A 57,671-nucleotide genomic window follows, 5' to 3' on the forward strand; every position below is an offset into this window, starting at 1 on the left:
GCCCGGTGTCTGAATGCCGACAAGGCGATGACCGAACGTCGGTGATTTTCCGAAAATAATAGGCTGCAGCAGGCGCACGAATTGCAGATCGCCTTCCGGGCCAAGGTATTTCTTGCTGTCCTGGGTCTCGAGAAGAAACTGCTCCGCTGCCTTCACGGCACGCATCACCGGCGTGCGTCCCATGATGTCGCGATAGACGCCGACGCCGAGGTCGACCTTTCCGCTGCGATCGTCGGCGTGAAAGGCCTTGATCAGGGCAAGTAGACTGTCGGCTGGCCGGCTATTCAGTTGGTCAAACATAAGTCCACCTCCGTTCCATCTCTTGGTCGGAGATTAACTGAACTCCTGCGGCGAATTTCTGCGAATATCTCCCTGCTTCAACATAAATATGAAGATAATCGGCGTGTCGTAGCTATAATGCGCAGAAATTCACCTCTTTTGGGGATCGTGACCATGCTTGACCAGTTCGACATCAAATTGCTTGCCGCGCTCCAGCAGAACAGCGAGATGACGCAGAGCGAGTTGTCGCAGCAGGTCAATCTTTCTGCGACCCAATGCGCGCGCCGTTTGGAAAGGCTGCGCAACGAGCAATACATTCAGAATGTCGTTGCCATCCTCAATCCCGCAAAGTTGGGTTTCAGCGTCGTCGCTCATACTCTTGTCAGCCTCAGAGCGCATACGGAAGGCGGAAACGAGCGGCTTCATCGCTTCATCGAGACGGCGCCGGAGATTCTGGAGTGCTATTCGCAGACGGGGGACGCCGATTTTCTGATGAAGGTCATGACGCGCGACCTCGACCATCTCAGCCAGTTTCTCGAAAGAATGATCCGGGTCACCGACAATCTGGCGTCGGTCAAGTCAAGCATCGTCCTCAAGACGCTGAAAAAGACGACCGCTTTGCCGCTGCAGATCGTGACATGAGAGCGGCTTCAGCTACTCTCATCTGAGATAGTGGATGTGCGGGCGGGAATGATGGGGTGAGGCTTCGATGCGGGCCTCGACGGAAAAGACATCGCGCAGGAGGTTTTCGCTCAGCACGTCCTGCGGTGCGCCGGAGGCGACGATCCTGCCCCGCTGCATGATGATCAGCTGATCGCAGAACATGGCGGCATGGTTGAGATCGTGCAGCGCGACGATGCTGGTGATCGGCAGGCCGGAGACGAGCCGCATCAGGCCGATCTGGTGCTGGATATCGAGATGGTTCGTGGGCTCGTCGAGGATCAGCTCTTGGGGCGACTGGGCGAGCGCCCTTGCGATATGGGTGCGCTGTTTTTCACCACCCGACAGGCTCTGCCAGCGATCGTCGCGTTTCTCCGCCATGCCGGCGCGCGCCAGCGCGCCTTCGACCGCCTCTTCGTCAGCCCTGGCCCAGCCTGAGAACATCGACCGATGCGGAAACCGGCCGAGCTTGACGACGTCGACGACCTTCAGATTGGCATTTGTCGTGGCATGCTGCTCGACGAAGGCGATGCGGCGGGCGATCGAGCGGCGGCTAATCGCGCCGATATCATTGCGGTCGAGCGTGACGCGGCCGGCATGCGGCCGCTTCAGGCCGGCGAGGAGCCGCAGCAGCGAAGTCTTGCCCGAACCATTGGGGCCGAGCAGACCGAGCATCTGGCCCGGCTGCGCCTCCAGGGAGACGCCGTCCAGAATGGTCTTCCTGCCAATTTTCCAGATGAGGTTGTCGGCCTTGATGCTCATGACGCGCGCTGGAACCGGTAGAGGATGATCGAGAAGAACGGAACGCCGACCAGTGCCGTGACGACGCCGATCGGCAGGATCTGGTTGGGAATGAGGGCGCGCGCGGCAATGTCGGCGAGCACCATGAAGATCGCTCCCGCGATGGCACAGGCCGGCAGCAGGCGAATATGGAGCGGCCCGACGACAAAGCGGGCGACATGCGGAACGACGAGGCCGACGAAGCCGATCGAGCCCACCATGCTGACGATCGTCGCCGTCATCATCGCCGTCAGCGCGAAGAGCACCATGCGGGCGCGGCCGACATTGACGCCGAGCGAGGATGCCGCCTCGTCGCCGAAAGCGAAGGCGTCGAGTACGCGGGCGTAGAACAGACAGGCGGCGAGGCCGATGCCGACGACGACCGAGACCAGCGCGAATTCCGGCCAGCGCACGCCGCCGAAACTGCCGAGCAGCCAGAACATCACGTCACGGGCCTGCTGTGCATTGGCCGAGGTCGTGACGATATAGGAGGTGGTGGCGTTGAAAAGCTGCGAGGCGGCGACGCCGGCAAGGATGGTGCGGTCGGCCCCGCCGCGCGTGCCGTTCGAGAGCAGCGCCACGAAGAAGAAGGCGGCGAAGGCGCCGGCAAAGGCTCCGGCCGACAATGATACCGCGCCCGCGCCGAGCCCGAGGATGACGATTGCCACCGCGCCTGTGGAGGCGCCGGCGGAGATGCCGAGCACATAGGGTTCAGCCAGCGGATTGCGCAGCAGCGACTGCATGGTGGCGCCCGACAGCGCCAGCCCGGCGCCGCAGAAGGCGGCGACGAGCGCCCGGCTGAGGCGATAATCCCAGATGACCGTCTCGTGGATGCGGTTCAGCTCGACCGCGGTCCATCCAAGCCGGTTGGTGACGGCCGAAAACGTCGTTGCAAGCGGGATCGGCAAGTCGCCGATCCCGACGCTGACGCCAATGGCGACAGCGACGAGGCACAAGGAGGCGAGGAGCAGCGCGACGGCGGTTCCCAGCTGCCGGAAGATACGGCCCGCTTCCGTCACTTCAACAGACCGAGAGCCTTCAACCGGCCTGCAACCTGCTCGGCGCCGTAGATCGTACGGACGGTGGGGTTCATCGCCTGGCCGTCCATAACGACGATCGCCTTGTTCTTGACGGCAGTGATCTGGCTGACGGCCGGATCGGTGTTGAGGAAGTTGATCTTGGCCTCCGGCTTGTCGAGCTCCCAGCGGTTGCGGTCGAGGCTGGCAACGACGATGACGTCGGGATTGGCGGCGATGATGGCTTCCCAGCCGAGCGTCGGCCATTCCGCTTCCGCTGATATCGCATTGTGTCCGCCGAGCAGGTCGGCGATGAAGCCGGAGGCGCTGTTCTTGCCGCCGAGATAGGCGTCGGCGGACGGGCTGGGGCTGGAGAACCAGAAGACGTAGGAGAGGTTCTTGCCGTCCTTCGAGACGCTGGAACGAAGCTTGGCCTCACGCGCCTTGAAGTCGGCGATCAGCGCCTGGCCGCGATCGGCGACGTTAAAGATCTGCGATAGTTCGTCGATCTCCTTGTAGAGAAGATCCATGTTCCACAACTCGGCGCGGCTGCCATACTGGTCCTTCACGTCCTTGGTGCTGAGGCAGGTGCTGGGCGAGAGATAGGTGACGACGCCGATCTTGTCGAAATCCTCGCGCTTGGCGACCTTGCTGTTCGGCCCGACGAGGCTCGGCAGGGCCGCCGCCACGAAGTCGGGGTTTTCGGCGAGGATCGATTCGAAGGTCGGCATCTCGACGGTCAGAAGCTTGACCTTGGCATTGGCTTCGGCAACCTGCGGCAAGACCTTGCTCGGCCAGAAAGCGGTGCCGGCCATCTTGTCCTCGAGGCCGAGCAGCAGCAGAATTTCAGCGCTGTTCTGGCCGAGGCCAATCGCCCGCTCGGGCGCCTTCTTGAACGTTACCTCAGCGCCGCAATTTTCGAGCGTCAGCGGGTAAGTCGTCGAACCGGCCAGTGAGGGAGTTGCGGCAAGGCCGATCACGGTTGAGAGGCCGCAGGCGGCCAAGAGTGATTTGAGGATGGTCACGTAAGGATCCCGGTGCGTGAGTGTATGCGGCCGCCGTATAGCCACGGGACGCGTCCAAAAACAAGACTGAAAATATCAACTTATTGCAAAATCGCTGTAGTGACACTGCTGACAATATAATAGGTGGCCGCTGTCTATCCCCAAACCGTGCACGTCGAACATGTTCAGGTGAGCTTACCCACGAGCTTTGCATAGTCCGAAAAGGTGAAGCGCTCGCCTCTTTTGTTTGCCTCGTCGGCAAGCATCAGCACACGGATGGGAAACAGGATGGCGGCGCGGTTGGAATCGGATAGCTCGTTGTCGTCATCATCTTCGACGGCCTTTCTGGCTTTCGCGAGCGCGGCATTGACTTCCTGATGGGTGAGCAGTTCTTTCTCGACGATCGCGTCGCATATCGAGGCTATTGCCATGATCAGGCCCTTGAGCTGCAGGTTGGCCGTATTCATGAGAGCTCCAATGAAAAGAGGGGCATTTAATCCAGTTCGACCGGTCGGATCGTGTCGACCGAAACTACACCGTCGACGATCCCGCGTTTGACGTCGCGTCTATCCCGATCGATCTCGATGACGGTGTAGAGCTTGTCGTCGCGGAAGGCGCTGGCATTGACCGTGGTGACATCTTCGGCGGGAGCTGCATCCACTTCCATGAAGTCGAGCTCACGAGCCGCGGCGACGATCCTCGCATCGCCCGGCGTCCGGGCGGCCACCACGATGATGCCGTGTCCGGGAGCGTTGGCCCATCTGGGATCGTCGGGCTTGGCGATCGGTTCCAGCCGGTAGATGTTCAGCATTTCGCCACTGGCCTCCGACGAGGCTTGCGCGGCCGCATCCTGCATCTGCGCTTGGCTCTCGACCGACCTCCCGAAGGTGGTCGGGCTGGTCGCGTTGTTGATCTCTTCCTTGCCTGTCCTTGAGACGTTCGACATGTCGCTCTCCATTATCAGGTTGGAAACGACGGCCGGCCGGAAACTGTTCCAGCGCAGGCAAAGTTTGACGGCTGATGCCCATTACGTCGATCTCTGCAACCGCGCGCCTCAGCCATACCCTTTTTCCACTTGAGCACTAATTTAACTCCAGTCGAACAAGGGGGATTTCGTGAGCAAGCAGACCAGTGAATTTTCGCGCGATGTCGTTGCGGCAGACGGCGTCAATGGGCACGACCATAAAACCATGGCATTCGACGATGCCAGCGCGCTTCTCGAAGTGCTGGTCGCCGTCAGGCGGGGCGACTTTTCCGTGCGGATGCGAGCGGATCTGACCGGCGTTACCGGCAAGGTCGCCGACGCTCTCAACGACATCATCGCTACCAACCAGCGCATGGCCCAGCAGCTCGAGCATGTCGGCGAAGTCGTCGGCCGGGACGGGCGGACGAGCACGCGGGTGCGCTTCGGCCTGTCGGACGGTTCCTGGTCCGAGATGGAAGGTTCGATCAATGGTCTGATTGACGATCTGCTGTGGCCGACGACCGCCGTCACCCGCACGATTACTGCGGTCGCCAAGGGGGATCTGCTGCAGACCGTGCCGCTCGATGTCGACGGGCGACCGCTGAAAGGCGAATTCCTACGCTCGGCCGATATCGTCAACACGATGATCAAGCAACTCAGCGTCTTCACGTCGGAAGTGACGCGTGTGGCGCGCGAGGTCGGCACCGACGGAAAACTCGGCGGGCAGGCGCAGGTGCCGGAGGTGACGGGCGTCTGGAAAGACCTCACCGAGAGCGTGAACTCGATGGCCTCGAACCTGACGGCGCAGGTGCGAAATATCGCTGAGGTGACGATCGCCGTCGCGAACGGCGACCTTTCTAAGAAGATCACCGTCGACGTGCGCGGCGAAATCTTGCAACTGAAGGAAGCGATCAACACCATGGTCGACCAGCTGAGGTCCTTCGCCTCGGAAGTGACGCGCGTCGCCCGGGAGGTCGGCACCGAGGGCAAGCTCGGCGGTCAGGCCCTGGTGCCCGGCGTGGCCGGCACCTGGAAGGACCTGACCGACAGCGTCAACGCCATGTGCGGCAACCTGACAGCCCAGGTCCGCAACATCGCCCAGGTAACGACGGCCGTGGCGCGCGGCGACCTGTCGCGCAAGATCACCGTCGACGTCTCCGGCGAAATCCTCGAACTGAAGGAAACCATCAACACGATGGTCGATCAGCTCAATGGCTTTGCCGGCGAGGTGACGCGCGTAGCGCGTGAAGTCGGCACCGAAGGCCGGCTTGGTGGACAGGCGCAGGTGCCGGGTGTCGCGGGCACCTGGAAGGATCTCACCGACAACGTCAATTCGATGGCGTCGAACCTGACGGCACAGGTGCGCAACATCGCCGAGGTCTCGACCGCGATCGCCAATGGCGACCTGTCGAAAAAGATCACGGTGACGGTGTCGGGCGAAATCCTCGAGCTGAAGGAGACCATCAATACGATGGTCGATCAGCTGAACGCTTTTGCCTCGGAAGTCACCCGCGTTGCCCGTGAAGTCGGCACGGAAGGGCGGCTCGGCGGCCAGGCCAATGTACGCGGCGTTGCCGGCACCTGGAAGGATCTGACCGAAAACGTCAACTCGATGGGCGGCAACCTGACGGCGCAGGTGCGCAATATCGCCGAAGTCTCGACCGCGATTGCCAATGGCGATCTGTCGAAGAAGATTACCGTCGACGTGAAGGGTGAAATCCTTGAGCTGAAGGAAACCATCAATACGATGGTCGATCAGCTGAACGCCTTTGCTTCGGAAGTGACCCGTGTGGCCCGCGAAGTCGGCACAGAGGGCCGGCTCGGCGGCCAGGCCAATGTGCGCGGCGTTGCCGGCACCTGGAAGGATCTCACCGACAGCGTCAATTCCATGGCTTCCAACCTGACGGGACAGGTGCGCAACATTGCCGAAGTCGCCACCGCCGTCGCTCAGGGAGACCTTTCCAAGAAAATCACCGTCACCGTATCGGGGGAAATCCTCGAGCTGAAGGAGACCATCAATACGATGGTCGATCAGCTGAACGGCTTTGCCGGTGAGGTGACGCGTGTGGCACGCGAGGTCGGCACCGAAGGGCGGCTCGGCGGCCAGGCCAACGTGCTCGGTGTTGCCGGCACCTGGAAGGATCTGACCGACAGCGTCAATTCCATGGCGGGCAATCTGACGGCGCAGGTGCGCAACATCGCCGAGGTCTCGACTGCGATTGCCAATGGCGACCTGTCGAAGAAAATTACGGTGTCGGTCTCGGGTGAAATCCTTGAGCTCAAGGAAACGCTGAACACCATGGTCGATCAGCTGAACCGGTTCGCCTCCGAAGTGACGCGCGTCGCGCGCGAGGTCGGGACGGAAGGCAAGCTCGGCGGCCAGGCGCAGGTGCCAGGTGTCGCCGGCACCTGGAAGGATCTGACCGAGAACGTCAATTCCATGGCCTCCAACCTCACCGGCCAGGTGAGAAACATCGCCGAAGTAACAACGGCGGTGGCGCGTGGCGACCTGTCTCGCAAGATCACCGTCGACGTGAAAGGAGAAATCCTCGAACTGAAAAACACCATCAACACCATGGTGGACCAGTTGAACGCTTTTGCCGGTGAAGTGACGCGTGTAGCCCGCGAGGTCGGCACCGAAGGCAAGCTCGGCGGCCAGGCGCAGGTCTCCGGTGTGGCCGGCACCTGGAAGGATCTGACCGACAGCGTCAATTCCATGGCCGGCAATCTGACGGCGCAGGTGCGCAATATCGCCGAGGTGGCGACCGCGATCGCCAACGGCGACTTGTCGCGCAAGATCACCGTCGACGTGCGCGGCGAAATCCTGCTGTTGAAGGATACGCTGAATACCATGGTCGATCAGCTGCGATCCTTTGCCGGCGAAGTGACCCGTGTGGCGCGCGAAGTCGGCACCGATGGCAGGCTCGGCGGTCAGGCGGTCGTTCCGGGCGTCGCCGGCACCTGGAAGGACCTGACCGACAACGTCAACCTGCTCGCCGCCAACCTGACAACCCAGGTTCGAAACATCGCCGAAGTGACGACGGCGGTGGCGCGCGGCGACCTGTCGCGCAAGATCACCGTCGACGTGAAGGGTGAAATCCTCGAACTGAAGAACACCATCAATACGATGGTGGACCAGCTGAACGCTTTTGCCGGTGAGGTGACGCGCGTCGCCCGCGAAGTCGGCACCGAAGGCAAGCTTGGCGGCCAGGCGCAGGTGCCTGGAGTGGCAGGCACCTGGAAGGACCTGACCGACACCGTCAATGTCATGGCCGCTAACCTGACCGAGCAGGTCCGCGGCATCGTCAAGGTGGTGACGGCGGTGGCGAACGGCGACCTCAAGCAGAACCTCACCGTCGCATCCAAGGGCGAAGTGGCGGCGCTCGCCGAAACCATCAACAACATGACCAACACGCTCGCGACCTTCGCCGATCAGGTGACGACGGTGGCGCGCGAGGTGGGCGTGGAAGGCCGCCTCGGCGGCCAGGCGAATGTTCCGGGCACGGCGGGGACCTGGAAGGATTTGACTGGCAACGTCAACCTGCTTGCCGCCAACCTGACGACGCAGGTGCGCGCCATTGCCGAAGTGGCGACCGCCGTCACCAAGGGCGACCTGACGCGCTCGATCAAGGTCGACGCGCGCGGCGAAGTGGCCGAGCTCAAGGACAACATCAACACGATGATCGACAATCTGCGGCTGACCACCGAGCGTAACACCGAGCAGGACTGGTTGAAGACCAACCTGGCGCGCTTCACCAATATGTTGCAGGGACAGCGCGATCTGACGCTGGTCGGCAAGATGCTGCTCTCGGAGCTGGCGCCGCTGGTCGGCGCGCACCAGGGGGTAATCTACCAGGTGGATGCCGATGAACGGCAGCCGGTCTTGTCGCTGCTCTCTGTCTATGCGCAAGGGGTCGAGGCGGCGCACCCGGCACGGCTTGAATTCGGCCAGGGACTGGTTGGCCAGTGTGCCAGCGACGCCCGCCGCATCCTGGTCACCGATCTTCCCGACAATGTCGTTCCGATAAGCTCCGGCGTGTTCACGACCCTGCCGAGAAGCGCCATCGTGCTGCCGGTGCATTTCGAGGGGCAGGTGAAGGCGGTGATCGAGCTTGCCTCCGCCGGCGAATTCACCGAGCTGCAATTGTCATTCCTCGACCAGCTGACGACGTCGATCGGCATCGTGCTCAACTCGATCGAAGCGACCATGCAGACCGAAGGCCTGCTCAAACAGTCCCAGCAGCTTGCCGCCGAGCTGCAGACGCAGCAGCGCGAGTTGCAGCAGACCAACGAGCAGCTCGGGCAGAAGGCGCAGCAGCTGGAAGAACGCAACGTCGAAGTCGAGGCGAAGAACCAGGAGATCGAGCAGGCCCGGCGCGCGCTGGAGGAAAAGGCAACCGAGTTGGCGCTAACATCGAAGTACAAATCCGAATTCCTCGCCAACATGTCGCATGAGCTGCGCACGCCTTTGAATTCGATCCTCATCCTCGGCCAGCAGCTGGGGGAAAATCCGGATGGCAACCTGTCGGGAAAACAGGTCGAGTTCGCCAAGACCATCCACGGCGCTGGAACCGATCTCCTGAACCTCATCAGCGATATCCTCGACCTGTCGAAGATCGAGTCCGGAACGGTCTCGGTCGATGCCGAGGAGATTTTCGTCAGCAACCTGCTCGAGATGATGGCTCGGCCATTCCGGCATGAGGCAGAAAATCGGAGCCTGTCGTTCTCGGTTGAGGTCGGTGGCGATATTACCAAGAGCATCATTACGGATTCGAAGCGGTTGCAGCAGATCCTCAAGAACCTCCTGTCGAACGCCTTCAAATTCACCGCGCAGGGCGGCGTCACGCTTCGCGTCGGGTTGGCAGAAAGCGGCTGGTCGCCCGATCATCCGTCGCTCCGGCACGCGCCCTCCGTCATCGCCTTCGAAGTCGTCGATACCGGCATCGGCATCCCCCCGGAAAAGCAGCGCATCATTTTCGAAGCGTTCCAGCAGGCGGATGCCTCGACAAGCCGTAAATATGGCGGCACCGGCCTTGGCCTGGCGATCAGCCGCGAGCTGGCAAACCTCTTGGGGGGTGAAATCCAGCTCCGCAGCACGCCCGGCGTCGGCAGCACCTTCGTCCTCTATCTGCCGCTTACCTATGTCGGTGCCGGCGCGGTTGCGCCGAAATCCGTCCCACCGGCCAATGTCGTGGAATTTGCCGAGGCCGCGGCAATCCGCCGTGCCGAAAAACCAACCGAACATGTTGAAGACGATCGTCATCGGATAGCGGCCGGTGACTCGGTGCTGCTCATCGTCGAGGATGATCCACATTACGCCCGCGTCTTGGTCGATCTCGCCCGTGACAATGGATTCAAGGTTCTGGTGGCGATGCGTGGCGGCGATGCGCTGGCACTCGCGCAGGACTACAGGCCGGCGGCGATCTCGCTCGACATCTTCCTGCCCGATATGCTCGGCTGGACGGTGCTCAGCCAGCTCAAGCAGAACCCGCAGACGCGGCATATCCCGGTGCAGATCATCAGTCTCGATGAGGATCGCCAGCATGGGCTGACCCGCGGCGCCTTCGCCTTCATGAGCAAGCCGACGACGCCGGAGGGCCTCGGCAAGGCGCTGTCGCGTTTGAAAGCCTATGCGCAACCGCGCCGCAAGCATCTGTTGCTCGTCGAAGACAACGAGGCCGAACGGTTGAGCGTCACTGCCCTTCTCGGACATGACGACATCGACATCACCAGCGTCGGCTCCGGATCGGAAGCACTCGACGCTCTGAGGCAGGATCCGCCGGATTGCGTGGTGCTCGACCTTTCCCTTCCGGATATGTCCGGCTTTGACGTACTGGAGAAAATACGCGACGACGCCGAGATCGGTGAGGTTCCGGTGGTCGTATTCACCGGCCGGGAGCTTTCACCTGAGGAAGATGCGATGCTGCACAGCATGGCCCGAAGCGTCGTCGTGAAGGGCGTCGAGTCTCCGGAGCGTCTTCTCGACGAGACCGCTCTATTTCTGCACCGGGTCTTCGCCGACCTGCCGCCTGCAAAACAGGCGACGCTGCAGGAATTGCACAGCTCGGACGAGGATCTCGTCGGCGAGACAGTGCTGCTCGTCGACGACGATGCTCGCAACATCTTCGCGCTGAGCAGCGTGCTCGAGCGCCGGGGAATGCGGGTGCTGACAGCAACGACCGGCAGCGAAGCCATCGACGTCATCAACAATGAACCCTCTGTCGCAATCGTGCTGATGGATATCATGATGCCTGGAATGGACGGTTACGAGACGATGCAGGTCATCCGTTCGGAGCCACGATTCCGGCGGCTGCCGATCCTGGCGTTGACGGCCAAAGCGATGAAGGGCGACCGCGAGAAATGCCTGGAAGCGGGCGCTTCCGACTACTTGGCGAAGCCGGTCAATACCGAACAGCTTCTGTCGGCCCTTCGCATGTGGCTGCACCGCTGAGGACCTGGCCATGAACCCCGTCAACATCCTCCTCGTCGACGACCAACCCGCCAAGCTTCTGAGTTACGAGGTCATCCTCGACGAGCTCGAAGAAAACCTCATTAAGGCGCAGTCGGCGCGCGAAGCCTTCGAGCATCTATTGCGCACCGAAATCGCGGTGATCCTCGTCGATGTCTGCATGCCTGAACAGGATGGGTTCGAGCTGGTCAGCATGATCCGGCAGCACCCACGGTATCAAGATACGCCGATTATCTTCGTTTCCGCGGTGATGCTGGCCGAACCCGACCGGTTGCGCGGATATGCGGTGGGCGCGGTCGACTACGTCTCCGTGCCGATCGTGCCCGAAGTGCTGAGAGCCAAGGTCAGGGTCTTTGCCGATCTCTACAGGAAGACACGGGAACTTGAGCGCCTGAATGCGGAGCTGGAGGCCCGGGTTCGCCAACGCACTGCCGAACTCGAAGCCTCGGCCGCCCAGTTGCGGGAGCTCAACGAGGAGCTCGAGCACCGGATCGATCAAAGGACGCGGGAGCGCGAGGAGGCGTTGGCGCAACTGTTCGAGGCGCAGAAGCTCGACACCATCGGCCACCTGACCGGCGGGGTGGCGCACGACTTCAACAACCTTCTCATGGCGGTGCTCGGCAGCCTTGGCCTTCTGAAGAAGCGGCTTCCGGTGGATGAACGCAGCGAACGGCTGCTGACCAATGCGATCCAGGCGGCCGAGCGCGGCACGGCGCTGACCCAGCGCCTGCTTGCCTTCGCACGCCGCCAGGAGCTCAAGCCGCAGGCGGTCGACTTCCTCAGGCTGTTCGAAAACGTCGAGGATCTTCTCGCCAAGGCGGTCGGGCCGCGCATCGAAATCCGCAAGCGCATCCCGGCAGATCTGGCGCCCATTCTGGTGGACAGCAACCAACTGGAATTGGCGCTGCTCAACCTGTTCGTCAATGCGCGCGATGCACTCGAAAGCGGCGGAGCCGTAACGGTTGCCGCGGCGGCCGCCGAAGAGGGCCGGCCAGCCGGTCTCGCCGGCGGCAACTACATCAGAATATCGGTGTCGGATGATGGCGAAGGGATGGACGAAGCAACGGTCTCGCGTGCCGCCGAACCGTTTTTTACCACCAAGGGAGTCGGCAAGGGCACCGGTCTCGGCCTGTCGATGGTGCATGGTCTGGCGGCGCAATCCGGGGGCTCGATCCAGATATCGAGCGCCAGGGGCAGCGGCACGACCGTATCCCTTTGGCTGCCCGTCGCCGAGACTTTCGTCGAGGTGCAGCCGGTCGTCGAGGCTCCGGCGACGGAGCCTCTGAAACCGGCGTCGCGGCCGCTTGCCATTCTCGTCGTCGACGACGACCCGCTTGTCCGGACGGGAACCGTGGCGATGCTGGAGGATCTCGGGCACCTGCCGCAGGAAGTGTCCTCCGCTTCCCAAGCCTTGGAATTCTTTGCCGGCGGACAGGATTGCGATCTCGTCATTACCGATCATGCCATGCCGGGTATGACAGGCGCCGAGCTTGCGCGCCACCTCCGCTCGGCTTTCCCGGGCCTACCGATCATCCTCGCCTCGGGCTATGCCGAATTTTCCGAAGACCATGGCCTCGGCCGGATGCTGCGGATGAAGAAACCATTCACGCAGGAACAGCTTCAGGCGGCCATGGATCAGGCGCTCTCCGGCAAGGTCGCGGCGGCCTGACGATCGAAGCGTAAACATACCAAGGCGAGCAGTGCGGTCATCCCCGCGACCGTTGCCGCTTTCGCGTGTCCAATTGCGGACGAAACTTTTTGCTCCCGCAAAAGTTAAATAAATCTATCCCCACTCACCGAAGGCTTTCCCTTGACCAAAATGACGTTCGGCCCCGCATTCATCGAAGACGGCATTCTGTTTCGCCTCTGGGCTCCTCTGCATGAAAGCGTGTCGTTGAAGATCGAAGGCGCCGATCCGCGCCCGATGCAGGCGGCCGAAGACGGCTGGCATCGGTGCATAGTTCCGAATGCTCATGCCGGTACGCGCTATCGCTTCGTCCTGCCGGACGGCCTTGAAATTCCCGATCCCGCCTCGCGGTTCCAGCCGCAGGATGTGCATGGTCCGAGTGAGGTGGTCGACCTTTCCTCTTATCGCTGGAACACGAGCGACTGGCCTGGCCGGCCCTGGGAAGAGATGGTTATCTACGAGATGCACATCGGCTGCTTCACGCCGGAGGGCAGCTTCAGGGCGGCGATCGAGCGGCTCGATCATCTGCGAGAGCTGGGCATTACGGCGCTGCAGATCATGCCGCTCAGTGAATTCCCGGGTCGTTATAGCTGGGGCTATGACGGTGTGCTTCCCTATGCTCCCGACAGCAGTTACGGCCGGCCGGAAGATTTCATGGCGCTGGTGGATGCAGCGCACCAGCGCGGCATCTCGGTGTTCCTCGATGTGGTCTACAATCACTTCGGGCCGGATGGGAACTATATCCCCTCCTATGCGCCGCTCTTTACGGACCATCACAAGACGCCCTGGGGCCATGGCATCAACTACGACGGCGACGGATCGCAGATGATCCGCGAATTTGTCATTGAGAACGCCATTTACTGGATCACCGAATTCAGGCTCGACGGCTTCCGCTTCGATGCCGTTCACGCGATCAAGGACGACAGCGACGAGCATCTTCTTTACGAGCTTGCCCACCGCGTCAGGGCCGCGGCCAGCGATCGGCATGTGCATCTGATCGTCGAAAACGAGGAGAATGACAGCGACCTGTTGAAGCGTGACGAAAAAGGTGAAGCGAAGCTGTTCACAGCCCAGTGGAATGACGACGTCCACCACGTGCTGCATATCGCGGCGACCGGCGAAACCTTCGGCTATTATGCCGATTACGCTGGCGACGCTGGCAAGCTCGGCCGAGCGCTGGCGGAAGGTTTCGTGTTCCAGGGCGAACATATGTCGTATCGCGGAGGAGGCCGCGGCAGACCGAGTGGCCACCTGCCGCCGACCGCCTTCATTTCCTTCATCCAGAACCATGATCAGATCGGCAATCGGGCGCTCGGCGATCGGGTTCTGGCCTCGAGCCCGGCCAATGCCGTCAAGGCCGTCATCGCCATCTATCTGCTGGCGCCTGAGATACCGATGCTGTTCATGGGTGAGGAATGGGGTGCGGAGGAGCCGTTTCCTTTTTTCTGCGATTTCGACGAGGATCTGAACGAGAAGGTCAGGAAAGGCCGTCGCGAGGAGCTTTCGCGTCTGCCGGGCTTCGACGCCGACGACCTTCTCGACCCGACGGCGCCATCGACCTTTGCGGCCGCCAAACTGGATTGGTCGAAACGCACTACCTCTGACGTGCTTGAGTATTACCGGACACTTCTCGACCTCCGGCATCGGAAGATCGTTCCTTTGCTGAAGGGTGTGGCCGGCGGAAGCGCGGTCTACCGCTCGGCGGGAAACGCGATCGCGGTGGATTGGACCCTTGCGGAGAGCCGGCACCTTCATCTGCGCGCCAACCTAGGCAGCGAGGCGGCACTGCCGCTTGACCCGCAACAGGGTGACGCCGAGACGATATTCCGTCTCGGCAGCGACGGCGGCGATCTCGCGCCCTGGACGGTGATCTGGAGCATGAGCAAAGCGTGACGGCGGTGCGAGGAAAGGATCGACTGATGAAATCCGCTGAGCTCGATAAGCTCGCCCGGCTCCACGGCATCAGCCCGACAAGACCCAGCCCCGAGAGCCGGGAAGTGGCGATTTCCGCCGAGACCAAGCGCAACATACTCTCTGCACTGAACATCGAATTGACGAGGACGGGTGAGACTGGCGCGCCGCGGCGGGAAGCGAAGCCGGCGCGCGGGAAGATCCCGGTGTCATTTCTGCCGGATTTCCTGTCCGACACACGGGTCTGGGGCGTGAGCCTGCAGCTTTACGAACTCCGGTCGGCACGCAATTGGGGCATAGGAGACTTCAAGGATCTGGCTGATATGGCCGATCTGGCGGGATCGCTGGGGGCCGATTTCATCGGACTCAATCCGCTTCACGCGCCGTTCCTCGCCGATCCCGACCGTTGCAGCCCCTATGAACCCTCAAGCCGTCAGCATCTCAACCCGCTCTATATCGCAGTCGACCAGGTGCCGGGGTTTGCCAGCAGTCGCGAACTCGAACGGGAGTTGGAGCGCCTTCGCCAATCCGATCTCGTCGATTACATCGGCGTCGCGCGGACCAAGCTTGGGGCGCTTCGTGATCTCTGGTCGGCATGGCGCCAGGGTCGTGTCAGTCGCAAGGCCGCCTCTGACGGCCCGGCCGATTTCGACGCCTTTGTCGCGCAAGGCGGCGACAGCCTGCGGCTGCATGCGCTGTTCGAATGCCTCTCGTTTTACATGGTCGAGCGCGGAGCGGGCGCCGGCTGGCAACGGTGGCCAGCCGAGTTCCAGCGCGTCGACAGCGCTGCCGTCACCGATTTTGAACGCGAGCACCCGGACGATGTTCGTTTCCACATGTGGCTACAATGGCTCGCCCACTGGCAATTGATGCAGGCAGCAGATCGAGCGCGCAAGGCCGGGCTGCGCATCGGGCTCTATCTTGATCTTGCCGTCGGGGAAGCGGTCGATGGCTCGGCGACATGGAGCGAGCCGGATATCTATGTCTCCCAGGCCACCATCGGCAGCCCTCCCGATCCATTCGCCGTCGACGGCCAGGACTGGCACCTCGCTGGATACCTGCCTTCAAAAATTGCCGCAGGGGAGATGTCGCCGTATCGACGCATGGTCAGCACCGCCATGCGCTACGCGGGCGCCATTCGCATCGATCACGCGCCGGCAATCCGTCGCCTTTTCCTGGTTCCGTTGGGCGACAGGCCGGAGAGCGGCGCCTATGTCCGCTATCCCGAGGATCGGCTGCTACAGATCCTCGCCGAAGTTTCCGCCGAACACCGATGCCTCGTCATCGGAGAGTCCCTGGGAATGATCCCGGAAGGATTGCAGGACAATCTAGCCGCTGCCGGCATTCTCTCCTACCGGATCCTTTCCTACGAACAGGACGACAAGGGCTTCAAGCCGGCCGATGCCTATCCCGTCCTCGCGCTCGCCTGCATTTCGACGCATGACCACCAGACCCTTGCCGGCTGGTGGCGCGGCGCCGACATTCGGGACCGTTGTAAACACGGTATCGTACCGCCCGATCTCACCGAAGAACATCTCAAACACCGCAAGCACGAGCGGAGGAACCTGAAGGCCACCTTCAAGGTTGCCGGCCTCGATCTGCCGGCCCGCCTTGCTTCCGCAAGGGTGAGTGAGGAAACGCTGAGGGAACTGACCGTCAGCGCCTATCGCTTCATTGCGCGGACTCCGTCGTTGCTCGTCGCGGTTCGGCTTGCCGATCTCACCGACGAAAAAAAGCCAACCAACGTTCCAGGCACCAGCGACAGCTATCCGAACTGGAAGCCGAAGCTATCGGTTTGGCTCGAGGATTTGACGACTAGTCCGCTGCTCGAGAGCGTGGGAGCGGTGATGCGAGAGGAAAGGCCGGGGTGATCGAGGTCGAGTGAACCGCCAGCTTCGCCATTGTCGTTCGATCGGGCCTGCCGCGCGTATGGAAATCGATCGGGCAGGGAACGAATACGAAGCCGGCGAATTTTCAAGGAATAAGGACAGGGATCGCCGAGATAAGCCTGTCCGCTTTCGCCGCTTCAGATGCGGCGCGACCAATATGATGGAAACAAGACCATGACGACCGCATTCATCCTTATCGCATTGGCTCTCATCATGATCTACGCCGGTCCGACGTTGCTGTTCATCTGCTTCGGCTATGCCGACTATGTGCTGGAGCGGCGAAGACATATGATGGCTCTGAAGCACGCCGTGAGACGTCGCAGCGATGAGCTTTAGAGTAATTCCTGGAAATCGCTTCCTTCCCGGGATCGTGCGAAGTGGTCAGCTTTCGTCGGTCTTGGGCATCGGAAAGGGAACCGGCTTTTCCGGCGTGGCGCGGATTGTCAGGCTTTTCGACCCGTCTGAATAGGTTGACGGCATCCGATTAAGGTAATCGGAAAAGTCGACGACGAAGTTCAGCCGGCCGTATTTTTAAAATTGAAAGCGTATTCCATCGACGGCGCTCTCCCGGCTTTCGAGTTCCCAGCTGCCCCCATCATCGTCACGTGCCGTCGAGTGTCATCAAGCCTAGTTTCTCGATGGGATATGGCAGTTGTCGCCTTCAAACTAATATATTTGTATTTTAGTGTGGACGCCGGGCGAGGGATCGAGATAAGACCGTCAGATCGCGCGACCGACAGATAGCGATGCCCATCCCTGATGAGTTGAGCGATCCTGGCACCTGCACGCCAGGAAGGCTCTTATTTCTGATGGATTGCTGGTTCAACGCGCTGCCGTATCGAACGTCCGATATTGGCAGAGCCCACATCGTTCAATCAGGAGAAGCGTGATGCAGCCCGGTCGCACAGGCCTTGCCGTCTGCATGATGGTGGCCGCCGCCTTTTTGAATAGTCTTGACGCCATCATTGTGCGCTTGCTGGCCGGCGACGTGCATCCCTTGATGATCGGCTTTTTCCGCTCGTTTTTCGGACTTCTTGTCGTCTCGCCGTGGATCGTGTCCCGAGTCGGTCTGAAAGCCTCTCCCTATCGTGTTCTGCACGCCGTGCGTGCGGGTCTGAAGCTTGCCTCACTGGTTGCTTTGTTCATCGCCTTTGCGCACGCGCCACTGGCCGATGCCACGGCGATTAATTTCACCATGCCGATGTTTCTCGTTCTCGGTGCATGGCTTGTCCTCAAGGAGCGCGTCGGCGTCTCCAGCGTCGCCGGCATCGCCGCAGGCTTTATCGGCGTGATGATCATCATTCGCCCCGGAGCGTCAGGTTTCGACCAATGGCTGCTTTTTGCCCTTGCAGGAGCGGTCTTGACGGCTGCTAGCCAGTTGATGCTTCGGCGCATGGCGTTGAGGGATAGCGCGGACCGGCTGGTTGCGTGGAATCTCACTACCACGGTGCCGCTTGGCCTGATCGTCATGGTGCCGGTTTGGTCGATGCCGACCTGGAGCCAACTCGGGCTGCTCGCCATACAAGGGGCGCTCGGCGCATTCAACATGACGCTGATCACCCGCGCCTTCGGTATGGCGGCTGCAAGCGTTCTGGCCCCGCTCGACTTTCTCCGGCTGCCGGTCGTAGCACTCATAGCTTTCCTGTTTTTCTCGGAGGTTCCGGCCGCACAGACATGGATTGGTGCCGCGGTCATCATTGGCGCGACCATCATTGGAACGGGCGGTATGGCGTGGCGGCGCAAGCCGCCGTTTGATAAGAGCTGACGATTTTGAGAAAGGGGGTTCACAAAAATTCTAGATGAACTAATATTTTAGTTCACGCCTGTCGCCGGAAAGGGCATGACTGGGCGGGCTTCGAAACACGCGAAGACCAGACCTGACGGTCCGTATGGGTTTCACTCGGGAGGAGTGGCATGAAGAGTTTTATCGGCAAGCGTGCGATCGCCAGTGGCGTATCGCTCGTGGTGCTTATCGTCATCGTCTTTTTCCTCTCCCGGCTGACGGGCGACCCGACCGACCTCTATCTGCCGATCGACGCGACCACGGAAATGCGCCAGCAATTCCGTGAGATGAACGGTTTCAACGACCCATTGATCATCCAGTTCGGCCGTTATGTCGCGGATCTCGCCCAAGGCAATTTCGGTCAGTCCCTGCGCCAGGCCCGTCCGGCCATGGATGTCGTGCTGGAGGCCTTCGTCTGGACCTTCTGGCTGGCTGTCATCACCATGGCGCTGGTCACGGTCGCTGCGATCGTCATTGGTTCGCTCGCGGCGTTTCGCGTCGGCGGGGTCTTCGACCGTCTTGCCACTTTCTTCTCGCTGATCGGCGCTGCCGCCCCGGATTTCTGGCTTGCCATCGTGGCAATCGTCATTTTCGCCGTGAAACTGCATGTCCTGCCGACATCGGGAACGGGAACGTTCTGGCACTGGGTCCTGCCGGTCAGCGTGCTGTTCATCCGGCCCTTCGGCCTGATCCTGCAGGTGGTGCGCGGCTCGATGATCAGCGTGCTGTCTTCCGCCTACGTGAAGACGGCGCGCGCCAAGGGCGTGCGTTCGAACTCGATCATCTTCATTCACGGACTGCGCAACGCCATGCTGCCGGTGATCACAGTGATCGGCGATCAGGCGGCGGCCATCTTGAACGGTGCCGTTGTCGTCGAGACGGTGTTCGGCTTTCCCGGAATAGGCAAGCTGATGATCGATTCCATCCTCCTTCGCGATTTCGCCGTCGTGCTGGCCGTCATCATGGTCTCGGCATTGGCGATCTTCATCATGAACCTGTTGATCGACATTGCCTATGCGCTGCTCGATCCGCGTATCCGGTATTGAGCGATGACGATGACCGACACACAAATCCTCATCGAGAAAAAACCGAGCGGCCCGATCGGGCGTTGGCTGACCATGCTGTGGGCGGACAAGCTCGCATTCTTCGCCGCTCTATTCCTCCTGATCGTTCTTCTCTGCGCGCTGTTTGGCCCGTTTCTGCTGGAGGGCATCGCCACCAAGCAGAACCTGCGGGGCCGAAACGCGCCGCCCTTCGATATTACCCGCGGATGGCTTTATGTCCTTGGAGCCGATGCGCTGGGCAGGCCGCTGCTTGCCCGCGTCGTCGTCGCGGCGCAAAACACCATCCTGATTGCTGCGGCGGCGGTGCTTGCATCCTCTATCGTTGGCACGGCGCTCGGACTGGTGGCGGGTTATAGCCGCTCTTCCGCCGCTCAATGGATCATGCGCCTCGGCGACGTCATCATGTCCTTTCCGTCGCTGCTTCTGGCGGTGATCGTGCTCTATATGCTCGAACCCTCGGTCACCAATATCGTCCTCGTCCTGGCGATCACCCGCATTCCCATCTATCTGCGCACCACCCGCGCCGAAGTGCTGGAAGTGCGCGAGCGGATGTTCGTGCAGGCGGCGAAAGTCATGGGAGCATCGTCCCGGCGCATTGTCTTTCATCACATCCTGCCGGTGATCTTCCCGACGCTGGTCACCATTGGGACGCTTGATTTCGCCTTCGTCATGCTGGCGGAATCCTCGCTGTCGTTCCTTGGGATCGGCATTCAGGCGCCGGAAATCACCTGGGGCCTCATGGTTGCCCAAGGGCGGCCTTACCTTACCAATGCCTGGTGGCTGTCCTTCTGGCCGGGCCTTGCAATCATCCTGACGACGCTGTCGCTCAATCTTCTGTCAAATTGGCTGCGCATCGCGCTCAATCCAACGCAACGCTGGCGCCTTGAAATGAGGGGCAGGAAAAATGGCTGAACATCTTCTGGAAGTGCGCGACCTCTCGGTCGAGTTTCACACCGCCAGTGGCTCCGTCAAGGCAGTGCAAGATGTCAGTTGGCATCTCGATCGCGGCGAGACACTGGCAATCCTCGGGGAAAGCGGTTCGGGCAAGTCGGTGTCCGCCTCGGCGATCATGAACCTGATCGATATGCCACCCGGCAAGATCACCGGCGGCACCATCCTCCTCAATGGGCGCGATATGCTGAAAATGACGCCTGAGGAGCGGCGTTCGATCAACGGCGCCAAGATCGCCATGATCTTTCAGGATCCGCTGGCGCATCTCAATCCGGTCTACACGGTCGGCTGGCAAATCACCGAAATGATGACCACGCATGGTCAGTCCGCTGAGCAGGCCCGTGCCAGGGCGCTCGAACTCATGCAGCGAGTGGGCATCACCGATCCGCAGGCGGCGATGCGAAAATACCCGTTTCAGTTCTCCGGCGGGCAGCGGCAGCGGCTGATGATCGCCATGGCGATCGCCTGCAAGCCCGAAATCCTGATTGCGGATGAACCGACCACCGCGCTTGATGTTACGGTGCAGGCACAAGTGCTCGAACTTCTGCAGGAATTGCAGCAGGAAACCGGAATGGGCCTGTTGCTGATCACGCACGATCTTGGTGTCGTTGCAGAGATCGCCGACCGGGTCGTGGTGATGAATTCCGGCTGCGTCGTCGAAACCGGCAATGCCGCCGAAGTTTATCGCAACCCGCAGAACCCCTATACGAAGAAGCTGATTGCCGCCGCACCTGGGAAGGGCGCGATGGCGCAAGAGCGTGACCGGCAGGGCGAACCGCTGCTGCGCGCCATCGGCTTGAAGAAGAGTTTTGGCGCATTCCAGGCACTGAGAGGCGTGGACTTCGTCATCATGCCCGGCGAAACGGTCGCTGTTGTCGGCGAGAGCGGTTCCGGTAAGTCGACGCTTGCCCGGGCGATCGTTCGCCTTGACGACCCACAGGAGGGTCAGGTCCTCTACCGCGGCAATGATCTGCTTGCGATGAGCCCGAGGGAAATATTCGGGCTGCGTCGGGATTTGCAGATGGTCTTTCAAGACCCGACGCAGTCGCTCAACCCGCGGATGACCGTGTTCAGGCTGATTTCCGAGGCCTGGGTCATTCACCCGGATATCCTGCCGAAAGCGAGATGGAAGGAGAGGGTGGCCGAATTGCTGGTCAAGGTTGGCCTGAAGCCGGATATGGCGGACCGGTATCCACATCAATTTTCGGGCGGCCAGCGCCAGCGCATCGCCATTGCCCGCGCGCTGGCGATGGAGCCGAAACTGATCATCTGCGACGAGGCGGTTTCAGCGCTCGACGTGTCGATCCAGGCACAGGTGATTGCCTTGCTCGAGGGTCTGCGTCGCGAATTCGGCCTGTCCTACCTTTTCATTGCACACGACCTGCCGGTGGTTCGCGATTTCGCGGATCGTGTCATCGTCATGAAGGCCGGCGAGATTGTCGAGGAGGGGCCGGTGGGCCAGATATTTAACGCGCCATCCCACCCCTACACCCAGGCGCTGCTTGCCGCCGGCCTCGATCCCGATCCCGAGGTCCAGGCCACCCGACGCGCCGCACGTCTCACACAGGAAGGACTCGTTTCCGTATGAAGCCCGATGTCATCGTCGCCTATCCGCTCCGGTCCCGTCAGATGGCGGTGCTGGAGGAGACCTATACGCTGCACCGGCTGGATCTTGCAGAAGGCGGGCAACGCGATGCTCTCCTGGCCAAAGCCGGCCCGATCTGCACGGCTCTGGTCTGCAACGGCCATGTGACGATCGATGAAGCCCTGCTTGCGAAATTGCCGGCACTGAAGCTGGCCGCCTGTTCCTCGGCCGGCTACGACCAGATGGACGTCGAGGCGATGACGCGGCGCGGCATCAAGCTCACCAACACATCCGAGGTGCTTTGCGACGACGTTGCCGACATGGCGCTGCTTCTGATGCTGGCGGCACGCCGGCGCCTGCCGGAAGGTGATCGCTATGTGCGCTCCGGCGACTGGGGGCACAAGGGCATGATGCCGCTGACGACATCGACGTCGGGCAAGAAAGCCGGGATCGTCGGTCTCGGCCGCATAGGCATGGCGATTGCCAGGCGATGCGAAGCTGTCGGACTGGCGGTCGGTTATTATGGGCGGACGAAAAAAGCCGACAATGATTTTGCCTATTTCGACGAGCCGGTAAAACTGGCGGACTGGGCCGACATCCTGATCGTCGCGACACCGGGCGGGCCCTCGACCGAAGGGTTGATTTCGGCAGAGGTGCTGAATGCGCTCGGACCAACGGGCAGCTTCATCAACATTGCCCGCGGCACCGTGGTCGATGAGCCGGCCTTGATCCGCGCCTTGCAGGAAAATCGGATCGCATCTGCCGGCATCGATGTCTACCTCAACGAACCCAATCCCGATCGGCGCTTCGCAGCACTCGATAACGTTGTGCTCTATCCCCATCACGCCAGCGGCACCGAGGAAACGCGCGACAGGATGGCGCAACTCACGCTCGACAACCTTGCCGCCTTCTTCGCAGGCAGGCCGCTGCTGACGCCGGTCAATTGACCCCGGCGGAAACCTGCGGCGCGGCAGGTTCAGACGAAGTAGTCCGGGAACTCCTTCCTGAGCTCTTCTACTTTTGCGACTGTGCGGCTGAGATGCTCGCGGACCGCATCGACGGCCCCCTGTTCGTCGCGAGCGGCAATCGCGTCGATGATGGCGTGGTGACCATCGAGGATGCTCATGATCTTGCCCTTTTCGGGCAGATGCAGACGTCGAATGCGCTCGAGATGGCCGGACCGCTCGCGGATCAGTTGATGGAGGCTGCTGCGCTTGGCGCCTGCGAACAATGTCTGGTGAAAGAGCTCGTCGAGCTCCTGGAAGATGGCAATCTGATCGACGTCATCGGCGACCGCCGACTGCATTTTTATGATCGAGCGGGCGCGCGTGATGACGCTCGGATCCGGATCCGGGTCAGTCGCGAGGCGGCGGCAGACTTCCGATTCCAGCGCGACACGAAGGAAATGCGCTTCGTAGATTTGCAGGACGTCTATCCTGGTCACCACAGTGCGGGACTGCGGGTAAATACGAACCAGGCCCTCCTGTTTGAGAAGCTGTAACGCGTCACGAATGGGCGTCTGGCTGACTTCATAGGTCTCCGTCAGCTCGGTGCGCGACAGCGTGGTGTCCGGCGGCAACTGAATGGTGATGATGCGCTTTCGCAGATCATCATAGACCCGCTGGACGGTGCTGCCGGCCGCGACTGGAAAGCCGGGTGCGGTCAGGCCGAATGTGGAAGCGAACTGAGAATTCATGTGAGGCAAATCCTTTTACACCATTCATAGCTTTACGTGACCTAATGCACAAGAATGCAAAGTTGCGGTTGATATATATGGCAAACTAAAATATTAGTTGGAGAAATTCGTAGAGCAGCAAGCAAAATGGTGGGAGAAAGCCGTGACCGCGAGGAAAACGTACGAGCAACTGCGGTCGGCCCGATGGATGCTGCCGGATGATCAGCGCTCGTTCGGTCACCGGTCGCGGACCATGCAGATGGGGTATGCGCCGGAGGATTGGCAGGGAAAGCCGATCATTGCCGTCATCAACACCTGGTCCGATGCCCAGCCCTGCCACATGCATTTCCGCGAACGCGCCGAATGGGTGAAGCGCGGCATCCTTCAGTCGGGCGGGTTTCCCATGGAGCTGCCTGCTCTTTCTCTTTCCGAAAATTTCGTCAAGCCGACCACGATGCTCTATCGCAACATGCTGGCGATGGAGACCGAGGAGCTGTTGCGGAGCCATCCTGTCGACGGCGCCGTTCTGATGGGCGGCTGCGACAAGACGACACCGGGCCTTGTCATGGGTGCGGTCAGCATGGGCATTCCCTTTGTTTATCTCCCTGCCGGCCCGATGCTTCGCGGCAATTATGCCGGCAAGAGCCTGGGCTCCGGCACCGACGGATTCAAATACTGGGACGAGCGGCGTGCCGGCACGATCACCAAGGAGGAGTGGCAGGGCATTGAAGGCGGAATTGCCCGCAGCTACGGCCATTGCATGACCATGGGCACGGCGTCGACGATGACAGCGATCGCCGAGGCTATGGGATTGACACTGCCGGGCGCCTCCTCGATTCCGGCAGCCGACGCCAACCACCAGCGCATGTCGGCCGCCTGCGGTCGCCGCATCGTCGATATGGTGTGGGAGGATCTGACCCCCGACCGGATCATAACGCCGGCGGCCGTCGACAATGCTGTCACCGTCGCCATGGCGACCGGTTGCTCCACCAATGCGATCATTCACCTGATTGCCATGGCGCGACGCGCCGGCATCCAGCTGGAGCTCGATGACCTCGACCGCATCGGTCGCACGACCCCTGTTCTTGCCAACATTCGGCCTTCTGGTTCGACCTACCTGATGGAAGATTTCTTTTATGCGGGCGGCCTGCGGGCGCTCATGAAGCAGCTCGGTGACAAACTCGATCCGACCGCGATAACCGTCACGGGCAAACCCCTGGTGGACGGCCTCGACCAGGTGAAGATCTACAATGAGGACGTTATCCGGCCACTGTCGAACCCGGTCTATCACGAAGGTTCGCTGGCAGTGCTCAAGGGGAACCTGTGTCCTGACGGCGCGGTCATCAAACCAGCGGCCTGCGACCCAAAATTCCATCGCCATTGCGGCCCGGCCCTGGTTGCCGACAGTTATGCGGAGATGAAGAAGATCATCGACGATCCCGATTATCCGCTGACGCCGGACACGGTGCTGGTGCTGCGCAATGCAGGCCCGCAGGGCGGGCCCGGCATGCCGGAATGGGGCATGATCCCGATGCCGAAGGCGCTGTTGAAGCTCGGCCTGCGCGACATGGTGCGCATTTCGGATGCGCGCATGTCCGGAACGAGTTTCGGCGCCTGCGTGCTGCACGCCGCGCCGGAATCTTACATCGGCGGGCCGCTGGCATTGCTGAGAACCGGGGACATGGTCGAGCTCGATATTCCGGCACGCAGCCTCAATATGCTGGCTTCCGAAGAGGAGATCGCAGCCCGACGGGCCGCCTGGGTGGCGCCGACGCGACATTACGAGCGCGGTTACGGCTTTATGTTCTCCAAGCATATCGAGCAAGCCGACAAAGGCTGCGACTTCGACTTCCTGACGACGGAATTCGGTGGCAAGACTCCGGAACCGGCTATCAATTGAGGAACCACGATGTTTGATCCCAATCGACGCTCGATCCCCGCACAACCGCCCAAGGCTGGCTTCGCCGCCGGCCCGTCCAAGCTGGACGCCATCCGATCGGTCACCCTGTCGCTTGCTTATCTGCCGTTGGCGCGGCCGATCAGCGACGCCAAGGTGTTGACGGGCCGGCAGAAGCCGCTGACGGAGGTGGCGTTTCTGTTTTGCGAGATCGTTTCCGAAGCGGGCCATAGCGGTCTCGGCTTCAGTTACTCGAAACGGGCGGGCGGACCCGCTCTTTATGCACATGCCTGCGAGATCGCCGACAACCTGATGGGCGAAGACCCCAATGATACCGCACGGATATGGGACAAGCTCTGCTGGGCCGGGGCCTCGGTCGGCCGCTCCGGCATTGCGACGCAGGCCATTGCCGCCATCGACATCTGCCTCTGGGACCTGAAGGCGAAACGGGCAGGCCTGCCGCTGGCAAAATTGCTAGGCGCCCATCGCGACAGCGTCGCCTGCTACAACACTTCAGGCGGCTTCCTGTCGTCGAGCGTCGAGGAAATCCGCGATGCTATCGATCACTCGATCGCCGCCGGTATCGGCGGCATCAAGATCAAGGTCGGACAGCCGGACCCGATGGCCGATCTTCGCCGGCTTGATGCCGTGACCAGCCATATCGACGGCCGTGTGCCGCTGATGGTCGATGCCAACCAGCAATGGGATCGCACGACGGCATTGCGCTTCGGCCGGCTTGTCGAGCCGCTCAATCTCGAATGGATCGAAGAGCCGCTCGATGCCTATGACGCCGAGGGCCATGCGGCACTGGCGCGCGAACTCGCCACGCCGATCGCCACCGGCGAGATGCTGGCAAGCGCCGACGAACATATGGCCCTGATCCGCGCCGATGCGGTCGACTTCATTCAGCCGGATGCGCCGCGTGTCGGCGGCATCACGCCCTTTCTGCGCATCTGCGCGCAAGCCGAGGCGAAACGCCTGCGCCTGGCGCCGCATTTTGCCATGGAAATCCATTTGCACTTGGCGGCTGCCTATGCGCACGAGCCGTGGGTAGAGCATTTCGATTGGCTGGCGCCACTGTTCAACGAGCAGCTCGACATCAAGGACGGCCGGATGATCGTGCCCGCACGTCCGGGGCTTGGCTGCAGCCTGACGGGCAAAGCCCGTGACTGGACAGTGGAAACGCGCAGCTTCGGCGGCTGAATTTGAACGAGGAGAAGGAAATATGAACCCCGCAACCCGTGAAAAGCTGATGGGCGTCTCGGTCGCGACCCTCTGCTCGGCGCTGTTCAAGCGCGGCTTGAGAAATCAGACGGTCCAGGATGTTCGGCCCGTGCAGCCGAAGGGCCGCAATATGGTGGGGCCGGCCTTCACGCTGCGCTACATGCCGGCGCGCGAGGACCGCAACGCGATGAACGTCTTTCGAAACCCGAAACATCCGCAACGGCTTGCCATCGAGACCTGCCCCGACGGCCATGTTCTGGTGATGGACAGCCGCAAGGATCCGCGAGCAGCCTCCGCCGGGGATATTCTGATTACCCGCCTGATGATGCGCGGCGGTGCCGGCGTCGTCACCGATGGCGGTTTCCGCGACGCCGTGACGATCGGTGGCCTTGATATTCCCGCCTATCACAATCGTCCTTCCAGCCCGACCAATCTCACGCTGCACGAGGCGATCGACATCAACGTGCCGATCGGCTGCGGCGATGTGGCGGTCTTCCCGGGCGACATCATGGTTGGCGACGACGACAGCGTGATCGTCATCCCGGCCGAGATCGCCGACGAGATCGCTGACGAAGCGGTGGAAATGACCGCTTACGAGGATTTCGTCACCGAGCGCGTCAAGCAAGGACATACGATCATCGGCCTCTATCCGGCCACCGACGAAAGCAACCTGACGCTCTTTGCCGAATGGCGGAAGGTGAATGGCCGCTAAAGCCGGCATCTTGGACAACGGATCACCGCATCAGGGCGGAGCGAGGCTCCGCCGAGGAGGATAACAATGAGCTGGACCCCTTCAGGCAGACATTTCATCGCCTGCGAGTGGATTGCCGGAACGACGACATTTCGCTCCGAGCCGGCGCACGGCCCGGCGCATGACTTCGCCGTCGGCACGACCGATCTGGTCGACCGCGCCTGCCGCGCTGCCGAGGGTGCCTTTGCGGCGTTTTCAGCAAAGACATGCGAGGAGCGCGCCATTTTCCTTGAGACGATCGCCGAGGAGATCGACAGACGTGGCGAGGCCGTCACGCTCATCGGAACTCAGGAAACCGGGCTCCCGGAGGGCCGGCTGAATGGCGAGCGCGCTCGCACCACCGGCCAGCTCAAGCTGTTTGCCGAGCATATCCGCAAGCGTACGCATCTTGACGCGCGCGTCGATGCGGCGCAACCGGATCGCCAACCGGCGCCGCGGCCCGAGATCCGCCTGGTACAGCGGCCGATCGGCCCGGTCGCCGTCTTCGGCGCCTCGAATTTTCCGCTGGCATTCTCGACGGCCGGCGGCGATACGGCAGCCGCGCTTGCTGCCGGCTGCCCGGTCGTGGTGAAGGGACATTCAGCCCATCCCGGCACCGGTGAGATCATTGCCGAGGCGATCGCCGCTGCTGTCGAACGCACCGGAATGCCGGCTGGCGTCTTCAGCCTGATCCAGGGCGGGCGCCGCGACGTCGGCACGGCTCTGGTGACGCATCCCGCCATCAAGGCCGTCGGCTTTACCGGATCGCTGGTCGGTGGTCGTGCGCTGTTCGATCTTTGCGCCCAGCGTCCAGAGCCGATCCCGTTTTTCGGGGAACTCGGCAGCGTCAATCCGATGTTCCTGCTGCCGGCCGCGACCGCTGCCCGGGCGGAGGCGATCGGTTCAGGCTGGGCCGGCTCACTGACGCTTGGCGCCGGCCAGTTCTGCACCAAACCCGGTATTGCCGTCGTGGTCGATGGGCCGGAGGCGGACAGGTTCGCCGGCGCTGCCAAGTCGGCGCTTGAAAAGGTGGCGCCGCAGACGATGCTGACTCAAGGCATCGCCACCGCCTATCACGACGGTGTCGATCGGATGCGGGCAAGCAATGCAGTCGCACCGGTTCTCACTGGAAAGAGCGCTGGCCGGGATGCAGCCCCGAACCTGTTCGAGACCAATGGCTCGGCCTGGCTTGCCGATCATTCGCTCAGCGAAGAGGTGTTCGGCTCTCTCGGCCTCGTGGTGCGCGTCGGCTCGCAAGAAGAGATGCTCTCCCTTGCCGAAAGCTTCCAGGGACAGTTGACCGCGACGATCCATATGGACGACGCCGATCTTGGTCTTGCCCGCGAGCTGCTGCCGATCCTCGAAAGGAAGGCGGGCAGATTGCTGGTTAATGGCTTCCCGACCGGCGTCGAGGTCGTCGATTCCATGGTTCATGGCGGCCCCTATCCGGCCTCGACCAATTTCGGCGCGACCAGCGTCGGGACCATGTCGATCCGCAGGTTTCTCCGCCCTGTTTCCTACCAGAACTTTCCCGTCGGCCTGCTGCCCCAAGACCTGCGCAACTGAAACCGAGGAAAAGCAAATTGATCGCCGCGACGGAACTTCGCGAGATTATTCGCAACGGCCTGCTGTCCTTTCCCGTCACCCCGTTCGATGCCGAGGACCGGTTTGCCCCGAAGCCGTTTTCAGCGCATCTGGAATGGCTGTCATCCTACCCCGTTGCCGGATTGATCGTTGCCGGCGGCACTGGTGAACTGTTCTCGCTGACGCCTGGCGAGGTGGTCGAGGTGGTGAAAGCCGCCCGTGCCGTGTCCGGCGACGCGCCGGTCATTGCCGGATGCGGCTACGGCACGCGCATTGCCTGCGACATGGCGCGCGAAATCGAGGCGGCAGGGGGCGACGGCATTCTTCTGCTGCCGCACTATCTGACCGAGGCGCCGGCAGACGGCATCGCCGCGCGTATACGGGCCGTCTGCAAGGCGACCAATATTGGCGTTATCGTTTACAATCGCGGCCAGGCGCGGGTTTCCGCCGAACAGCTTGCTCAACTTGCCGATGAATGCCCAAATTTGATCGGCTTCAAGGATGGTACCGGCGACATCGACACGGTGCGCCGGGTCACGATCGCCCTCGGAGACCGCCTTTCCTATATCGGTGGCATGCCGACAAATGAACTGTTTGCCCAGGCCTATCGTGGCGCCGGCATGCCGACCTATTCCTCGGCGGTCTTCAATTTCGTGCCGGAAACGGCATTGAAATTTCACAATGCATTCCTGGCTGGCGACGACGCAGCCTGTGAACAGATGCTGCTCGATTTCCACTATCCCTTCGCCCGTATTCGCGATCGGAAAAGCGGTTATGCAGTGTCAGCCGTCAAGGCCGGCGTGCGTTTGCTCGGCTTCGAGGCTGGGTCAGTGCGTGCCCCGCTGACCGATCTTACCGAAGAAGAAGTGGACATGATGCGCGAACTCATTGCTTCAGCCGGGTAAGTTTTGAGCGTCCCAAGCATGTTGGGGGTTCGAGTTCCCGGCGCGTCGCTTGATCGCTGTTCTCAACTAGTATATTAGTGTACTTGTGCATTAGATTAGCTCTCGCAGGAGGAGGCGAGTGCCGACCACGGACATACGACGAACGATTCGTTGTGAGGAGCGCCGACGGCGCATGGGAGGAGAACGAAATGAAACTGCATTTGCTAGCTATCTGCTTTTCAACCACGATGATCGGGCTGAGCGGTGGCTCGGCTCACGCTGAGGATGCCAAGAGCAACGTGACTGTTGTGCTTGCCGAAACCGTCGATGTCGTCGAGCCTTGCATGGCGGCGCGCCAGGACGTCGGCCGGGTCATTTCTGAAAACGTCAACGAGATGCTGGTCGAATTCGACTACGTCAACGGCGGCCTCAAACCCCGTCTGGCGACGGAATGGTCGAAGATCGACGACGACACCTGGGAATTCAAGCTGCGCCCGAATGTCAAATGGCACGATGGCAAGCCGTTCACCGCCAAAGACGTCCAGTTCACGATCGAGCGCAACAAGAACAAGAAGCTCAGCTGTGAGACCGGCGGCAAATATTTCGGCGGCACGGAATTCAGCTTCGAGACGCCGGATGCCAACACGATCCGCATTACGACAAAACCGGCTCAGCCGATTCTTCCGCTGCTGATGACGGTGATGGCCGTGGAATCAGCCGAGGCGACACCAGCAGACGAATTCACCCGCAAGCCGATCGGCACCGGCCCCTATACGTTCGACAAATGGGATATTGGCCAGTCGATCGTGCTGAAGCGCAATCCGGACTATTGGGGGGAGAAACCGCAGGTGGAACAGGCGACCTATCTGTTCCGCTCCGACAGCGCGGTCGCAGCCGCCATGGTCGATGCCGGCGAAGCCGATATCGTTCCGGCCGTATCGGTGCAGGATGCCACCAACAAGGAAACAGATTTCGCTTATCCGAATTCGGAGACGACATCGCTGCGCATCGATACGCGCGCGGCACCCCTCAACGACCGGCGCATTCGCGAAGCGATGAACCTCGCCATCGATCGTCAGGCAATGCTCGGAACGCTGTTCCCTGAACAGGCGAAGATCGCCACACAGCTCGTCGTGCCGACCACGATCGGTTACAATGCCGATATTCCCGTCTGGCCCTATGACCCGGAAAAAGCAAAGGAACTGGTCAAGGCGGCGAAAGCTGACGGCGTCCCGGTCGATCAAGAGATTCGCATCATCGGCCGCAACGGGCAATATCCGAACGCCACCGAAGCGATGGAAGCGATGATGGCCATGCTTCAGGACGTCGGTTTGAACGTAAAGCTCGATATGTATGACGTTTCCGTGTGGAACGGCTACTTCGTGGCACCTTTCGTCACCGATTCCGGTCCGACGCTGACGCAGTCGCAGCACGATAACGCGACCGGCGATCCCGTCTTCACCGCCTTCGTGAAATACGCGACCGACGGCTCTCACTCCATGGTTCGGGATCCCGCAGTCGACGCCCTCATCGCCAAGGCGACCTCAGCCACCGGAGACGCGCGCACAAAACTCTGGAAGGAGCTTTTCGCCAAGGTGAACACCGAGATCATCGCCGATATCCCGATGTTTCACATGGTCGGATTCACCCGCGTTTCGCCGCGTCTCGATTTCAAGCCGACGATCGCGACGAATTCCGAGCTGCAGCTATCGCAGATCCGCTTCAAGTAAGCCGGTTTGCGGATCGACGCGCGGGCCGCCTTCCCTGAATGGCCCGCGCTTTCGATGACATGACGGATGGATGCCTATGCCGCTGATTGACCGCATTGACCTCACCCAATTCGCCGAGCAGATATTGATCCGCGCCGGGATGGAACCCGACAAGGCCGAAATCACAGCCGCCGTCCTGGTGGAAGGCGACATGATCGGCCACGAAACGCATGGCGTCAGCCTTTTGAACTGGTATGTCGAAGCGTTGGAAGATGGTTCGCTGGCGAAGTCGGGTAGCTACGAGGTGGTCAATGACCGCGGCGCAGCCTTTGTGTGGGACGGCAAATCTTTGCCCGGCGCATGGCTGCTGACCAAGGCGATCGACCAGGCCTGCGAACGCGTACGCGATCATGGCGTCGTCACCGCCGCAATCCGAAACTGCCATCATACCTGCGCATTGTCAGCCTTCATGCGGCAGGTTACCGAACAGGGCCTCATCGTTCAGCTGTCGGTGTCGCATCCCGCGGTAAGCCGGGTCGCGCCCTATGGCGGTACAAGGCCGCTCCTGACCCCCAACCCGATGGCGGCCGGCTTTCCGACATCCGAGGATCCGATTCTGATCGACGTCTCCGCCTCGATCACCACCACGACGATGACGCAAAACCTGGCGAAAGCCGGCAAGAAATTCCCCGAGGCCTGGGCCTTCACCGCCGCGGGCGAGCCGACCGATGATCCGCGCGAGGTGACCGAACGTGGCGGGACAATGATGCCCCTCGGCGGTCAGTTGAAGGGACACAAGGGCTTTGGGTTCGGGCTGATCGTCGAACTGCTGGGGCAGGGGCTTTCCGGCAAGGGACGGGCGAACGCGCCGCCCGGTGTGTTTTCGCAAAGCGCATTTATTCAGGTCATCGACCCCGCCTTTTTCGCCGGGCTGGACGCCTTTACCGCGCAGTCCGATTATCTCGCCTCTGCATGCCGCAGCAACCCATCCGCGCCGTGGAACGATGGCCCGGTCCGCATGCCGGGTGACAGCGCAGCCCGCAGGCGCCGCTCGGCGTTGGAAGAGGGCGTGCCGGTCGGCGATGTGCCTTGGGAGAAGCTCTGTAAATATGCCGCGCTTTTTGGCCTGCGCATTCCTGATGTCGCCGCGTGAGGCACGCGTCTAAGACTGGCCTTGAACGCGCGATGCCAGTCCCAAGCTCGATCTCCTGAAGACGTGTGTCATGACGTTTCCAGCCGAAATATGGAACAATCTCTATCGTCTCTTGTTACATTAGCGATGAAATAAGTAACGCGCAAAGGCAGGAACAGCTGGAGGTTCCATGAAGCGGAGCATAGGGTTTGGGCTGGTTTTTGCCGTTATTCTGACGGGCTGCACGACCGGTGCAGGCGATTACGCGTCGGCGGGACTGGCCCCCATTCCCGGCAGCATCACCTATCATGGTCAGCCTCGCACGAAGTTGACGAAATCGCCCGTGGGTTCTTCCTTCCCGCACAGCTTTACAGATCAATGGGGACGCCAGGTCGAGGAGATTTACATCATCCGGCCTGATCGGAGCTTGCTGATCGCCGAGCGCCACTATCGGCCGGTCTTCTCGCTCGACGATAACTAGAACAGGATGATTTTACCCCCAGGGGAAGGAGAATTGATCGTGCCGCGACGCAAGAGCACTGAGACGACGACCCTCGACACCAAAGGAGCCAAGATCGGCGAACCGGTGCCGAAAGCCATCATCGATACGAACGCGGCCTCGGTCGGCATTCCCCGGCAGCCTGATCAGGGCCTGCGTGAGGAATTGAGCGCGTTGCGACAGCAAATCGACGCGCTCCAGCGGCAGGTGTTCGATGGTGCCCGATCGTTAAAGGGAGGCGCCCGGAAAGCAATGCGGCAGACGGAAGCGGCTGTGAAGCTCTATCCGGCTTCGACGCTCATCCTCGTTGCGGCCGTTGCGGGTGCGTTCGCCTTCGCTGGACGCCGCGCTTCTCTGCCGCGCCATCGCCATCAATCGCTGCGCGAGTTGAGGGATCTTTACGACACGATCCGCGAGCGCATCTGACAAGATTTCAGGATTGTCAGCATCGCGATTATGCCCGACACTTGCTCATCGAAGCGAGGGCAACCGCATGCTCGACATCATTATACGGAGCGCTCTTGATATTGTTCAGCGTACGGAGCGCCTGATCGAGGCAAGCAAGCAGCTGCTGAAGAGTGAAGACCTTGACGAAGTTGAAGTGTATGAACTCGATTGCGAGATCGAACGGCTCGGGGATGCGGTTTTCGTCGTGGAGGAAGCCATTCGGTCACTTGCACGCGCCGTCGAATGTTGGCCGCAGGCCGCACGGGCCTACGGCATATACAGAACATTGCATTGATGGGCTGTCGCTGCCTTAGGTAGAGCTGACAATTCACGGAGCCCGTTCCGGACGTGTTTTCGAGCCGCGATCTGCGTGTCACGCCGATGTCACGCGACCATGGAAACAATATGTGCTTGATCGGCATGGTTGGGATGAGGCTAAGGTCTCAGACCTAGCGATTGCCGTTCTGATGGCGGGAACCGGCCGCTCTGTTGTTTGATCGATTTTTAAGCGCATTGGAGACATTCGATGAGGGATGTGCTGCCGACTATCACGCGTGTCCTGAGCCGTGGACGGCTGGGGCAATCCTCCTTTTGTTTCGATGGGGCATCACGATGACCTCGAAGACCTCCCGGCGAAAATCTCAGCCCCACGAATTCATCTTTCCGGTTCACACACGCACGATCGCAGAGATCAGATATGACAGCCTCAGCCGAGTCATGACGGTGGTCTATCACGACGGTCGCTCGACGACGACGACTGGCATACAAGGCCCGGCGATGCTGAGGATTCTCGCCCAGCGTCCGCTGGAGCGCTCTCCGTTCCTGTTGCAGACGGTCATCTGACCTGGAGAAACCGTCGCCACCTCTTGTCTCTGCCGCGTGACAAGGCATCCGCTGGCTAAATCGGCATGATTGTGCATCCATTTCCCGCAGGCTGCGTTCCTCTCCTACAGTCAGACCTAATGGAGTGAATGCCGATGACCTTTCCACCGCCGAAAACCGAAGCTCCCGCGCAACGCTTTGAACAGGCAACCGAGGCCGCGCGCGACGCATTGGAAAGACTGATTGCCGTCGCCAATGAGTCCGGATGGGCAACCGGAGAGATAACCGCGGCGCTGCTTAAGGCCGCGCAATTTCTGAGCGACGCCAACAAGAAAGATCCCGATCCGGCTGATGACCCTGTCATCAGCGATGCTTCCGCTAGGCAAGAGCAGATTGGTCATGGCGAGCTGTACGACTAAGCATGTCGCGCAAAAGTGCGCAGCGGTTTTGCAGCAACGACATGCGTAAAGACAAAACCTAAAGCGCGACGCGCTTTAACCCAGATTTTACCGGCCGATCGTCGCAACGGAGCCGCGCACGACGAGGCTGGTGGCAACGCGCAGACGTTCGACGGCAAGCGGGGTGCGTTCGATGCGGGCGACGAGCCGTTCGCCGGCGAGTTTGCCCAGTTCGTAGACGCGCTGGTCGACGATGGTGATCGGCGGAACGGTGACGCTGGTCCAGTCGGCGTCCAGAAACGAAATCATCGAGACATCCTGAGGGATCGACAAGCCGAGCGACTGCAGTGACTTGAAAATGCGCAAGCCCACGAGACTGTCGGATGCCAACAGCGCCGTCGGCGGCGATATCTCCGAGAGCAGGCGTTTTATCACGGCGTTTGTCTGCTGCTGGTTCGTGGCGCCGAGCCGGATGTAATGAAGAGGGTTCGGCAAACCCGCCTCGGTCAGAGCGCTGACGAAGCCTTCCATGCGTTCGCGCACGGCGGAATTTGATATCCGCCCGAGATCAGTGAGCCCGCCGTCCTCGGCGTCCATGGCGGAGATATAGGCGAGGCGGCGATGGCCCTGGCCGATCAGATACCTTGTCGCGGTGAGTGCCGCATCCCTGTCATCCCCGGTCACGGCGTCGACATCAAGCTCCGGGATGGCCCTGTCGAATAGAACCAATGGCACGCCGGCGCGGCGGACGTGCTGCAGGTGATCGAGGCGATCGCAGCGGGCCGGCGTGACGATCAGGCCATCGACGCGTTTACCGATCAGCAGGTCGACCGCCGATTTTTCCGCATCGATCTGTTCGCCCGAATTGGCGATGATGACGTTGAAGCCCGCAAGCCGGGCTGCATCGGTAATGCCGCGCACGGCGAGGCTGAAGAAAGCATTCTCGATATCGCCGACCACCACGCCGATAATGCCTGAGCGTCCCGTGCTCATGCTTCGGGCGAGCTCGTTCGGGCGGTATTCGAGCGCGGCGGCGGCCGCCGTCACCTGATCCTTGATCTTGTCGCTGACGACGCCATAGCCGCCGAGCACGCGGGCTGCCGTCGCCTTCGAGACCCTTGCTGCCTTCGCGACGTCGGCAACCGTGACTGAACGTTTCGGGGCAGCGGAATCTTCCATGGCGCAGCACTACAAGAGTTGTTGACGGCCGGTCAATTGACAGATATCAAATATGTCGTGAGACCGGTCTCTTTATATAGAAGACCGGTATCTTGTCCAGAAGTCTTCGTCGCACGGGCGACGAGACCGGATGATAACGAATGCCGACAAGAGCATCCCTTCAGAGCGGAGAACGAACATGAAGCCTTTTGAATCTTTCGCGGCCGTCGCGGCTCCATTGCGGGCTGGCCTTCTGACGTGCCTTCTGGCGATGGGGGCCGGCTCTGCGGCCGCGGCCGACAATCCCTATAGCCTCATCGAGCCCGGGGTGATCAGCGTCGGCACGATGGGCGATGCCAAGCCCTATACGTTTGCGACGGCGGACGGCCAGTTCACCGGTTTCGATATCGAGTTGTTTCTCAACGTCGTCTCCCGCCTTGGCATTCCGAAAGACAAGGTCACGTTCACGGGCCAGGAATTCTCCGCACTTCTGCCGTCGGTGGCAAACGAACGGTTCGATGTTGCTGTCGCGGCGATCGGAACCACCGAAGCCCGGAAGAAGACCGTCGACTTTTCCGACGGCTATCTTGCCGGTTATCTCTCGGTCCTGACGGCGGATTCCGGCATCAAGGATGTCGACGGCCTCAAGGGCAAGCGTCTCGGCGTCGTGCAGGGGACCTTGCAGGAAGTCTATGCGGCCAAGAATTTCGGTGAGGCCGATCTCGTGAAATTCCCCGACAACAATTCCGCCGTGGCTGCCCTCAACAACGGAACGGTCGATGCGCATTTTCTCGACTACGAGGCTGCCAAACAATATGGCGAGCGCTATCCCGCGCTGAAGATTGCGGTCAACATCCCGTCCTTCGATGCGCCAGCGGGCTTCGTGATCCGCAAGGGAAATGACGCCTTCCGCACGGCGTTGAACACAGCTCTTCACGACGCGATGCAGGACGGCACCTGGAAGACCCTCTATGAAAAATGGTTCCCCGGTTCGCCGATGCCGGACCAGTACCTTCCCAAGAAGTAACGTCGTAAGCCGTCCGCTCCGGCGGACGGTTTCATGCCCGGCTTGGGCTTCGATGAGGATTTCGATGAACTGGCTTGAAAATCTGCGCCGCAGCTTCCTGGACTGGGACGCCATGGCCGAAGTGCTACCGAGCATGATCAGCGTCGGCCTGAAGAATACCCTGATCCTGGCCGCCGCCTCGACCGTGCTCGGCGTCGTTATCGGCATGGCTCTCGCCGTCATGGGTATCTCGCAGTCCCGCTGGCTGCGGCTGCCCGCGCGCGTCTATACCGATGTCTTCCGCGGTTTGCCGGCGATCGTCACGATCCTGATCATCGGTCAGGGTTTTGCCCGGATCGGACGGGAGATCTTCGGTCCGTCGCCATTTCCGCTCGGCATCCTGGCGCTCAGCCTGATTGCCGGGGCGTACATCGGCGAAATCTTCCGATCAGGCATCCAAAGCGTCGAGCGCGGCCAGATGGAAGCCTGCCGGGCGCTCAGCATGAGCTACGGGCAGGGCATGCGCTTGATCGTCATCCCGCAAGGCATCCGGCGGGTTCTGCCGGCGCTGGTCAATCAATTCATCGGAAACGTCAAGGATTCCAGCCTCGTCTATTTTCTCGGATTGCTCGCCTCCGAGCGGGAGATCTTCCGCGTCGGGCAGGATCAAGCTGTCGTAACGGGCAATCTGTCGCCCTTGTTGCTGGCGGGCGTCTTCTATCTCGTCATCACCGTGCCGCTCACTCACTTGGTCAATTACATCGATGTGCGACTGCGCCTGGGAAAACAAGGCCGCAGCTCGGGTGTTGCGAGTGGATTGGTCGAGGTGAGCGAAATGCGCGCCGCCGGTCCGCAACCCCCGGCAAAATCTGTCGAGCAGACCGAACCGCGCTTCAAGGGTGGTGCCCTGAACGTCCGGGATCTCACCATGGCCTATGGTAATCTCGATGTGCTGAAGGGTGTCGATCTCGACATCGCCGCCGGTACCGTCACCTGCATCATCGGTCCTTCCGGCTCGGGAAAATCGACGCTGCTGCGCTGTATGAATAGGCTGGTGGAACCGAAAGGCGGCGACATCCTGCTCGATGGCGCCAGCATTCTGGCCATGAAACCAGAGCGGTTGCGCCGGCGCGTGGGCATGGTGTTCCAGCACTTCAACCTGTTTCCCGATCACACCGCGCTTGAGAACGTCATGCTTTCACTGACGAAGATCAAGAAGATGTCGAGGCAGGAGGCGCGACGCATTGCCGAGGCGCGTTTGGCCGAGGTCGGTCTTGCCGAGCGCAGAAATCATCGCCCGGCAGGTCTGTCTGGCGGGCAGCAGCAGCGCGGTGCCATCGCGCGTGCTCTTGCGATGGATCCGGAACTCATCCTGTTCGATGAAGTGACGAGTGCGCTCGATCCCGAATTGGTGAAAGGCGTTCTCGACTTGATGGCAGCTCTCGGCCGCCAGGGCATGACGATGGCCGTGGTGACGCATGAGATGGGATTTGCACGCAGGGTGGCCGACCAGGTCGTCTTCATGGATGAGGGCCGCATCGTCGAAGCCGGCTGCCCGGGGCAAATCTTCGACAATCCCCACAGCGAGCGGCTGAAACGCTTCCTTGCGGAAGTCCTCTAAAGCATGTCGCGCAAAAGTGTGCAGCGGTTTTGCGGCAACGACATGCGCAAAAAACAAAGAGCCAAAGCGCGAGGAGCGAATCTGAAAGATCGCGACGCGCTTTAGCCCCTGACGCGAGGCATGCCGCTGAGGGCTCCTACGACGGATGCATGGAATTCGTTCGACATAGCAGGAAACAAGGTTATCGACATGAATGCTTCCCCCAAACCTTCGAAGGTCGTCGTCATCGGTGGCGGCATATTCGGCGTCTCGACGGCTGTCCATCTCGCTCGCCTCGGGATCGCCACCGTGCTCGTCAGCGATGGGCCGCTTGCCAATGGCGCCTCCGGCCGTTCGCTCGCCTGGCTCAATTCGGCCCGGAAACGCTCTGATGCCTATCACCGGCTGCGCCTCGCCGGCATCGACCGTTATCGCACCCTTGCTGCCCGATATCCGGATGCGCCCTGGCTGCGTTTCGATGGCGGCCTGACCTGGGATGCCGATGACGCCGGCAATGAGATAGCCGAGGTCTTCGACTTCGAGCGCGACCTCGGCTATCACGCGCAATGGCTGGCCCAGGAAAACATTCCCGGCGCGACGCCCGGCGTCGACGCCGGTGCGGTGACGCCGCAGGGCGCGATCTTCAATCCCGGAGAAGGTTGGGTCGATCTTCCCTCGCTGATCGGCCTTCTCGCGGAGGAATTCCGTTCGCTCGGCGGCGAGGTCGTGACGGACGCCGGGCGCGCGGCGATTGATGTCGAAGGCGCCCGTGTCTGCGGCGTGAGCGCAGCGGACGGCAGACACTGGGACGCGGAGTCTGTGCTGCTCGCCGCGGGCGGCGCCGTTCCGGCAATCGTTGCCGAAGCCGGCCAGCATATCGACGATGCAACGCCGGTCGCGCTTCTCGTCAGGACCAAGCCGATCCGCCATTCGCTGAAGGCCGTGCTCAACACCCCCCGCGTCGCCATCCGACCCATGCCGAATGGCGGCTTCGCCCTCGATTCCGCCTGGTCCGAGGAAGAGGTCGAAGTGACGCCGGACGGCGGCTATGAAGTCAGACAATCGACGTTGGACGGGCTGCTGCGCGAGGCGTCAAAAGTTCTCGAAGGCAACCCGACGCTCGAGATCGAAGATTATGGGGTCGGCCCAAAGCCCATTCCGGGCGATGGCGAGCCGGTCTTTGGCGAACTGCCGTCGATCTGGGGTTACTTCGTCGCCTTCAGCCATAGTGGCGCCACCCTCGGCCTGATCGCCGGTGAACTGCTGGCCGACGAGATCGCCACCGGACGCCGTCATCCGCTGCTGGCGGAGTTTCGGCCCGAACGTTTCAGCGCGTCGCGAGGATGACGGTCGTGGAAGGAGCGGAAGTCCGACTCGGCGCCGTTGCGAACCGCGACCGGCGTCCGATGCATCCTTCTGAGCCGTCGAGCGTTCTATCGCCAGGAACAACTGGAGATCCATCATGTTCAAGGACGAACTCGGGGACATCGGCACAAACCTGGACAGGCGCGACAATACCGGCACCGCACCGGCTGCTTTCGAAGATGCAAACGCCAATCCCGATCTCATCAGGCGTGAGGGCTTCGCGAGCGAGGCCGAATATCGGGCTTATATCGCGACGCTCGGTGGTCATGCTCCGGTTGGAGGCACCTTTGAGGAGCCTCTCCTGGCCTCTGACAATCATGCCCTGGAAGGCCGTCTGCGAGAACTGAGAGAAGAACTCGAAAACCTCCGCGCCCGCCTTCAGGTGATCCAACATCAGGCTGCGACCGTCGTTGCGGCGAACGTCCGCTGGGCCGATGCAAGCGCCCACGCGCAGCTTGGCAATCAGCCCTGGCTCAAGCTGGCCGGCGCAATGGCGGCAACATTCGTCGTCACCAGAGGCATCACGCGGCTGCCGCTCGGAACCGTGGCGACGACGGCGCTACCGTTGGTGGCGGCCGCGATGAAACGGAAGTCCGTCAGGTGAACATCGTCCTCTAACGGGACATCGGGCACGGCACACTTCTGCTTCAATCGCCTTCTCTCGGCGTCCGTTTAGGCGAAACTAATTTCCGCAAGGAGAGGCAGGTGATCAGAGGCGACCCTTGTCAGTCGGTTTTCCAGGACCGTCGCCTGTTTGACGACGAGATCGTCGGAAACGAGAATGTGGTCAAGGCGCATCAGCGGATAGCGGGAAGGGAAGGTTGCTCTTGGTGTGGCCTTGCCTTCGCGCTGAGCATCCTTCAATGACTGAGTGGCAAGTCGGTAAGTCGCCGATGCCGGAATGGCGTTGAAGTCGCCGCAAAGGATGGTGGGGAGAGATTCGCCCGCTGTCCCGCGCAGCCAGCCCGAGTTCAACAGCGTCGTCATCTGCCGCATGCGCTCGCGGCCGCGAAGGCCAAGATGGGTGTTGACGACCAGCAGTTTTCTGTCGCCGACCAGTATTTCGACCGAAAGGGCACCGCGCTGTTCGCCGATGGATGGCAGCGGGCCGGCCTTGACCGCGCCAGTCGGCAGCGCGGTGATGATCGCATCGCCATACTGCTCTTCGGCAATCGACAGCGCCGGATGAAAATGAGCCTGCATCTCCAGAAGCGCGGCGATCGTATGGGCCTGGTCGATGCCGCCGGTCCTGCGCCTGAGGACATCGACCTCCTGAAGAGCGATGATGTCGGCTTCCGCCTCGGCGATGACTGAAGCAATGCGTCCGGGATCGAGCTTGCGGTCGTTGCCGATACAGCTGTGCACGTTATAGGTTAAGAGTTTGATCGTTTTTTCCGACATGAGTCCGCTGAAGCTTGTCCTTGGGGACATGGATCTCGTTCCCCAGGGGAACACAAAACTCATTTGATCGTTCCAGATTATCGAACCATCCCGTTTGCACTCCTGAGGACAATCGATGAGCTTGAAAAACATGATCTGGAATGGACTGCTCGTTGCTGCCCTTTGTTTCGCGGTCTTCCTTCTTTACCGCATCTTCCAACAGTACAGCCTCGAGCAGATCGTCCAATCGGTTCGCAGCATACCTTTTTCGAATTTCTGCGTAGCCCTGCTGTTTGCGGCGGCATCCTATCTATGTCTTGGCTGTTTCGATCTCCTGGCGATCCGTTCACTCGGCAAATCCTTGCCTTATCCCAAAATCGCGTTGGCTTCGTTCATCAGCCTGTCGCTCGGCCACAATATCGGTTTTGCCGGACTGAGCAGCGGCGCCTTCCGCTACCGTTTTTATTCGCGCTGGGGGCTGACGACCGAGGATGTCGCCAATATCATCCTGTTTTGCGGCATCACAGTCGGGCTGGGGCTGATCACGCTTGGCGGCCTGGCGATGATCATCAATCCCGGCGACGCCGGGCGCCTGCTGCGGCTCGATCCGGCCGGTGTGCGCATCTTCGGCTTGCTGGCGCTCATCGTGCCGGTCGTCTACGCGGGGCTGGCGTTTTTCATCCGCAGCAAGTTGCGGCTTTGGCGCTGGTCCTTTCAGTTGCCGCGATTTTCGATAGCGGTCGCGCAAGTTGGGGTCGGCACGATCAACTTCGGGTTCGTTTCTGCCTGTCTCCACCAGATGCTCTCAGCCTTCGGCGATGTTGCCTTCTTCAGATCGGTAACAGCCTACGTGCTCGCCAACTCGGCAATTCTTGCAACGCATGTTCCAGGTGGTCTCGGCGTGCTCGAGGCGACCGTCTCCTATGCGGTGCCGAAGGAAGCATCCATCGGCGCGCTGATCGCATTCCGCTGCGTCTATTTCTTCATTCCGCTGGCGCTTGGCGCAACGCTACTCGCAATCAGCGAGGTCGTCTTTCGCCGCCGATCACGTGGAGCGAACGAGACGGCGGACGAAGGCGCCGAGGCCCAGTCGGCTTAGCAGTGTGGTGGGCCGACCCGGGTCGAAGAGCGCGGTTCCCATGACTGGCTTGGTGCTGCCGGCCATGTCGACTGCAAACTCGCGCAAGCCGCGGCGACCATCATTCAGCGTCTCGATCGCTTCGATCACCGATCCTGTCCGAGCGAAGGCTGCAGCAAAGGTCTCGGCCGCCCTTCCTAGGTATTCCGAAAGCAGGCGGTTGCGAAGATCCACGATCCCCCGGCGTTGATCCTCGCCGTCGGCCTCCAAGAGCATATCGCATTCGGTATCAATTGCTTCCGAGCGGTTGTTGATGTTGGACGAGCCGATGCGCACCAATTTGTCATCGGCAATTATCAGCTTGGAGTGGACTAGCACCTCCACTTCTGTGCTCGACGCCAGCGGGGCTCGCCCAGGGGCAGTGGCTTTGGGCATGACCGGCCCCGGAACAACGGGATAGTAGATGCGCAGCCGATGAGCGCGATCAGCGCGTTTGAGGCGACGGATGACACGGTCGCGATTATTGCCCATGACAAGCTTTTCGATCAGCCCGTGAGAGCTGCGCGTACAGATGATGATGACTTCAGGCCCGTCTTCCTCCTCAAGCCCGGCGGCGATGGCCTCCGCGACGCGGAAGGAGGCGAGGTATTGTGCTTCGATGTAAAGTGATCGCTTCGCCCGGGCGATCACATCAAGTGTCATGTCGATACCGTCGCTTACGCCGGTCCGCAAGGCCGTCGAGGGTTCCGTCAGCGCGAAACTGACCGAAATATCTCCGATCGAAACCGGCAGATCATCGGGCCAGACGAAAGGCGCGCTCGCGACCAGCGGCGAGTGGCTTTCGCCGGTGGCGTCTTCCCAGCGCCGCCTGGCGATATCGCCGATCAGCTTGGCTGCGTCGCCCGTGACCATCGCTTGAACATCGTGCAGGGGGTCGTAGGAAACGCCGGCGGGATCACGTCGCAGTTTGTCTTTGGCGCGATGAAGCCAAGTGTCCCACCGCCGCGCCGTCAGATCCATCCCACCGATGAAGGAGACCGCGTCGTCGATGCAGACGAGTTTCTGATGATGGCAGCCGCCGACTGCCCGCGCAGAATCGAAGCGCAGATCGATCCGGGCATTCTTCGGGAAATTCTTCTTGCGAAACAGCTGCAGGGACTTGTTCGAATAGAGGGGGCCGAGCGCCCAGACGAGGATGCGTATTTCCAGTTCGGGATTTTCCGCCGCGAGACCGTGCAGCAGGTCGGCAAGCGTCTCCTCGGATTTATCGGGTTCCATCAGGATGTCGGGATTGAAATCCCATCCGATGATCCAGACAGTGCGCCGCGCCTGCCGTAGCGCCCGCGCCAGCTCGGCAAAATAGCTGTTGCCGTTGATCAGGAAGGCCGCCTTCGCGGCACTCCCTTGCAGGTCAAACCCACTGCAATCTTGCCTTTTATGGCCGACCAGCGCCGGCAATTTTGCCTGTGTCAGCGTCGGATGATTGAAGACGGTCTCAATTGCGGTCATGATTGCCTCTGCCTCTAACTGGGGAAACAAACGCTTGGAATATTTCTGGGTTCCCTGCGGTGGCGGAAGAGGCGGCCGGGCTGACTTCGTCCGGCGATAGAAAGCCTAAGGAAACGCGATGTCACAACGAGCAGGCAGTGCCGATCTTCCGCTTCACGGGGGACGTGTGCCACATTGGCTGGGCGACCGGATGACGCGACTCGGTACGCTGATCACCGAGGCGATCGTTCATCACTATGGCCGCGACGAATTCCTGCGCAGGCTTGCGCATCCCTTCTGGTTCCAGTCCTTCGGCGCGGTCATGGGCATGGACTGGCATTCCTCCGGCATCACCACCAGCGTTCTCGGCGCCTTGAAACGCGGACTGAAGCCGCGCGCCGGCGAACTCGGCCTGCATGTCTGTGGCGGCCGCGGCGCGCAGTCGCGCAAGACCCCGCAGGAGCTGCTGTCGATCGGCGAACGGGTCGGTCTCGATGGGGAGGGGCTGGCGACGACGAGCCGTCTCATTGCCAAGGTCGACAGCGCCGCCCTTCAGGACGGGTTCGATCTTTATCTGCACGGCTTCATCGTCGCCGATGACGGCCATTGGGTGGTCGTGCAGCAAGGCATGAATGGCGACAAGCGGCAGGCCCGGCGCTATCACTGGCTGTCGGAAGGGCTGGAGAGCTTCGTCGACTCGCCGCATGCGGCCATCGAGGGCAGGAGCCAGGGCGAGATCGTCAATCTGGCCGACAGGCGCGCCGAGCGTTCTCGGCGTGGCCAACTCGATCTGCTGGCGACGCTCGGTCCCGACCGGATCGTTCGCGAGGCCGCCGCGCTGCTGCGTGTTGAGCACCCGGCGCCCGAGCCTGCCGAACAACCGATGCTGCCGCACCTGATCATGCCGACCCATCACGACGTTCGCGAAAGTGACATCATCATGAGGCGCCTGCACGGAAATCTGGCCGCCGCAGCCGACCGTGGACCGGCGGATTTCGAAGAGCTGCTGCTGGTTCCAGGTGTCGGTGCCCGCACCGTGAATGCGTTGGCCCTGGTGGCCGAAGTCGTCCACGGCGCGCCTTGCCGTTTTTCCGATCCGGCGCGCTTCTCGATCGCCCATGGCGGCAAGGACCGCCATCCCTTCCCAGTGCCGCTCAAAGTCTATGACGAGACGATCGGCGTGATGAAATCGGCGGTACAGAAAGGCAGGCTCGGACGGGAGGAGGAACTGCAGGCGCTGAAGCGCCTCGATGACCAATCCAGGCAGATGGAACGCTACGTCACCGGTCCAGACCTCAAGGAAATTATCGCCGGCGAATTCCGCCAGTCCGCCGATTTCGGCGGCCGGAGCGTCTTCGGCTGTGAGGAGCCGCCCGCAGAGTAGGGCACCCCTTTGTGCCACTGTCTTAACTCGCTGAGCCGGGTAGGGTGACCTCGCCGTTTTCCTCACCATCCCAGTACCGGATGGAGGACGCCGAAACTTTGATAAGAACGATCCCGGGAGTGTCCACACCTTCAGGAAACCACCGCTGGAGATCGGGCACCCAATGTTCTTCGAACGCCGCCTTGTCCCGCACCAGCGAGGCGAAGCCCTCGACAGCGATGAAAATCCCCGGTTTGCCGAGGAGGCTGGGAGGTGCCGTGAACGTCAGCGAGACGATGTCGATGCCTTCGATCTCCGTGATTTTCCTGCTGTCCTCATACGAAAAGAACCAGGAATCCCCGTCATATTCGACGTCGCCATTATTGCTCATCGGTCGGGCCGAGATGCAGCCCGACCCGGCGTTCGTCGACAGCATGCAGAAATCGATCTTCTTCAGTTGTGAGGATAGGTCTTCGAGGGTCATGGACGCCATTGCGATCTCCCGGGTTTGAATGCTCGGGAGTAGCGTGCAGGCGTCCAAATTGTTCCGTGGAAAGCCTGCGTGACTAAGCCTCCATCCTTTTGATCTATTCCCGCAAGGTTTAAGGATGGAAGTATGCAGGAATTCCAGGGGTTACAGCAGCGTCCTGTGCAAAGCTGAAGATAAGCGGCGCTATACCCTCAATGGCCGTCGGGCGGGACGGCTTCGACCGGAACCGTCTCTTTCAGGTTCTTCCGGTGGAAGATGAAGAGCCCGGCAAAGACGATGATTGCGGCGCCGATGACGATCTGTGCATCGGGAATATCATTGAAGAAGAAATAGCCCAGAATGATCGCCCAGAGCAGCAGCGTATACTGCAGCGGCGCCAACAGCGATGCCGGCGCGAGCTTCAGCGAGCGTGTGATCAGCAGGTGCGCGCAGGAGGCGACGATCCCGAGCAATAGCATGCCGGCCCAATCGACAAGCGTTGCCGGCTGCCAATGGCCGATGCTCAAGACGATGCCGGTGCCGAGCGCGGCCACCGTCTGCCATGTCACAAGCGTCGTGTCGCTGGTCGAACGCAGGTAGCGGCTCATCACCAGCGATAGCGCAAAGGCAAGGCTGCCGAGAAGACCGAAGAGCGAAGGAAGTGACAGCATCGCCGTCGATGGGCGCAGCGCAATGACGACGCCTGCAAAGCCAAGCAGAACAGCAAGCCAGCGGCGCCAGCCGATCTTTTCCCCGAGAAAGAAATGCGAGAGCGCCGCAATGTAGATCGGCCCGGCCATATAGAAGGTCATGACGTCTGCGAGCGGTAGATAGGCAACGGCGGCGTAGAACAGGGCAACATCGGCGGTCGCGATGGCGACCCGGATGAACTGGAGGCCCTTCTGTTCGACGCGAAACAGGGCCATCGGCCCTTGTCGCGCGATCATCGGCCCGAGCACGACGAAAGCGCCGACGGAACGGATAACCAGCACTTGGCCGACGGCAAAGCTTGCGACCAACCACTTGCCCATCGCATCGTTCAGCGCAAAGAGCAGATCGCCGAGCAGCATCAGCACGACGCCGGTCATGATCAGATTTCCGGCATTGGCTGCGGCCGTCTTGGTCTTCATCATTGGCGTCCTTGCAAGAAGGGCCGCTCAGGCGCGGCCGAGGTCGGCTTCAGCTTTAACACCGCCGATGTCAACGGTTAGTTTCGCCCGAAATTTGTTTGATCGCCGCCGTCGCTGGGGCCGCGGTGCTCCCGTCACGTTCCCTAGGGGGGCGTCCTCGCCGCTATGCCGGACATCTGCGGATACAAATCGGCGTGACCTCGGACATATCTCGGATACATGAAAAAGGCACCGTCTTGGGGCGAAAATTCAACCCTAAAACGGAGTTTCCCTTTGACGTCCCTCCCTCCTGATATTAACCGCCGCAATTTTCTGGCGGCCGCTGCCATCGCCGGCACTGCAACGATGTTAAAGCCTGCGATGTCATTTGCTTCCGCTGGCGCAGCCCACGAGATTCGACCTTTCAAGGTAAGCGTTCCCGACAGCGCTCTCCAAGAGTTGAAGCAGCGCCTTGCCTCAGCGCGATGGCCCGCCAAGGAAACCGTCGGTGACGACTCCCAGGGCGTCCAGCTCGACCGTTTTCGCGCCCTCGTGAACTATTGGCAGGACGGTTACGACTGGCGGAAGGTCGAGGAAAAGCTCAATGCCATTCCGATGTTCATTACCGAAATCGATGGGCTCGACATCCATTTCATCCACGTCCGCTCCAGGCACGAGAACGCGCTGCCGTTGATCATGACCCATGGCTGGCCGGGTTCGATCCTTGAATTGCTCAAGGTCATCGATCCGCTGACAAACCCGACAGCTCACGGCGGGAGGGCCGAGGATGCCTTCCATCTGGTCGTTCCCTCGATTCCGGGCTTCGGTTTTTCCGGTAAACCGGACGTGCGGGGATGGGGTTCCGACCACATCGGTCGCGCATGGAGCACGCTCATGGACCGGCTCGGATACCAAAAATACGTCTCCCAGGGTGGCGATTGCGGCTCGGTCATCTCGCAGCGCATGGCGCATCAGAACGTTCCCGGTTTGCTGGGCATTCATCTCACCATGCCTGCAATCGTCCCGCGCGAAATCGTACCTCTCCTCGCTGCAGGCGCTGCCGCACCCGAAGAGTTCAACGAGGAGGAGCGAGCTTGTTTCGATAAGCTGGCGATCTTCTACCGAGATAGCGCTGCCTACGCGCAAATGATGGTCACCCGTCCGCAGACCATCGGCTATTCGTTGGTAGATTCACCGGTCGGAATGGCCGCTTGGATGTACGACAAGTTTGCTGAATGGACATTTAGCGACAAGCAGCCGGAAAAGGTCCTGACGCGCGACGAGATGCTCGACGACATTTCGCTCTACTGGTTCACGGAGACCGGTGCCTCGGCTGCCCAAATCTATTGGGAAGACCATACCAACAACTTCAATGCCCTCGACAAGATCCCGACGTTGCCGGTGGCGGTCAGCGTCTTCCCAGGGGAAATTTATCAAGCCCCGAGGTCGTGGACAGAGCGAGCCTACGGCAACCTGATCTATTTCAACGAGGTTGATAACGGCGGACATTTCGCCGCTTGGGAACAGCCCGCGATCTTCACGAACGAAGTTCGGGCGGCGTTCCGTTCGCTACGCTAAGTCGAGTGCTTGATGGCCGTCGCGATTGCGGCGGCCATCGCCTTCAGCCGCAAGCGAGCGCGTCGTCCGATATCCCTTTCGAGTTCTGTTTCAAGCACTTTGCGTTAAGGGCGGGTGTCGTGGTAGGAGTTGGGTATGAACTCACTAAGCGATATAGATTGCCAAAGCTGCGGCGCGTGTTGCTCTTTTTCATCGGATTGGCCAAGATTTTCTACGGAAAGTGATGCTGCTCTCGATTTGCTGCCACCGCGCTTCGTTGCGGCAGATGAGACGGGAATGCGTTGTAGCGGGTCGCGTTGCTCTGCGTTGGCAGGTCGGGTCGGTTTTGAGACATCGTGCCTCGTTTACGATATTCGGCCTGTCGTTTGTCGCGAATGCGTTCCTGGAGATGATGCCTGCCTGATGGCGCGTGAAGCCTTCGGATTAACGCTGCCGCATCAGATCCTCGGGTAGGCCAGCGCTTGAACGGGAACCAAATTCATAGCTTTGCGCGGAAGATAAACGAATTCGGGCGATTTATCCTCGACCTCGAACGCCTGAACCAAGCATTTTAGCGCAGCTTTTCAACGGCGATGGCGAGACACGTCTTGAATGCGGCGAGGTCGGTATAGAGCGCATCCCGAGGCGCGTCTCCGACGATGAGGACGCCACCGCGCCGCTCGATCCCGGCGTGCAGCATGAGATTGTCGGCCAGGCCGAAATCCTCGACGGCAATCCCGTTCGGGTCTCGCAGTCGACCGTCGGCATCATAGGCGAGGGCCCCGCCGTAAAGATCGCTCACCCGTCCGCTGTGATCTCGGGCCACATTCGTGTAGGCGAATACCGGCTTACCACTTGCGCACATGAATCCGAGTTCGAAGGCCGTCCCGGTATCGGCGGCAATGCCACGAAAGGGCGTCAGATTGGCGATGATGGCGTCAGCCTCCATCATCATCTTTTCGTCCACCGCGTTTATTGCCGCTGCGCGCTCGCGCTTCGAGTTCGTGTGCGGGATTTCCAGATCACCGGGCGAGAGTGGGAAAAGTCCCGCCTCGCGCGCAAGCGCTGCCTTCCGGTCGAGCATTTCACGGGCGTTTGGAAGGAAGACCTCCGGACCGGCCAGATAAACTTTTTTTGTCATAGACGAATTGCACCTTAATGGGATGGGCTCGGAATACCTCCCTTGCTGTATAGCCAAGGAGGATCACAATCCAGTGGACGAGAACCGCCCGCGACGCGCAGCGTGTACCAATCAGATCGTTAGCCGATGGAATTGTTCCGTAGCGTGTTGGTCCGGTCGATGGCTCTTCATAGGACTAAAGCCCTATGCTGGAACGAGCCCGCGCAGATGACGTTCAGCCGATAGCTGAAGGAGCTGAAGAGATGTCGATGCGCCGCGATTTTTGGGACCAACCCGTTGAGGTCATCATTGGGGATGGCGACCACCTTAAGAGTATCCGCAGCAGCCGGGACGCGCTCGCATATCTCATGACCTGTTGGCCGCGTGAGAGAGCAGCCTCCTTCGCCGTCGCGAAGAGGATCTGCACGGACGCCGTTGACGGGCGGGCAGATCCATCCGCTGCCGCATTGGCATTCAAAGTTGCGGCTGAGGAAGCCGGCGTCCTTCACCGCTAGCCGTTCTTTGCGTCGAGGAAAAGCGATTGGGCACACAGTCGGACCTTCAGTGATTTCATGTGAAATATATTTCAGCGCGTGAATTTTATTGACAGCTCTCTATCGTTGGGATTACCTGCCCATACCGGACTTCGAGGAGGAACTCCGGTCTTCAATGGATCATCGGCAGCCGCTCAGGTGCCGCCGGATATTTGGGAGGGGCCTCGGCCTCGAGGAGGAAACTTGCGCAGATTTCTAAGCACGACCGCATTGGCGGTCCTCGCATCGACACTATTGGCTGGCGTGGCCAGCGCAGACACGGAAAATCCGTTCCGCTGCAAGCCGGGCGAAAAATACGTCATGAATGTGATGGTCTCGGGCGTCGAATATTGGTTTCCGGTCTATGAGATGTTCAAGCAAGCCGGTCAGCAGCTCGGTTGCGAGACGGCTTATACCGGCACGCCGGAATATGACGTCAACAAGCAGATTGCCACCTTCGACCAGGCGCTGGCCCAGAACCCGGCCGGTATCCTCGTTCATCCGATGAACTCCGACCCGTTTATCGAGCCGATCAACCGGGCTATCGATCAGGGCACGGCGGTCGTTACCTTCGCGGCCGATGCGCCGCTCTCCAAGCGCATTTCGTTCATCACATCGGATAATACCCGTGAGGGCACCTATGCGGCCGACGCGATTGCCGAAAAGATGGGTAGCAAGGGCGAATATGCCGTTCTCGAAAATCCGGGCCAGGACAACCACGACAAGCGTATCGCCGCCTTCATCGCCCGTATGGAGGAAAAATATCCGGATATGAAGCTGGTCGGCCGCGCTGCCTCCAACCAGGACCCGAACAAGGCCTATCAGGGCCTGATGAGCCTGGTGCAGGCACATCCGAACCTCGGCGCCGTCTTCATGCCGGAAGCGAATTCGGCGATCGGCGCTTCGCAGGCCAACAAGGAAAGCGGCGGCAAAATCCTGGTGATGTGCGCCGACGTCAACGCCAACATCCTCGACATGATCAAGGCGGGCGAAGTGTTCGGCTCGATCAACCCGAACCAAGGCATGCAGGGTTACATGGGCTTCATGCTCCTGTGGCTGGCCAAACATCCGGAACTCATCGACCCGATGAACGACGCCAAGCGCGCCAGCTTCAACCCGATGAGTATTCCATTCGTCGACAACGGCCTGTCGATCGTCACGGCCGATAATGCCGACGACTTCTACTGGGATAAGTACCTCAAACGGCGGGGCACCAAAGGCATCGATGAGTAAGCCCACTGCATAATTCCTGAAATCGGAATCGACTTAAGGACAAATTATGCAGCGGACCAAAGCGTTACAGCGACCTTTGCGCGTCTGAAACGACGCGCGGCGCAGTAGGTGCCGGCTGTCCGAGGCATGAATCCCCGGACAGCCATCGCGAGCGTGAAGAGGAGACGATGATGGCGTCGGTGCCGGTTCTGGAAATCCGCAATGTCAGCAAGCACTTCGGTGCGGTGAAGGCGTTGACGGAGGTGAGTTTCAGCCTGGAAAAAGGCGAGGTTCATGCGCTTTGCGGCGAAAACGGCGCGGGCAAGTCGACGCTGATGAACATCATTGCCGGCGTGCTGCAGCCGACCGAGGGGTACGTTCTTGTCGACGGCGCGCCGGTAAAAGTGACGTCGCCGACCGTGGCGCAATCGCTCGGGCTTGGCCTCGTGCATCAGGAAATCGCGCTCTGCCCCGATGCGACGGTGGCCGAGAACATGTTCATGGCCGCTACCAACCGCCGCCGCTCGCCTTTCATGAATTATGGCAAGCTGGCGCGGGATGCGCAGGTCGTGATGAACCGGCTGGCGCCGATCGACGTCCGCCGTAAAGTCGGCGACCTGTCGATTTCCAGCCAGCAGCTTGTCGAGATCGCCAAGGCACTGACGCTCGAATGCCGGGTGCTGATCTTCGACGAACCGACGGCAGCGCTGACGGAATCGGAGACGCAGATCCTGTTCGGGATCATCCGCGACCTCAGGGCGCAAGGTATTTCGATCATCTATATCAGCCACCGCATGGCCGAAATCTTCAGCCTGTGCGACCGGGTCACCGTGTTCCGCGATGGCCGCTATGTCTCGACGGAGAAGGTGGTGGATTTGACGCCGGATGATGTGGTGCGTCGCATGGTTGGACGCGAGATCACCCAACTCTATCCGGAAAAGCAGGCGCCGGCGGAGCGGACCGACGAGATCATTCTAAGCGTCAGCGATCTCGGCGACGGCAGCCGCTTCACGGATGTGAGCTTCGAACTGCGCAAGGGCGAAATTCTTGGTGTCGGCGGGTTGATCGGCTCCGGCCGCACCGAGATCGCCGAAGGTATTTGCGGATTGCGGCCGGTGATTGCCGGCGAGGTTGAACTGCATGGGCAGCGGCTGCAGACGCGGTCCTATGCGCAGGCCGCGCAGGCAGGCGTCGTTTACCTGTCGGAAGACCGGAAAGGCTCCGGCATATTCCTCGATCTTTCCATCGCCCAGAACATTGCCGTTCTCGATCTGAAATCACTGACCGGACCGCTTGGGCTGTTGAATTCCAAAGCCGAGGCGGATCGAGCCCGCGACCTGGTCCGCCGGCTCGGCGTGCGGATGGGTGGCATCGACATGCCGATGTCGTCGCTGTCGGGCGGAAACCAGCAGAAGGTGGCGATTGCCAAGCAACTGGCGGTTAACCCCAAGGTCATCCTGATGGACGAGCCGACCCGCGGCATCGATGTCGGCGCCAAATCGGAAATTCACCGGCTGCTGCGCGATCTCGCACGCTCCGGCATCGGCATCGTCGTCATCTCGTCGGAACTGCCGGAGCTTCTCGGCCTGTGCGACCGGGTGCTGGTCATCCACGAAGGCAGGGTTGCAGGCGAAGTCGAGGGCGAGGCGATGACGGAAGAGGCGATCATGCGGTTGGCGTCGGGGATCGGCGGTCACGATAGTTCAAGGGCATCAGAGCATGCCGCATAGAGAAAAAGCAGGGGCAGGAGACAAGGTCATGGCGGACGCAACGTTGGCAATGGCACATCAGCCACGCGCGCCCGGCTGGAAACGGCTGGGGACAATGCGCGAGGCGGGACTGATCGCGATCATCCTGGCGCTCTGCATCGTCATGAGCATTGCCTCGCCGCATTTTCTGACGCTCGGCAATTTTCGGGCGATGCTGATGTCGTTCTCGGTGGAAGGGATCGTCGTCGTCGGAATGACCATCCTGTTGATTGTCGGCGGCATTGACCTGTCGGTCGGCTCGGTCGTCTGCTTCTCGATGGTGCTGTCTGGCTCGCTGTTCCTGATCGGGCTCGATCCGTGGAGCGCATCCCTGATCGGGATCATTGCCAGCGGCCTGATCGGCTGTGTCATGGGCTTCTTCGTCACGGTCGTCGGGCTCAACCACTTCATCACCTCGCTTGCGGCCATGGTCATCGTGCGCGGCATCTGCCTGATCATTACCAAGGGCACGCCGCTGTCGCTGTTCACCTTGCCGCCCTCGTTCAAGGCGGTCGGGCAGGGCACGTTCTTCGGTGTCCCCTATGTGATCCTGATCTTCGTTGCCGTCGTCGCGCTGTTCGATTTCCTGCTGCGCCGGGCGACCGCCTTCCGCAAGGTGTTCTACACCGGCAGCAACGAGAAGGCGGCGCTCTATTCCGGCATCAAGACCAACCAGGTGAAGTTCTGGGTGACGGTGCTCTGCGCCACGCTGTCCGGTGTTGCCGGGGTGATCTACATGTCCCGCTTCGGCGCCGCGACCCCGACCTTCGGCGTCGGCATGGAGCTCAACATCATCGCCGCCTCGGTGATTGGCGGTGCGTCGCTGAATGGCGGCTCCGGCACCATCCTCGGGGCAATTCTCGGTATTGCCCTGCTGTCGGTCGTCACAAGCTCGTTGATCTTGCTCGACGTGTCCGTCTATTGGCAAGACATGATCAAAGGCTGCATTCTGCTTGCTGCCGTCTCGATCGACCATTTCCTGCACAAGCGGAAGGCTGCCTGATATGCCGATAGCCAAACTCAGACCCGCAAACGCACCGCGCGAGGAAATCGTCATCGCCCGGCAAATGCACCGGGCTCTGGTCCTGCATTTTCTCGAAGGACTGACGCAGGCGCAGATTGCCGATCAGCTCGGCATCTCGCACGCCACCGTCAACCGCCTGATCAAGCGCGGCCGCCAGCTCGGCCTGGTCGAGATCAAGATCAAGTCGCCGGTCGAGCCGCTGGTTGATATGGAAGAACGGCTGCTGGCGCTTGGCGGCATCGGTCGTGCGGTGGTGGTGCCGACAGTGTCCGACAATCTGCAGACGGCGCTGCAAGCTGTCGGCGAAGCGGCAGCGCGGTTGCTGCTGGAAGAGATCATCGACGGCGATACGATCTGCATCACTGGCGGCAAAGGGGTGAGCGCCGTCGTCGCCGGTCTGCAGCCGCCGCGTCGTTTCGACATCGAAGTCATTCCGGCAACCGGCTGCGTGCAGGGTAAGCACTACACCGACGTCAACCATGTCTCGACCTTGATGGCCGACCGGCTTGGAGGACGTTCCTATCAGATCCACGCACCGCTCTTTGCCGACGATGCCGAGCAGCGGGCGATGCTGATCAACATGCGCTCCGTCGCAGACGTTTTCAAACGGGCGCGCGAGGCGAAGGTGGCCGTCGTCGGCATCGGCTCGATCCTGTCGGACGATTCCAGCTATTACGACCTGCATCCCTCCTCAAGCACCGACCGCGCCGCGATCGAGCGGTCCGGCGCCTCCTGCGAATTGCTGGCGCATCTGCTCGATGATCATGGCCGGGTCTGCGACTACAGCCTCAACCGTTCGCTGGTGTCGTTGACGCTGGCGGAATTCGCCTCGATCCCCACCAAGATCGGTGTGGCGAGCGGGCCGAACAAGGCAGGCCCGATCCTCAGCGTTCTCAGGGGCAATCATCTGGATACGCTGGTGACCGATGAGGCGACGGGTGCGCAGGTGCTGGCACTGGCGAATGGCGAAGGAAAATGGGCATGAGCGGACAGCAATTGACACGCGAGATCGGCAAATCCGGCGTTTCCGCCTCGGCGGTTGGGCTGGGCACCTGGGCGATCGGCGGCTGGATGTGGGGCGGGACTGACGAGAAAGAATCGATTGCCGCGATCCAGGCATCGCTCGACGCCGGCGTGACCCTGATCGACACGGCGCCAGCCTATGGGCTCGGACGTTCCGAGGAAATCGTCGGCAAGGCCTTGACCGGTCGCCGCGACAAGGCGGTCATCGCCACCAAATGCGGCCTTGTCTGGCATACGCAGAAGGGCCGTCATTTCTTCGATCAGGACGGCAAACCGGTCCACCGTTATCTCGGCCGCGATGCGATCCTGCATGAGGTCGAGGAAAGCCTGAGGCGGCTCGGTACCGACTATATCGACCTCTACATCACCCATTGGCAGGACCCGACGACAGCGGTCGAGGAAACCATGCGGGCGCTGGAAGATCTGCGCACCTCGGGCAAGATCCGGGCGATCGGCGCAAGCAATGTCAGCCGCGACGACCTCAATGCCTATATCGCTGCCGGTGGCCTCGATGCGATCCAGGAGCGGTTCAGCATGATCGACCGTGAGATCGAGGCGGAGCTTCTGCCGCTGACGAACGTGAACGGCATCGCGACGCTGAGCTACTCGTCGCTGGCGCTGGGGTTGCTGTCCGGCACCATCGGTCCGGACCGTGTGTTTTCCGGCGACGACCAGCGCAAGGACAATCCGCGCTTTTCGGTCGCCAACCGCCGGAAGGCAACGGCGCTTGCCGACGCCATCCGCCCGATAGCCGAAAAACACGGCGCCAGTATCGCCCAGACCGTGATTGCCTGGACGCTGGCACAGCCCGGCGTGACCTTTGCGCTCTGCGGGGCGCGCAATCCGGCACAAGCAATCGACAATGCCCGGGCCGGCATCATCCGGCTGGATGCGGCCGATCGTGCGGCCATCGATACGGCCATAGCGGCGAAACTGACTGACATGAGATAGCGGATCGCCATCATGAAACGTGAAGAGATATTGGACGGGCTTCGCCAGAGCCCGAAGGTTGACGTGTGCATTATCGGCGGCGGCATCAACGGCATCAGCGTCTTTCGGGAGCTGGCGCTGCAGGGCCTGAATGTGCTGCTCGTCGAGAAGCACGACTATTGCTCCGGTGCCAGTTCGGCGTTGTCCCGCATGGTGCATGGCGGGCTTCGCTATCTTGAAAACGGCGAATTCAAGCTGGTGAAGGAATCGCTGGTCGAGCGCGACCGGCTGTTGCGCAACGCGCCGCATTACGTCGCGCCGCTGCCGACGACGGTGCCGGTGTTCGACATTTTTTCCGGCCTCGGCAATGGCATCGTCCGCTTCCTGGGCCTCAGCCGCCGCCCGAGCCGCCGCGGCGCTGTCGCCATCAAGGCGGGCCTGAGCATCTATGATTTCCTGACGCGCAAGCGAGCGCTGATGCCGCGCCACCAGTTTCGCGGCCGGCGCGCGACGCTTGCCAAGTGGCCGGCGCTCAATCCCGACATCAAGAGTTCCGCCACCTATTTCGACGCCTGGGTCAGCCATCCCGAGCGGCTGGGCATCGAGCTTCTGCAGGATGGCCTTGCAGGCAATTCCGGCGCGATGGCGCTGAACTACGCCGAACTGCGGCGGATGGAAAATGGCCGGTATCGCATCGAGGACCGGGTAGGCGGCGCAGCCGTTGCCGTCGAACCGTCGCTGATCATCAATGCCACCGGCGGCTGGATCGACGTCGCCAATCAAACCCTGTTTTCGCCGGAAGCACGGCCGGCACCGCTGATGGGCTGCACCAAGGGCTCGCATCTCATCATCGACAATGCGGAGCTGCGCGATGCACTTGCCGATCACATGATCTACTACGAGAACGAGGACGGGCGGATCTGTATCCTGTTTCCCTATCTCGGCAAGGTTCTCGTCGGTTCCACCGATATCCGCGTCGATGATCCGGAAACGGTGCGCTGCGAGGCGGACGAGCGGGATTATATCCTGCAATCGCTCGCCTTCGTGCTGCCTGATATCACCATCCGGCCGCAGCAGATCGTTTTCAAGTTTTCCGGCGTGCGGCCGCTGCCGGCCAGCACCGACAGTTTTACCGGGCGCATCCCGCGCGATCATTTCTGCACGGTGCTGGAGCCGCCCGAGGGCGGGCCGCCGGTGCATTGCATGATCGGCGGCAAGTGGACGACATTCCGGTCCTTCGGAGAACTGGCGGCCGACATGGCTCTGGAACGGCTAGGCAGAGGGCGCAGCGTTGCGACAATCGATCGGCCGATCGGCGGCGGGCGGGCATTTCCCGCCAACAAACCCGCCTGGCTTGCGCAGGTGGCGTCCGCCAAAGGCCTTTCCGGCGGGCGCATGGCTGAGTTGTTCGCCCGGTACGGCACGGATGCCGAGGCGATTGCCGGTTTCATCGCGGCGGGCCCCG

At 61.1% G+C, this 57,671-nt stretch carries 51 protein-coding genes (2 of these 51 cut by a window edge); 38 read left to right on the forward strand and 13 right to left on the reverse strand.

The window, feature by feature from the left end; genetic code table 11:
- Nucleotides 1–300: the 5' portion of an amino acid aminotransferase gene (locus tag HJB83_RS20915; RefSeq protein WP_221132545.1), read on the reverse strand. Its footprint begins 891 nt before the window's first position; only the first 300 of its 1,191 coding nucleotides appear in the window; its start codon is at nucleotides 298–300; its stop codon lies beyond the left edge, outside the window.
- A gap of 153 nt (nucleotides 301–453) precedes the next feature.
- Between HJB83_RS20915 and HJB83_RS20920 the strand changes: the two genes are divergently transcribed.
- The gene (locus HJB83_RS20920; RefSeq protein ID WP_207584699.1) at nucleotides 454–921 is read left to right on the forward strand and encodes an Lrp/AsnC family transcriptional regulator; all 468 of its coding nucleotides are present in this window, start codon (nucleotides 454–456) and stop codon (nucleotides 919–921) included.
- Between the two features lie 18 nt (nucleotides 922–939).
- Here HJB83_RS20920 and HJB83_RS20925 read toward each other — a convergent pair whose 3' ends face one another.
- The 5 genes from HJB83_RS20925 to HJB83_RS20945 all read right to left on the reverse strand — a co-directional run bounded on the left by HJB83_RS20925 (nucleotide 940) and on the right by HJB83_RS20945 (nucleotide 4,685).
- Nucleotides 940–1,701, reverse strand: a complete 762-nt coding sequence (locus tag HJB83_RS20925; protein ID WP_221132546.1) for an ABC transporter ATP-binding protein — start codon at nucleotides 1,699–1,701, stop codon at nucleotides 940–942.
- Nucleotides 1,698–2,738: an iron ABC transporter permease gene (locus HJB83_RS20930; RefSeq protein WP_221132547.1), complete on the reverse strand. Its 1,041-nt coding sequence runs from the start codon at nucleotides 2,736–2,738 to the stop codon at nucleotides 1,698–1,700. Before HJB83_RS20930 ends, HJB83_RS20925 begins: the two co-directional genes overlap by 4 nt.
- Nucleotides 2,735–3,760: an ABC transporter substrate-binding protein gene (locus HJB83_RS20935; protein WP_221132548.1), complete on the reverse strand. Its 1,026-nt coding sequence runs from the start codon at nucleotides 3,758–3,760 to the stop codon at nucleotides 2,735–2,737. The genes HJB83_RS20930 and HJB83_RS20935 overlap by 4 nt, the downstream gene beginning before the upstream one ends.
- A 164-nt stretch (nucleotides 3,761–3,924) precedes the next feature.
- Nucleotides 3,925–4,206 (reverse strand): hypothetical protein, encoded by a 282-nt coding sequence (locus HJB83_RS20940; protein ID WP_207584703.1) that lies wholly within the window; start codon nucleotides 4,204–4,206, stop codon nucleotides 3,925–3,927.
- Between the two features lie 26 nt (nucleotides 4,207–4,232).
- On the reverse strand, nucleotides 4,233–4,685 hold the full coding sequence (locus HJB83_RS20945) for a hypothetical protein (RefSeq protein ID WP_259671368.1): 453 nt from the start codon (nucleotides 4,683–4,685) through the stop codon (nucleotides 4,233–4,235).
- A 169-nt stretch (nucleotides 4,686–4,854) separates the two neighbouring features.
- Here HJB83_RS20945 and HJB83_RS20950 point away from each other — a divergent pair, with 169 nt between their 5' ends.
- The 10 genes from HJB83_RS20950 to HJB83_RS20995 all read left to right on the forward strand — a co-directional run bounded on the left by HJB83_RS20950 (nucleotide 4,855) and on the right by HJB83_RS20995 (nucleotide 22,989).
- The gene (locus HJB83_RS20950) at nucleotides 4,855–11,154 is read left to right on the forward strand and encodes a HAMP domain-containing protein (RefSeq protein ID WP_221132550.1); all 6,300 of its coding nucleotides are present in this window, start codon (nucleotides 4,855–4,857) and stop codon (nucleotides 11,152–11,154) included.
- 10 nt (nucleotides 11,155–11,164) lie between these two features.
- Nucleotides 11,165–12,841 (forward strand): response regulator, encoded by a 1,677-nt coding sequence (locus HJB83_RS20955; RefSeq protein ID WP_221132551.1) that lies wholly within the window; start codon nucleotides 11,165–11,167, stop codon nucleotides 12,839–12,841.
- Nucleotides 12,842–12,991: 150 nt separating this feature from the next.
- A complete protein-coding gene (gene treZ, locus HJB83_RS20960) occupies nucleotides 12,992–14,752 on the forward strand; it encodes a malto-oligosyltrehalose trehalohydrolase (RefSeq protein WP_259671376.1) in 1,761 nt (586 codons plus the stop codon).
- A 26-nt stretch (nucleotides 14,753–14,778) separates the two neighbouring features.
- Complete coding sequence (gene malQ, locus HJB83_RS20965) at nucleotides 14,779–16,641, forward strand: 4-alpha-glucanotransferase (protein ID WP_221132553.1); 1,863 nt, start codon at nucleotides 14,779–14,781, stop codon at nucleotides 16,639–16,641.
- Between the two features lie 192 nt (nucleotides 16,642–16,833).
- Nucleotides 16,834–16,995, forward strand: a complete 162-nt coding sequence (locus HJB83_RS20970) for a hypothetical protein (protein ID WP_207584708.1) — start codon at nucleotides 16,834–16,836, stop codon at nucleotides 16,993–16,995.
- A gap of 553 nt (nucleotides 16,996–17,548) precedes the next feature.
- The gene (locus HJB83_RS20975; RefSeq protein ID WP_221132554.1) at nucleotides 17,549–18,424 is read left to right on the forward strand and encodes a DMT family transporter; all 876 of its coding nucleotides are present in this window, start codon (nucleotides 17,549–17,551) and stop codon (nucleotides 18,422–18,424) included.
- Between the two features lie 149 nt (nucleotides 18,425–18,573).
- Entirely contained in the window at nucleotides 18,574–19,488 is a 915-nt protein-coding gene (locus tag HJB83_RS20980) for an ABC transporter permease (RefSeq protein WP_207584710.1), read from the forward strand.
- A 3-nt stretch (nucleotides 19,489–19,491) separates the two neighbouring features.
- Nucleotides 19,492–20,418: an ABC transporter permease gene (locus HJB83_RS20985; RefSeq protein WP_207584711.1), complete on the forward strand. Its 927-nt coding sequence runs from the start codon at nucleotides 19,492–19,494 to the stop codon at nucleotides 20,416–20,418.
- The gene (locus HJB83_RS20990; protein ID WP_207584712.1) at nucleotides 20,411–22,045 is read left to right on the forward strand and encodes an ABC transporter ATP-binding protein; all 1,635 of its coding nucleotides are present in this window, start codon (nucleotides 20,411–20,413) and stop codon (nucleotides 22,043–22,045) included. Before HJB83_RS20985 ends, HJB83_RS20990 begins: the two co-directional genes overlap by 8 nt.
- Nucleotides 22,042–22,989, forward strand: a complete 948-nt coding sequence (locus HJB83_RS20995; protein WP_221132555.1) for a 2-hydroxyacid dehydrogenase — start codon at nucleotides 22,042–22,044, stop codon at nucleotides 22,987–22,989. Before HJB83_RS20990 ends, HJB83_RS20995 begins: the two co-directional genes overlap by 4 nt.
- Nucleotides 22,990–23,018: 29 nt before the next feature.
- Here the strand turns inward: HJB83_RS20995 and HJB83_RS21000 are convergent, their stop codons facing one another.
- On the reverse strand, nucleotides 23,019–23,738 hold the full coding sequence (locus HJB83_RS21000) for a GntR family transcriptional regulator (RefSeq protein WP_207584714.1): 720 nt from the start codon (nucleotides 23,736–23,738) through the stop codon (nucleotides 23,019–23,021).
- Between the two features lie 142 nt (nucleotides 23,739–23,880).
- On the opposite strand from HJB83_RS21000, the gene araD reads away from it, so the two are divergent.
- From araD to HJB83_RS21060, 12 genes are all read left to right on the forward strand, one after another.
- Nucleotides 23,881–25,617 carry an L-arabinonate dehydratase gene (gene araD, locus HJB83_RS21005; RefSeq protein ID WP_221132556.1) on the forward strand — a complete coding sequence of 579 codons (1,737 nt, stop codon included), beginning with the start codon at nucleotides 23,881–23,883 and terminating at the stop codon, nucleotides 25,615–25,617.
- 9 nt (nucleotides 25,618–25,626) lie between these two features.
- Nucleotides 25,627–26,817 carry an L-talarate/galactarate dehydratase gene (locus tag HJB83_RS21010; protein WP_221132557.1) on the forward strand — a complete coding sequence of 397 codons (1,191 nt, stop codon included), beginning with the start codon at nucleotides 25,627–25,629 and terminating at the stop codon, nucleotides 26,815–26,817.
- 22 nt (nucleotides 26,818–26,839) lie between these two features.
- Complete coding sequence (locus HJB83_RS21015; protein ID WP_207584717.1) at nucleotides 26,840–27,550, forward strand: ribonuclease activity regulator RraA; 711 nt, start codon at nucleotides 26,840–26,842, stop codon at nucleotides 27,548–27,550.
- Between the two features lie 66 nt (nucleotides 27,551–27,616).
- A complete protein-coding gene (locus HJB83_RS21020) occupies nucleotides 27,617–29,134 on the forward strand; it encodes an aldehyde dehydrogenase (NADP(+)) (protein ID WP_221132558.1) in 1,518 nt (505 codons plus the stop codon).
- Nucleotides 29,135–29,151: 17 nt separating this feature from the next.
- Nucleotides 29,152–30,057, forward strand: coding sequence for a 5-dehydro-4-deoxyglucarate dehydratase (locus tag HJB83_RS21025; protein ID WP_221132559.1), 906 nt, complete (start codon nucleotides 29,152–29,154; stop codon nucleotides 30,055–30,057).
- Between the two features lie 188 nt (nucleotides 30,058–30,245).
- The gene (locus HJB83_RS21030) at nucleotides 30,246–31,766 is read left to right on the forward strand and encodes an ABC transporter substrate-binding protein (RefSeq protein WP_221132560.1); all 1,521 of its coding nucleotides are present in this window, start codon (nucleotides 30,246–30,248) and stop codon (nucleotides 31,764–31,766) included.
- A 70-nt stretch (nucleotides 31,767–31,836) separates the two neighbouring features.
- Nucleotides 31,837–32,898 carry an Ldh family oxidoreductase gene (locus HJB83_RS21035; protein WP_221132561.1) on the forward strand — a complete coding sequence of 354 codons (1,062 nt, stop codon included), beginning with the start codon at nucleotides 31,837–31,839 and terminating at the stop codon, nucleotides 32,896–32,898.
- Between the two features lie 169 nt (nucleotides 32,899–33,067).
- Nucleotides 33,068–33,358: a hypothetical protein gene (locus HJB83_RS21040; RefSeq protein ID WP_207584721.1), complete on the forward strand. Its 291-nt coding sequence runs from the start codon at nucleotides 33,068–33,070 to the stop codon at nucleotides 33,356–33,358.
- 39 nt (nucleotides 33,359–33,397) lie between these two features.
- Nucleotides 33,398–33,802, forward strand: a complete 405-nt coding sequence (locus HJB83_RS21045) for a hypothetical protein (protein WP_207584722.1) — start codon at nucleotides 33,398–33,400, stop codon at nucleotides 33,800–33,802.
- A gap of 67 nt (nucleotides 33,803–33,869) precedes the next feature.
- Complete coding sequence (locus HJB83_RS21050; RefSeq protein WP_221132562.1) at nucleotides 33,870–34,118, forward strand: hypothetical protein; 249 nt, start codon at nucleotides 33,870–33,872, stop codon at nucleotides 34,116–34,118.
- Nucleotides 34,119–34,435: 317 nt separating this feature from the next.
- A complete protein-coding gene (locus HJB83_RS21055; protein ID WP_221115074.1) occupies nucleotides 34,436–34,666 on the forward strand; it encodes a hypothetical protein in 231 nt (76 codons plus the stop codon).
- 134 nt (nucleotides 34,667–34,800) lie between these two features.
- On the forward strand, nucleotides 34,801–35,064 hold the full coding sequence (locus HJB83_RS21060) for a hypothetical protein (protein ID WP_207584725.1): 264 nt from the start codon (nucleotides 34,801–34,803) through the stop codon (nucleotides 35,062–35,064).
- An 87-nt stretch (nucleotides 35,065–35,151) separates the two neighbouring features.
- Here the strand turns inward: HJB83_RS21060 and HJB83_RS21065 are convergent, their stop codons facing one another.
- Nucleotides 35,152–36,222 (reverse strand): LacI family DNA-binding transcriptional regulator, encoded by a 1,071-nt coding sequence (locus HJB83_RS21065; RefSeq protein ID WP_221132563.1) that lies wholly within the window; start codon nucleotides 36,220–36,222, stop codon nucleotides 35,152–35,154.
- A gap of 178 nt (nucleotides 36,223–36,400) precedes the next feature.
- Between HJB83_RS21065 and HJB83_RS21070 the strand changes: the two genes are divergently transcribed.
- From HJB83_RS21070 to HJB83_RS21085, 4 genes are all read left to right on the forward strand, one after another.
- The gene (locus HJB83_RS21070) at nucleotides 36,401–37,228 is read left to right on the forward strand and encodes an ABC transporter substrate-binding protein (RefSeq protein WP_221132564.1); all 828 of its coding nucleotides are present in this window, start codon (nucleotides 36,401–36,403) and stop codon (nucleotides 37,226–37,228) included.
- A 64-nt stretch (nucleotides 37,229–37,292) separates the two neighbouring features.
- Nucleotides 37,293–38,828, forward strand: a complete 1,536-nt coding sequence (locus HJB83_RS34610) for an amino acid ABC transporter permease/ATP-binding protein (RefSeq protein WP_221159583.1) — start codon at nucleotides 37,293–37,295, stop codon at nucleotides 38,826–38,828.
- A gap of 189 nt (nucleotides 38,829–39,017) precedes the next feature.
- The gene (locus tag HJB83_RS21080) at nucleotides 39,018–40,154 is read left to right on the forward strand and encodes an FAD-binding oxidoreductase (RefSeq protein ID WP_221132565.1); all 1,137 of its coding nucleotides are present in this window, start codon (nucleotides 39,018–39,020) and stop codon (nucleotides 40,152–40,154) included.
- A 115-nt stretch (nucleotides 40,155–40,269) separates the two neighbouring features.
- Nucleotides 40,270–40,776, forward strand: a complete 507-nt coding sequence (locus tag HJB83_RS21085) for a hypothetical protein (RefSeq protein WP_207584730.1) — start codon at nucleotides 40,270–40,272, stop codon at nucleotides 40,774–40,776.
- Between the two features lie 68 nt (nucleotides 40,777–40,844).
- Here the strand turns inward: HJB83_RS21085 and HJB83_RS21090 are convergent, their stop codons facing one another.
- Nucleotides 40,845–41,573, reverse strand: coding sequence for an endonuclease/exonuclease/phosphatase family protein (locus HJB83_RS21090; protein ID WP_207585196.1), 729 nt, complete (start codon nucleotides 41,571–41,573; stop codon nucleotides 40,845–40,847).
- Between the two features lie 115 nt (nucleotides 41,574–41,688).
- On the opposite strand from HJB83_RS21090, the gene HJB83_RS21095 reads away from it, so the two are divergent.
- A complete protein-coding gene (locus HJB83_RS21095) occupies nucleotides 41,689–42,651 on the forward strand; it encodes a lysylphosphatidylglycerol synthase domain-containing protein (RefSeq protein WP_207584731.1) in 963 nt (320 codons plus the stop codon).
- Here the strand turns inward: HJB83_RS21095 and HJB83_RS21100 are convergent.
- Nucleotides 42,598–44,139 (reverse strand): phospholipase D-like domain-containing protein, encoded by a 1,542-nt coding sequence (locus HJB83_RS21100; protein ID WP_207584732.1) that lies wholly within the window; start codon nucleotides 44,137–44,139, stop codon nucleotides 42,598–42,600. The genes HJB83_RS21095 and HJB83_RS21100 overlap by 54 nt on opposite strands.
- Before the next feature lie 118 nt (nucleotides 44,140–44,257).
- Between HJB83_RS21100 and HJB83_RS21105 the strand changes: the two genes are divergently transcribed.
- Nucleotides 44,258–45,502: a DUF763 domain-containing protein gene (locus HJB83_RS21105; RefSeq protein ID WP_221115071.1), complete on the forward strand. Its 1,245-nt coding sequence runs from the start codon at nucleotides 44,258–44,260 to the stop codon at nucleotides 45,500–45,502.
- Between the two features lie 22 nt (nucleotides 45,503–45,524).
- Here the strand turns inward: HJB83_RS21105 and HJB83_RS21110 are convergent, their stop codons facing one another.
- A complete protein-coding gene (locus HJB83_RS21110) occupies nucleotides 45,525–45,974 on the reverse strand; it encodes a pyridoxamine 5'-phosphate oxidase family protein (protein WP_221115070.1) in 450 nt (149 codons plus the stop codon).
- A gap of 188 nt (nucleotides 45,975–46,162) precedes the next feature.
- On the reverse strand, nucleotides 46,163–47,080 hold the full coding sequence (locus tag HJB83_RS21115; protein ID WP_221132566.1) for a DMT family transporter: 918 nt from the start codon (nucleotides 47,078–47,080) through the stop codon (nucleotides 46,163–46,165).
- A 219-nt stretch (nucleotides 47,081–47,299) separates the two neighbouring features.
- Between HJB83_RS21115 and HJB83_RS21120 the strand changes: the two genes are divergently transcribed.
- Complete coding sequence (locus HJB83_RS21120) at nucleotides 47,300–48,637, forward strand: epoxide hydrolase family protein (protein WP_405049105.1); 1,338 nt, start codon at nucleotides 47,300–47,302, stop codon at nucleotides 48,635–48,637.
- Between the two features lie 135 nt (nucleotides 48,638–48,772).
- Nucleotides 48,773–49,090 (forward strand): YkgJ family cysteine cluster protein, encoded by a 318-nt coding sequence (locus HJB83_RS21125; protein ID WP_207584737.1) that lies wholly within the window; start codon nucleotides 48,773–48,775, stop codon nucleotides 49,088–49,090.
- Nucleotides 49,091–49,187: 97 nt separating this feature from the next.
- On the opposite strand, the gene HJB83_RS21130 is transcribed toward HJB83_RS21125, so the two are convergent.
- On the reverse strand, nucleotides 49,188–49,757 hold the full coding sequence (locus HJB83_RS21130) for a nucleoside 2-deoxyribosyltransferase (protein ID WP_207584738.1): 570 nt from the start codon (nucleotides 49,755–49,757) through the stop codon (nucleotides 49,188–49,190).
- 248 nt (nucleotides 49,758–50,005) lie between these two features.
- Here HJB83_RS21130 and HJB83_RS21135 point away from each other — a divergent pair, with 248 nt between their 5' ends.
- The 7 genes from HJB83_RS21135 to HJB83_RS21165 all read left to right on the forward strand — a co-directional run.
- Nucleotides 50,006–50,251, forward strand: a complete 246-nt coding sequence (locus HJB83_RS21135; protein WP_207585197.1) for a DUF982 domain-containing protein — start codon at nucleotides 50,006–50,008, stop codon at nucleotides 50,249–50,251.
- 222 nt (nucleotides 50,252–50,473) lie between these two features.
- Entirely contained in the window at nucleotides 50,474–51,502 is a 1,029-nt protein-coding gene (locus HJB83_RS21140) for a substrate-binding domain-containing protein (protein ID WP_221132567.1), read from the forward strand.
- Between the two features lie 170 nt (nucleotides 51,503–51,672).
- Complete coding sequence (locus tag HJB83_RS21145) at nucleotides 51,673–53,211, forward strand: sugar ABC transporter ATP-binding protein (protein WP_221132568.1); 1,539 nt, start codon at nucleotides 51,673–51,675, stop codon at nucleotides 53,209–53,211.
- A gap of 28 nt (nucleotides 53,212–53,239) precedes the next feature.
- Nucleotides 53,240–54,232: an ABC transporter permease gene (locus HJB83_RS21150; protein ID WP_221132569.1), complete on the forward strand. Its 993-nt coding sequence runs from the start codon at nucleotides 53,240–53,242 to the stop codon at nucleotides 54,230–54,232.
- A gap of 1 nt (nucleotide 54,233) precedes the next feature.
- Complete coding sequence (locus tag HJB83_RS21155; protein WP_221132570.1) at nucleotides 54,234–55,238, forward strand: sugar-binding transcriptional regulator; 1,005 nt, start codon at nucleotides 54,234–54,236, stop codon at nucleotides 55,236–55,238.
- Nucleotides 55,235–56,227 carry an aldo/keto reductase gene (locus tag HJB83_RS21160; RefSeq protein ID WP_221132571.1) on the forward strand — a complete coding sequence of 331 codons (993 nt, stop codon included), beginning with the start codon at nucleotides 55,235–55,237 and terminating at the stop codon, nucleotides 56,225–56,227. The genes HJB83_RS21155 and HJB83_RS21160 overlap by 4 nt, the downstream gene beginning before the upstream one ends.
- A 12-nt stretch (nucleotides 56,228–56,239) precedes the next feature.
- Nucleotides 56,240–57,671, forward strand: partial view of a glycerol-3-phosphate dehydrogenase/oxidase gene (locus tag HJB83_RS21165; RefSeq protein WP_221132572.1) — the 5' portion only. The gene runs 317 nt beyond the window's last position; the window shows 1,432 of its 1,749 coding nt (coding positions 1–1,432); the start codon lies at nucleotides 56,240–56,242; its stop codon lies beyond the right edge, outside the window.

The sequence above is a fragment of the Rhizobium sp. NZLR11 genome (genome assembly GCF_019685115.1).
GTDB lineage: Bacteria > Pseudomonadota > Alphaproteobacteria > Rhizobiales > Rhizobiaceae > Rhizobium.

Bases quoted from the DNA above. Each gene is read 5' to 3' on its own strand.
- HJB83_RS21035 (WP_221132561.1), top strand. From the start codon at position 31,837: ATGCCTATGCCGCTGATTGACCGCATTGACCTCACCCAATTCGCCGAG.
- HJB83_RS21090 (WP_207585196.1), bottom strand. From the start codon at position 41,573: ATGTCGGAAAAAACGATCAAACTCTTAACCTATAACGTGCACAGCTGT.
- HJB83_RS21015 (WP_207584717.1), top strand. From the start codon at position 26,840: ATGAACCCCGCAACCCGTGAAAAGCTGATGGGCGTCTCGGTCGCGACC.
- HJB83_RS21105 (WP_221115071.1), top strand. From the start codon at position 44,258: ATGTCACAACGAGCAGGCAGTGCCGATCTTCCGCTTCACGGGGGACGT.
- HJB83_RS21085 (WP_207584730.1), top strand. From the start codon at position 40,270: ATGTTCAAGGACGAACTCGGGGACATCGGCACAAACCTGGACAGGCGC.
- HJB83_RS21135 (WP_207585197.1), top strand. From the start codon at position 50,006: ATGCGCCGCGATTTTTGGGACCAACCCGTTGAGGTCATCATTGGGGAT.
- HJB83_RS20925 (WP_221132546.1), bottom strand. From the start codon at position 1,701: ATGAGCATCAAGGCCGACAACCTCATCTGGAAAATTGGCAGGAAGACC.
- HJB83_RS21070 (WP_221132564.1), top strand. From the start codon at position 36,401: ATGAAGCCTTTTGAATCTTTCGCGGCCGTCGCGGCTCCATTGCGGGCT.
- HJB83_RS20980 (WP_207584710.1), top strand. From the start codon at position 18,574: ATGAAGAGTTTTATCGGCAAGCGTGCGATCGCCAGTGGCGTATCGCTC.
- HJB83_RS21155 (WP_221132570.1), top strand. From the start codon at position 54,234: ATGCCGATAGCCAAACTCAGACCCGCAAACGCACCGCGCGAGGAAATC.
- HJB83_RS21065 (WP_221132563.1), bottom strand. From the start codon at position 36,222: ATGGAAGATTCCGCTGCCCCGAAACGTTCAGTCACGGTTGCCGACGTC.
- HJB83_RS20970 (WP_207584708.1), top strand. From the start codon at position 16,834: ATGACGACCGCATTCATCCTTATCGCATTGGCTCTCATCATGATCTAC.
- HJB83_RS20920 (WP_207584699.1), top strand. From the start codon at position 454: ATGCTTGACCAGTTCGACATCAAATTGCTTGCCGCGCTCCAGCAGAAC.
- HJB83_RS21080 (WP_221132565.1), top strand. From the start codon at position 39,018: ATGAATGCTTCCCCCAAACCTTCGAAGGTCGTCGTCATCGGTGGCGGC.
- HJB83_RS20985 (WP_207584711.1), top strand. From the start codon at position 19,492: ATGACGATGACCGACACACAAATCCTCATCGAGAAAAAACCGAGCGGC.
- HJB83_RS21000 (WP_207584714.1), bottom strand. From the start codon at position 23,738: ATGAATTCTCAGTTCGCTTCCACATTCGGCCTGACCGCACCCGGCTTT.
- HJB83_RS21110 (WP_221115070.1), bottom strand. From the start codon at position 45,974: ATGGCGTCCATGACCCTCGAAGACCTATCCTCACAACTGAAGAAGATC.
- HJB83_RS21095 (WP_207584731.1), top strand. From the start codon at position 41,689: ATGAGCTTGAAAAACATGATCTGGAATGGACTGCTCGTTGCTGCCCTT.
- HJB83_RS21120 (WP_405049105.1), top strand. From the start codon at position 47,300: ATGAAAAAGGCACCGTCTTGGGGCGAAAATTCAACCCTAAAACGGAGT.
- HJB83_RS21150 (WP_221132569.1), top strand. From the start codon at position 53,240: ATGGCGGACGCAACGTTGGCAATGGCACATCAGCCACGCGCGCCCGGC.
- HJB83_RS21010 (WP_221132557.1), top strand. From the start codon at position 25,627: ATGTTTGATCCCAATCGACGCTCGATCCCCGCACAACCGCCCAAGGCT.
- HJB83_RS21040 (WP_207584721.1), top strand. From the start codon at position 33,068: ATGAAGCGGAGCATAGGGTTTGGGCTGGTTTTTGCCGTTATTCTGACG.
- HJB83_RS21100 (WP_207584732.1), bottom strand. From the start codon at position 44,139: ATGACCGCAATTGAGACCGTCTTCAATCATCCGACGCTGACACAGGCA.
- malQ (WP_221132553.1), top strand. From the start codon at position 14,779: ATGAAATCCGCTGAGCTCGATAAGCTCGCCCGGCTCCACGGCATCAGC.
- HJB83_RS21115 (WP_221132566.1), bottom strand. From the start codon at position 47,080: ATGAAGACCAAGACGGCCGCAGCCAATGCCGGAAATCTGATCATGACC.
- HJB83_RS21060 (WP_207584725.1), top strand. From the start codon at position 34,801: ATGACCTTTCCACCGCCGAAAACCGAAGCTCCCGCGCAACGCTTTGAA.
- HJB83_RS20995 (WP_221132555.1), top strand. From the start codon at position 22,042: ATGAAGCCCGATGTCATCGTCGCCTATCCGCTCCGGTCCCGTCAGATG.
- HJB83_RS20945 (WP_259671368.1), bottom strand. From the start codon at position 4,685: ATGTCGAACGTCTCAAGGACAGGCAAGGAAGAGATCAACAACGCGACC.
- treZ (WP_259671376.1), top strand. From the start codon at position 12,992: ATGACGTTCGGCCCCGCATTCATCGAAGACGGCATTCTGTTTCGCCTC.
- HJB83_RS21055 (WP_221115074.1), top strand. From the start codon at position 34,436: ATGACCTCGAAGACCTCCCGGCGAAAATCTCAGCCCCACGAATTCATC.
- HJB83_RS21125 (WP_207584737.1), top strand. From the start codon at position 48,773: ATGAACTCACTAAGCGATATAGATTGCCAAAGCTGCGGCGCGTGTTGC.
- HJB83_RS20975 (WP_221132554.1), top strand. From the start codon at position 17,549: ATGCAGCCCGGTCGCACAGGCCTTGCCGTCTGCATGATGGTGGCCGCC.
- HJB83_RS20955 (WP_221132551.1), top strand. From the start codon at position 11,165: ATGAACCCCGTCAACATCCTCCTCGTCGACGACCAACCCGCCAAGCTT.
- HJB83_RS21050 (WP_221132562.1), top strand. From the start codon at position 33,870: ATGCTCGACATCATTATACGGAGCGCTCTTGATATTGTTCAGCGTACG.
- HJB83_RS20990 (WP_207584712.1), top strand. From the start codon at position 20,411: ATGGCTGAACATCTTCTGGAAGTGCGCGACCTCTCGGTCGAGTTTCAC.
- HJB83_RS21130 (WP_207584738.1), bottom strand. From the start codon at position 49,757: ATGACAAAAAAAGTTTATCTGGCCGGTCCGGAGGTCTTCCTTCCAAAC.
- HJB83_RS21145 (WP_221132568.1), top strand. From the start codon at position 51,673: ATGGCGTCGGTGCCGGTTCTGGAAATCCGCAATGTCAGCAAGCACTTC.
- HJB83_RS20940 (WP_207584703.1), bottom strand. From the start codon at position 4,206: ATGAATACGGCCAACCTGCAGCTCAAGGGCCTGATCATGGCAATAGCC.
- HJB83_RS34610 (WP_221159583.1), top strand. From the start codon at position 37,293: ATGAACTGGCTTGAAAATCTGCGCCGCAGCTTCCTGGACTGGGACGCC.
- HJB83_RS21160 (WP_221132571.1), top strand. From the start codon at position 55,235: ATGAGCGGACAGCAATTGACACGCGAGATCGGCAAATCCGGCGTTTCC.
- HJB83_RS21030 (WP_221132560.1), top strand. From the start codon at position 30,246: ATGAAACTGCATTTGCTAGCTATCTGCTTTTCAACCACGATGATCGGG.
- HJB83_RS21020 (WP_221132558.1), top strand. From the start codon at position 27,617: ATGAGCTGGACCCCTTCAGGCAGACATTTCATCGCCTGCGAGTGGATT.